The sequence below is a fragment of the Agrobacterium sp. D14 genome (assembly GCF_001526505.1).
Classification (GTDB): domain Bacteria; phylum Pseudomonadota; class Alphaproteobacteria; order Rhizobiales; family Rhizobiaceae; genus Agrobacterium; species Agrobacterium leguminum.
This window is the reverse complement of the sequence record NZ_ASXX01000009.1, coordinates 1-57,113: the sequence shown is the minus strand read 5'-3', so window position 1 is coordinate 57,113 and position 57,113 is coordinate 1. Positions and strand designations below refer to the sequence as shown.

Below are 57,113 nucleotides of genomic sequence, written 5' to 3'. Positions count from 1 at the left end.
GTCTGCGAAACCGGGCTGTGGCGTTATTCCCGCCATCCCAACTATTTTTTCGAATGGCTTTTCTGGTGCGGTTTTCCGCTGCTGGCCATTCAGGTGCAGGCCTTGTCATGGGTATCGCTCGCCGCACCGGCGATGATGTACTGGCTGCTTGTCCATGTCTCCGGCATTCCGCCGCTTGAAGACCATATGCTCCAATCGCGCGGGGAAAAATTCCGCGCCCTTCAACAACGCGTCAACGCCTTTTTTCCGGGGCCGCGCAAGAACGAGGACAGGCCATGAACATGCTCGCACTCGCCATCAACGCCGCCGAGCGCGCGCCGCTCAGCGACAGCGTGACGCTCGCCGGAATAGATATGCTCTGCGCACGGACGAAGCGGCGGCTTGCCGCCATTACAGCGGATGCGGAAGAGGCTTTCGCGGCGGATATGGTGAAGTTTCCCGTCGCCAGCCATATCGACGATGCAAACAAACAGCATTATGAAGTGCCAGCGGCATTTTTTGCGCTCGTTCTGGGAGAGCAGCGCAAATATTCCTGCTGTTATTATGACGATGCCACGACGACGCTGGATGAAGCTGAAAATGTTGCTTTGGCCAAGACCTCGGCCCATGCCGGCCTTGAGGACGGCATGGATATTCTGGAACTCGGCTGCGGATGGGGTTCGTTATCCCTCTATATGGCCGGCCGTTTCCCAAATGCGCGCATTATGTCAGTCTCGAACTCCGTGTCGCAGCGCGAATATATAATCGGTCGTGCCCGAGAACGGGGGTTTTCAAACCTTTCTGTAGTGACGGCCGATATGAATGATTTCACGACGGGCGATCGTTTCGACCGTGTCGTATCGGTGGAAATGTTCGAGCATATGTCGAATTGGCGCGTGTTGTTCGAGCGTGTTCACTCGTGGCTGAAGCCGGACGGCAGGTTTTTCATGCATGTGTTTAACCACCGCGACCGATCCTATCGTTTCGACCACAACAATCCTGCCGACTGGATCGCCCGGCACTTCTTCACCGGCGGCATCATGCCGGCCTTCGACCTTCCCCATCGCTTTAGTCAGCTTTTCGCCGTCGAGCGGGAGTGGCGCTGGTCAGGGTCGCACTATCGTCGGACAGCGCTCGATTGGCTCGAAAATTTCGACAAAAAAATTGACCGTATCCGACCCATTCTGCAGCAAACCTATGGTGCCGACGCCCGGCTGTGGGAAAGGCGATGGCGATTGTTCTTCCTGGCGACCGCGGGGCTTTTCGGGCACGAGGGCGGTGACGTTTGGGGTGTAGGGCACTACTTTTTTAGGAGGGTTTAGTGTTAGCGCCACACAATCGGCGTCGGCACGTTCTAAAACCGCGCTCGAAACGTTTGCCAAAACGAACGTTTACATCCCCGCAATAATGAATAGGCTGGCCGCATCTTTTGAACATGTCGAACGTTCTTGCAGAGAGAGCGGCTGGAGAAAGTCACGAGTTCAGTTACGCCGAAACTGGATAGTTGCGGCGCTGAGCCCATCCATATACCCGGTTCCATTCAGGAACATGGGGCTCTTCTTGTCCTGTCTGCCAGAGAGCTTTCCGTGGCGCAGTTTCTTTCAATTCGGTTCCTTCCCGGAAAGCTAGTATTATTCGGACGCCGACCTGGACGTGCCAAACGCGCCGCGCCGCCGGGCGGGCGAGTGCGCAGATCAGTCTGCGAGGGCTGACGCTGGATCCCGCTTCGATGCAGGTTCTTCGGGATGGGTCGACCGTAATCCTGTCGCGCCGCGAGTTCTCGATCCTTCATGCGCTCATGGAAAGTCCTCAGGCAATTCACTCCAAACAGGCACTGGAAGAGCGTCTCTACGGCTGGCAGGAGGATGTGGAGAGCAACACGATCGAGGTGCATGTGCATAAGCTGCGCGCCAAACTTGGAAGCGCCGCCATCGAAACGGTGCGCGGAGTTGGCTACAGATTGGGGATGCCCTGATGCGTTCGATCCGGTTGCGGCTTTTTGCGATCCTGCTGGCGACGACGGGAGCCCTCTGGCTGCTTGCCGTCATGTGGACCTATTTCAGCGTGCAGCATCAGGTCGAGCGGGTGCTGGACGCGCGACTGATGGAAGCCGCCCGCATGGTCAGCTCGCTACTCACCGATCACCATATCAATGTGGCTGCCGCCGTGGATGACACGAAAGCCACCGACGCCGCTTCGCCGTTCGATCTTCAGGGGGACTACCGACGGCAGCTCTCCTGCCAGATCTGGTCGCTTCAGGGGCAACTTGTCAGCCGGTCGGAAAGTGCGCCGCGTGAATCGCTCACAGACAATCGCGACGGGTTTAGCGAAACCATCGTCGATGGTGTCCGCTGGCGTGTCTTTGCGGTTGTGAATCCGAACCTCAATGCCCGTGTTCTTGTGGGCGACAGTCTGGAGATACGCGACAGGCTGGTTGCCGATGTGGTCAAGGGGCAACTCGTTCCGGCCGTTGCCATTTTGCCGATCCTTGCGGTGCTGATCTGGCTGAGTGTTGGACAGGGGCTGGGACCGCTCAACAGGATCGCCATGTCACTGGGGTTGAGGTCTGCGGATGAACTGCACGCCATAGAAAACAGGGACACGCCCAGCGAAATCAAGCCATTGCTCAGATCGCTGAACTCCCTCTTCCTGCGGGTGGAGGCAGCCCGTGAGCGTGAGAAGACGTTTATCGCCTATGCCGCCCACGAGTTGAAGACCCCGCTTGCCGGATTGAAGACCCAGGCTCAGGTGGCGCTGCGGAGTAAGGAGGATGATGTTCGAGACAAGGCGCTGGCGCATATTTCGACGAGTGTTGACCGGACCGGGCGTCTTGTCCGCCAGCTTATCGACCTGGCGCTCGTCGATTCGGCGGATCGCGGCGACGGGATCGAGACGGTGCGGCTCGCAGGGATAATGGAGGACATTCGTTCCGATCTTGAAGCCCAGAGCAGCAGGCGTGGCATCTCCGTGAAGCTTCGCATGCAACCGGATGAAATGGTGACCTTGAGAAACGTGAATCTCCTGCGTCTGGCCCTGCGCAACGTGATCGAGAATGCGATTCAGTATTCGCCGGAAGGCTCAAGCGTTGAGATTTGTGCACTGAAGAACGGTCCCAGGGTCGAAATCGAAGTGACGGATCAAGGGCAGGGCATAAATCCGGAAGATCAGGCGACTGTCAGGGAGCGGTTCAAGCGAGGACATTCGGCCCATGGCGAGGGCAGCGGCCTTGGCCTGGCGATTGTCGACATGGCGATGCGAAAGCTCGGCGGGGAACTTGATTTTCGTCAGGCTGATTCCGGTTTCGTCGTGACGCTCATTCTGCCGCAGGAGTGACCGGACTACCGTTTAAGGCAGCCTTAAGGTTGGAGCTTCAGCCACGTTTTATAGGCTCCAACCAATTCCAGCAGGCTCCCATGATTCGACCAATTGTTTCTCCTCGCAGGCCGATGGCCGTCGCGTTGACAATCTTCCTCACCGCTTGCGCAAGCAATGCCGACCGTATTCCCGGCGCTGCGCCGCGCCCTTCCAATGAGCGTGTCGAAGATCGGGAGGCAGCCCCAATCGGAACCGACCCGATGTTTATGTATGGCGAAAAGACGGATGCCGGTTTTCATATTGCCGGCGTTAATACCGGAAAAATGAATCCTGAATTCGTGCGACAGGTCGTAAGCTATGCCACGGACGAAAAGCCCGGTACGATCATCGTCGATCAACGAGCACGTTTCCTTTATCTGATTCAACCCGGCAATAAGGCGATCCGATATGCCGTTGGTGTCGGCCCTGTCGCACGCGCTTTCGATGGTGGCGATGCGATTATTGCGAGAAAAGCTGCCTGGCCTCGCTGGATCCCAACACCTGAGATGGTCGCAAGGAACCCCGCGCATTACGGCCCGAACAAGGATGGAGTCGATGGCGGCCCGTCGAACCCGATGGGTGCCCGAGCGCTGTATATGCATAAGGATGGCAGGGACACATATTATCGCGTTCACGGCACGAATGATCCAGGCTCAATCGGCAAGGCTGTATCGGCCGGCTGCATTCGCCTTTTGAATCAGGATATCATCGACCTTTACAACCGGGTAAAGCCCGGTGCCCGGATCATTGTACAAGGATAGGGTGGAGCCGCTTGATAGCCTAGCGAAGTTCCAGACGATTCCGAAGCCCGGATTAACCTGACGCTAGAGGCTGAGACCGGGAAGAACGGTGCGGATGTGATTGCCCAGCGCCCTGGCTGCCGACGATGTCTGCGTATCGGCAAACTCGATGGCAATGCCGATCGTCGGCAGGGGTGGTAGCCCGCTTTTGACGATATGAAGGTCGGCTGGAACGGCTGTCCTTGTCAGCACGCTGATGGCGTGGCCGGAGCGCGCGATTGCGATGAGGCCGGAAAGGCTGTTGCTGGCGAAGGCGACGCGGTAGCGGCGATTGGCGGCTTCCATGGCGTCGCATGCCGCGCGGTGATCCAGCGTCACGGGCGCGGAGAGTGCGAGCGGCAGCACATCCTTAGCGAGAAGATCCGGCTCCGGCCTGTCCGCCACCCAGACGAAGCTTTCCCTGCGGAGCACATCGCGGTGATCCGGATCGGATTGCGAAACCAGCGCCATGTCGATCTGGCGGCGCTGCAGGAGCGGACGCAATTCCGTCGTGGGCGCACAGACCATGCGCAGATCGACTTTCGGGTAAGTGCCGAAGAAGCCTCTCAGCAGTTCCGGCAGGAAGGCGATGGAATAATCTTCAGGGCAGCCAAGGCTCACGGTTCCCTGCAGCGTCGCCTCGCCCATATCGGCAAGGATTTCATCATGCCGGGCAAGCAGGGCGCTGGCATGGGCAAGCAGTCTCTCCCCCGCCGCGGTCATACGCACTCCAGAACCCGTTCGCTGCAGCAGAGTATGGCCGACCAGCTCTTCCAGCCGCTGCATCTGGGTGCTGAGCGCGGATTGGGTGCGTCCGATCTGCGCGGCGGCGACGCTGATGGAGCCGGCGCGCGCGACAATGATAAAGTTCTTCAGCAGCGTAAGGTCAAGCATGGCAATATCAAAATTATCAATATCGGAGTAAAATACTATCAATTGGACTGAGGTGGCAATGGGTTGTTATGTTTGGGCAAGATAAACTCTTGGGGAATGTGCCATGGACAAGCTTGCGAAGAACTTCGCCTCGCTCAATGACGAACCGGCTTTCTGGGAGGCCGCCAATAAACATCTGACCCGCTACGGACCGGCCTTCGAGGAGATCATCGTCGAACGGGCTGAGGGAAGTTTCGTCTATGATGCGGATGGGCGCGCCATTCTCGATTTCACGTCCGGCCAGATGAGCGCTTTGCTCGGGCATACCCATCCGGATATCGTCACCACCGTCAACCGGCAGATGGCATCGGTCGCGCATCTCTTTTCCGGCATGTTGTCCCGCCCGGTCGTCGACTTGGCGGCGCGGCTGGCGGCGCTTGCGCCGGGTCTCGATCGCGTGCAATTGCTGACCACCGGGGCTGAATCCAACGAGGCGGCGATCCGCATGGCGAAGCTCGTCACCGGCGGGCATGAGATCGTCGCTTTTGCGCAGAGCTGGCACGGCATGACCGGCGCTGCTGCCTCCGCTACCTATAGCGCCGGCCGCAGGGGTTATGGCCCGGCCACGGCCGGCTCACTCGTTGTTCCCGCGCCGAATGGCTATCGTCCGCGCTTCAAGAATCCCGATGGATCGAATGACTGGCAGGCGGAGCTCGACGATGCCTTCGAACTGATCGATCGCCAGTCGACCGGCAATCTTGCCGCTTTCATTGCCGAACCGATCCTGTCGAGCGGCGGTATCCTCGAGCTGCCGGTCGGTTATCTCGCTGCGCTAAAGAAAAAGTGCGAGGAGCGCGGCATGCTGCTCATCCTCGATGAAGCCCAGACCGGCGTCGGCCGGACCGGGCATATGTTCGCCTTCCAGCGCGATGGGGTGACGCCCGATATCATGACGTTGTCGAAGACGCTCGGCGCCGGCCTGCCGCTTGCGGCGGTGATGACGAGCGCAGAGGTCGAACAGAAGGCGTTCGAGAGGGGTTTCCTGTTCTATACGACCCATGTTTCCGATCCCCTGCCGGCCGCTGTCGGCGTGACGGTTCTCGATGTGGTGGCGCGTGATGGGCTGGTGGAACAGGCGATTGCCCGCGGGAACCGTTTGAAGGAGGGGCTGCTCTCGCTGCAGCAGCGGTTCGAATGCGTTGGAGACGTGCGCGGGCGCGGGCTTTTGCTCGGACTTGAAGTCGTCGCCGACCGGCATACGAAAGCCCCGGGTTTCGAACTCGGTGCGCGCATCATGCAGGAGGCGATGTTGCGTGGCCTCAGCATGAACATCGTCAAGCTGCCCGGCATGGGCGGCGTCTTCCGCATTGCGCCGGCGCTGACGGTATCGGATTCGGAAATCGATCTTGGGCTGGAGATACTGGCGGATTCGATCGAATCCGCACAGCTTGCCCGCTAGGTGTAGCCGGCATTTGCCGGGAACGTCAGTTCAACCCTTGCGCCTTCGCCGGGTCTGGAACTGATATGCGCTTCGCCGCCGCTCTGGCGCACGAACCCGTAGACCATGGCGAGGCCGAGACCCGCACCGCCATGGTCGCCCCGCGTGGTGAAATAGGGCTCGAAGGCCTTGTCCACGGCCTCCGGCGTCATGCCGATGCCCTCGTCGGTGACGGCGATCACCAGCGTATCTTTGCCGGAGGCGGCCTCGATTGAAATCAGGCCGCCATCGGGCATGGCGGCTGCGGCATTGAGGCATAGATTGAGGATGGATTGCTCGAAAAGGGCTGGGTCCAGCGGTATCGAGGGAAGATCGTCATCGATATGGAGCGCGATCCGGCATTTGGGGCCGACGGCGATTTCGAGAATATCGGCCATGCCGCGCAGCAGGCTGGCGACATTGATGACGCTTGGATGAATCGGCTGCTGGCTGCCGATGGTGAGCATGCTGCTGGCCAGAGACCGGCCGCGATCCGCCGCCTTGCGGATGCGGGCGATGTGTCGCTTCTGGCGATCGTTGAAACCGGCTTCCCGCTCCAGAAGTCCTAGACTGCCGGTGATGATGCCGATCATGTTGCCGACCTCATGGCTGACCTGATGGGTCATGCGCATGATGCCATCAAGCCTCTGGGCTTTGACGGCTTCCGCTTCCTGACGGTCGAGAGCGGTCACATCGCGGGCGAGCAGTACGATGCCGCCATCCGGCTGGCGTGACATCGATACTTCGATCACCCGCTGATCGTCGGTGCGATGGCGCAGGACTGCGCGGTCGAGCAGTTCTCCCGGCTCTGCATCGAAGGGCAGCAGAGCCGGGTCGATTTCCGGGATCGGTTCGACAAACCTCCGAAGCGGCAGTTTTCGCGACGAACCGGAGCGTCCGACGAGTTCGATGATGCGGCGGTTCATGGTGATGGGCCGGCCGGCCGGATCGAAGAGCGCAATTCCCTCATTCATGGTGCGGAAGGTCGAGCGGATGGTGCGGGCTGCCGCCTCCGCCGTACGCCTGAGGCGCGAGACGCGGTCGACGCTGTCGTGGAAGGCGCGAAACGCATCGAGCAGCCGGATCAACTCCGTTTCGGGACCGGTATAGGAGGGCGGGCCGACATCCTTATCTCCCTTGGCGAGGGCATTCATGCCATTGGAGAGCGTCACGATCCCGCGCGAGACACGCATCACTGAGCGGATCGAGAAGATTGCCACGATGAGAACCAGAAGGGAGGCGACGGCGACAATGATCAGCAGCCGGTTGAGAGCATCGGAGGTCGAGATCAGGTCTTCGTTCAGGCTTCGCGCAACCGCGTCGCCCTGGGTTTCGGTCACATGGGAAAGATCGCGCGAGACGGTGTGAAGCCGGGAGACAGAGGCGCGGATCGCGAACATTTCCAGAAGGTAACGGCTCTGGGCCTCGAATACCCTCTCATAGGGCCGCAGTTCGGCGACAGGCAGGCGCTCGCCCGGATAACCCTGCTGGCGCGCCGTTGTTTCCGCCACGTAGCGGCGGCGCAGTTCGCCAAGCTGGAAAAGGCTGTCGGATGCGGATGCGGCCTGCACGATGCCGTTCATTCTTCGACGCAGTTCCGGATCGAGGATGCCCTGACCGGTGGCGATTTCGCCGAGCGCTGCTGCCGCTTCCGCCTTGTGCCCCTGCGCCGCGTCGGCGTCCTTTGCGAGGTCCAGTGTCTGCGCCCTGATAAGCTGGAGCAGTTCAACGATACGCTCGCTCGCAAAACCGCGTGCGGCCCGTTCGCCGCTGTCTGGACCCGTCATCTGCAACAGCAGGTCGACCTGCTGGACCACGGAGCGGCTTTCGCTGGAAACGCGATAGGGCGAGGCGGCATTCATCAGAAACGGGGCGCTGGAGACGAGATCGGAGACCTGCCGCGAGACCAGTGAGGCCTTGGCGAGACTGGAAAAGGCCTGCAAGCCGTAGGCTGCCATTTCATCGCGGGCGCGCTGCAGGCCGTAAATGGCGATGGCGGAAAGGCTGAAGACGAGGATGCAGGTAAAGACGATCGCAAAGGGCAGGCGAAAGGCGATGGAGGAAAGGAAGGAGCGGCTGATCACGGGGAAAGCTCGCCCTCATCGGTATGCAGGACATAACCCTTGCCGCGTCGCGTCTTGATGTGACGTGGAAGATCCGGGTTACGCTCGATCTTGCGCCTGAGCCGCAGCACCAGCACGTCGACATTTCTGTCGATATAACGGTCGCTTTCCGAACCCAGCCTGTCGAGAATCTGGGAGCGGCTGACGGGCTGGTTGGGTGTTTCTGCGAGAATTTCCAGAAGTGCGAATTCGGCACTGGTGAGCGTGCGGCTGCGGTCGGCGAGGCAGACGGCGCGGCGCGCATCGAGATCGATCGCCCAGTCGCCGAGGCGCAGCGCTGTGCGGCCGTGGTCACGCTCGCTGTCCTTGTCCTGTTTCAGCGACGGGATTGTTCGCCGCAGGACGGCCTTGATCCGCGCCGTGAGTTCAATCGGTTCGAAGGGTTTGACCACATAATCATCGGCGGCCGTTTCCAGACCGAGTACCCGGTCGGCAGCACTGCCGGCGGCGGTGACCATGACGATACCGATGTCGATCTGGCTGCGCAGCCGCTGGGCAAAGGTGCGCCCGGATGTGCCGGGCAGATTGTGGTCGACGAGGACGAGCTCCATCCTGTCCTTTGCCAATATCTCATCCGCCTCCTCGGCGGAGCGCGCGCAGGTGGGCAGCCAGCCCTCCGCCTCGATGAGGTCCGAGATGAGCTCGGCCATATCCGGATCGTCCTCGACGATCAGAATGCGAACCTTCTGATTAAGCACTGCATATTCCTCCCGCCATCATCATAGGCATGGCGGCGGCGATCTTCAAAGGTTCGCTGGTTATCTCCCCTGTCATAATTGTAATAACTGTAATCTTGTTCGGCGGTGCGGTGAAAGATTGGTAACCATTCTTCGATTGCGGTGCGGGCTGGATGTGACATGCTGTTGGTGGAGACTGGAACGGGGAGGTTCCAGGCAGGGAGGCTTAATTGAAAGCATTGACCGCACTTGCGGCGAGCATGGTCCTATGGCTGTGCGGCGCAGGGCATGGCATGGCCGAGCCGAAGTTGAACGTCCTGTGCGGCGTCGACGAGGCCTGGTGTTTGACCATGAAGCGGGCTTTCGAAGCCAAGATCGGTCTCGAGATATCAATGGTGCGGAAGAGCACCGGCGAAATCCTCGATCAGATCCGTGCCGAACGATCCCATCCCACGGTTGATGTCTGGTGGGGTGGTACCGGCGACACCCATTTGCAGGCGGGTTCGGAAGGGTTGCTGGATGAATACCGACCCGTCCATCAGCAAGATTTGTTGCCCTGGGCGCAGAATTTCTCCGTGATGTCTGGGTCTCGGTCTGCCGGAATCTATGCCGGCGCGCTGGGTTTTGCCTATAATTCGGAACTGCTTGCGAAGAACAATCTGCCGGCGCCGACCTGCTGGAAGGACTTGGCGAAGGATGTTTATCGCGGCCACATACTGACCGGCAATCCGAACTATTCAGGCACAGCCTTCACCATGCTGGCCACTCTCGTCCAGCTGTTTGGCGAGGAGGAGGCTTTCGGGTTCATGGCGAAGCTCAACCAGAACGTCGTGAGCTATACCAAGGTTGGTGCTGCACCGGTCAAGGCGGCGGCGCGGGGCGAGATCATGATCGGGATTTCCTTCATGCACGATGCCGTGACCCAGAAGATCGAAGGTTTTCCGCTGGTCATCGTCGCGCCGTGCGAGGGCACCGGTTATGAAATCGGGGCCGTCAGCATCGTCAAGGGCAATCGCAATCCTGCCCTTGCGCAAAGCTTCGTGGAATTTGCGCTGAGCCCGCAAGGGCAGGCGACCGGGGCCGCGGCCGGCCAGAACCAGGTGCCTTCCAATGCCCGGGCGACATTGCCGCTGACCGCACCTGACATATCGATGATCAAGATGGTGGATTACGACTTCGCCACCTTCGGCCAGCCTGAAGAGCGAAGTCGGTTATTGAGCCGCTTCGACAGCGAAATCCACCCGACCCAGTAGGGCAGAAAACCAACATCCCAAAAGACAGCGCGCGCGCCGCAAGGTGCCGCGACCGGCAGCGCCATGTCTGCGTACTGCCAAGAATTCAGACGCAAGCTACAGGAGGATAACCATGCGACTGACAATACTTTCCACCCTGCTTTTTGCCGGCACGGCGCTCAGTGCCGTATCGGCGCAGGCGGCAGGCGAACTTAACCTGATCTGCTCGGCCGATGTCGTCATCTGCGAACAGATGAAGGGCGATTTTGAAAAGTCACACGACATCAAGGTCAACATGGTGCGCCTGTCTTCGGGCGAAACCTATGCCAAGGTGCGCGCGGAAGCCCGCAACCCGAAGACCGATATCTGGTGGGCCGGCACCGGCGATCCGCACATGCAGGCGGCATCCGAGAACCTGACACTCGAATACAAGTCGCCGATGCTGGACCAATTGCAGGACTGGGCCGTGAAGCAGGCGGAAAGCACCGGTTACAGGACTGTCGGCGTTTATGCCGGCGCGCTGGGCTGGGGCTACAACACGGAAATCTTCAAGTCCAAGGGCTATAAAGAGCCGAAGTGCTGGGCCGATCTGTTGGCGCCGGAACTGAAGGGTGAAATCCAGATCGCCAATCCGAATTCGTCCGGCACCGCCTATACGGCGCTCGCGTCACTGGTGCAGATCATGGGCGAGGATCAGGCGATTGATTATCTGAAGAAGCTCAACGCCAATATTTCGCAATATACCAAGTCCGGCTCGGCACCGGTCAAGGCGGCGGCGCGCGGCGAAACGGCGCTCGGCATCGTCTTCATGCATGATGCGGTGGCGCAGACGGCGGAAGGCTTCCCGGTCAAGTCCATCGCGCCCTGCGAAGGCACAGGTTATGAAATCGGCTCCATGTCGATCATCAAGGGTGCGCGCAATCTCGACAATGCGAAGACCTGGTATGACTGGGCGCTGAAGCCGGAAGTGCAGTCGCGCATGAAGGATGCCAAGTCCTTCCAGCTGCCCTCCAACAAGACGGCGGAAGTACCGAAGGAAGCGCCGAAGTTCGAGGACATCAAGCTCATCGACTACGACTTCAAGACCTATGGCGACCCGGCCAAGCGCAAGGCGCTGCTGGAACGCTGGGACCGCGAGGTCGGTGCGGTCGCGAACTGATCTGAACCGCTGATCTTAACTCCGGCGACAGGCATCCCGGCTTTTTAAGCCGGGGTGTCCGCCACTCTTTCATCGGCATGAAACAAGCGAGGTCGGCCATGACACGTGGCAATCGCAGGCTGGACATCGTCCTGGCGCTCGGGGCTTTTGCCCTCATTCTTCTTCCCTGGTATCGCATCGAAGGCGGCTTTTTCAGCTTCCGCTGGCTTTCCGGATTTTTCTCGTCGGCCAGCAATGCGCCCGGTGTGCTGCAGATTCTGTCCTACGGAAAACCATGGCTGGTCGGCGTCGTTGTCTTCTTCCTCGCCGCATGCCTTGTCCGGTCCATCCGTGATCCGATGCGGCGCGGCGGGCTGCTTGCCGTCATCGGCGCTGCCGGGCTCGTTTTCCTCGCCTTGCAGGGGCTGGCCATCGGCTTTACCGGCTGGAGCTGGACGGTGAGCGAAAACCTCTTCGGCATGCTTGCCGATGGCCAACCTTCCATGGGTGCCGGTGCCGTCGTCATGTCGTTCGTCTTCGTGCTGCTTTTCGCCTTTGGGCTTGCCGAACGCGGCGTCATGAAAGGCGACGCCTTCGTCGTCGGCGCCATTTCCGTTCTGGTTTTCCTCGTCACGGTTTTTGTCTTTTATCCGATCGGCAGCATGCTGGTCGCCTCCGTTCAGGATTTCGACGGCTCCTTCAATGCCGATGGCTTCATCCGCAATATTCAGGATCCCGGCATCTGGAGCCTTGGCTGCGTGGCGGGCGAAGAGCGTTGCGGCGTTGCCTGGCGGACGCTGTTTCTGGCCTTGATGACGGCCTTCGGTTCGACCGTGCTCGGTCTCGGCTTCGCTTTGATCGCCACCCGCACCCGCTTTCCCTTCAAGAAGGGCCTGCGGCTTCTGACGGTTCTGCCGATCATCACACCGCCTTTCGTCATCGGCCTTGCCCTGACGCTGCTTTTCGGCCGTGCCGGTGTCGTCACCGAATGGCTTTCCTATCTCTTCGGCATCGAACCGGGCCGCTGGCTTTATGGCATGACCGGCATCTGGATCGCGCAGGTCCTTTCCTTCACGCCCATCTCGTTCCTGGTGCTGATCGGCGTGGTCGAAGGTGTCAGCCCGTCGATGGAAGAAGCCTCGCAGACGCTGCGTGCCGACCGCTGGCGCACCTTCTGGCGGGTATCGCTGCCACTGATGAAACCCGGTCTCGCCAATGCCTTCCTCATCGGCTTTATCGAGAGCATGGCGGATTTCGGCAATCCGCTGGTGCTTGGCGGCACGCATGGCGTGCTGTCGACGGAAATCTTCTTCGCCGTCGTCGGTTCGCAGAACGATCCGTCCCGCGCTGCGGTTCTGGCGATCATCCTGCTGTGCTTCACGCTTTCGGCCTTCCTTGCCCAGCGTTTCTGGCTGGCAGGCAAGAATTTTGCGACGGTGACGGGCAAGGGCGACAGCGGCGCGCATATCGCGCTGCCGCGCGGCCTGTCCATCGGCGTTCACGCCGTCGTGGTGCCGTGGATGGTCTTCACCATCGTCGTTTATGGCATGATCCTTGTGGGCGGTTTCGTGAAGACATGGGGTCTCGACAATTCCCTGACCCTAGACCACTACGTCCGCGCCTTTTCCATCAGCTTCTCCAATGGCTCGATTGCCTGGACCGGCGTGGCCTGGAACTCGTTCTGGACGACCATGAAGATCGCGCTGGTTTCCGCGCCGCTGACCGCTGCCGTCGGTCTTTTGACCGCCTACATCATCGTGCGGCAGAAATTTGCCGGGCGGAACCTGTTCGAATTCGCGCTGATGATGAGCTTTGCCATTCCCGGCACGGTCATCGGCGTCAGCTATATCATGGCCTTCAACCTGCCGCCGGTGGAAATGACGGGCTCGGCGCTGATCCTGATCGCCTGCTTCGTGTTCCGCAACATGCCGGTCGGCGTGCGCGGCGGCATTGCGGCGATGAGCCAGCTGGACAAGAGCCTCGACGAGGCCTCGCTGACGCTGCGGGCCAATAGTTTCCGCACCATCCGCAAGGTCATCCTGCCGCTGCTCAGGCCCGCGATCACGGCCGCACTGGTCTATTCCTTCGTGCGCGCCATCACCTCCATCAGCGCCGTCATCTTCCTCGTCAGCGCCGAATACAACATGGCGACCTCCTATATCGTCGGCCTTGTCGAGAACGGTGAATATGGGGTGGCGATTGCCTATTCCTCCATGCTGATCGTGGTGATGATCACCGTCATCACAGGCTTCCAGCTCATTGTCGGCGAGCGTCGCCTGCGGCGCGAAAACCGCGTCGCCGGCCTGCCCTCCGCTTCCTCCGTTCCTCTCGCTCAGGAGAAAACCGCATGATTTCCGTAAAACCCGGCTCCGTCACCTTTCAGAATGTCCGCAAGACCTTCGGTGCCTTCACCGCCATTCCCGACCTGTCGCTCACCATCGAGCCCGGTACGCTGGTCACCCTGCTCGGTCCCTCCGGCTGCGGCAAGACGACGACGCTGCGCATGCTGGCGGGCCTCGAGCATCCGACCTCGGGCCGCATCCTCATCGGCGACAAGGATGTGACCATGCTGCCGGCCAATGAGCGCGACGTCTCGATGGTCTTCCAGTCCTATGCGCTTTTCCCGCATATGACGGCGCTCGACAATGTCGCCTATGGCCTGCAGTCCTCCGGGCTGCGCAAGGCGGAAGCGCGGGAAAAGGCGGAAGAGGGCCTGAAGCTCGTCGGTCTTGCCGGCATGGGGCATCGCCTGCCTGCCGAACTTTCCGGCGGTCAGCAGCAGCGCGTCGCGGTCGCCCGCGCGTTGGTGCTTGAGCCGCAGGTGCTGCTGCTGGACGAGCCGCTTTCCAACCTCGATGCCCGCCTTCGCCGCCGGGTTCGCACCGAAATCCGCGAATTGCAGCAGCGGCTGGGTTTCACGGCGGTTTACGTGACGCATGATCAGGATGAGGCGCTGGCCGTTTCCGACCGGATCATCGTGATGAAGGACGGCGAAATCGCCCAGTCGGGTGCGCCACGCGATCTCTACGAGGCCCCGGCCTCCGCCTTCATCGCCGATTTCATGGGCGAGGCGAATGTCGTCGGTTGCGAGGTCATCGGCGTTGAGGGTGCCGATGCGCTGATCCGCGTCGGGGGGATCGATCATCGGGTCGCGGCCCGCAACGCCCGGCCGGGTCCCGCAGAGCTTGCGGTCCGCCCCGGCTCGATTTCCATCGGACAACCGGGCGGGCAGGGGCTTGCCGGCCGGGTGCTGCACAGCGCCTATCTCGGCGGTCACGTCGAATATGAGGTGGAAACCGATATCGGTACGCTTTTCATTGTCGACCATGCCGTGGAGACCAGCCTGCCGGCGGCGAGCGATGTGACGCTGGGGTTCAAGAACCGGGGCATTGCCTTGATTCAGACTTGAAGCCACTCCTGCACTCAGGATTACATCGAGACAGAGGCAGATTTGTTCTGCCTCTGTCTGTCGGGAACGCGGGTCTCAAATATCCTTTGCCAGACGAAGCGCATCGTAGATCGCCGCATGGGTATTGCGTGCGGCGACCGCATCGCCGATCCGGAAGAGCCGGTAGGCGCCTTCCGGGTTGCGCTCGACTGCTTGGGCGGCTCCCGCAAGCAGGGCGTCGTAGGAGATTTCTCCGAGGTTTTTCGAACCGGCTTTGAGTTCGAAATAAAGGTCGTCCAGCGGGATCGTGCCGTGGTTGACGACGATCTGGTCGACAGTTCTCGATTTCGTCACGCCGCCATAATCGCTGCCGACATGGGCGACAAGCTGGTTGCCGTTTCTTTCCGCCGCTTCCAGCCGGTAGGTAACGGTGAAGGTGACATCGCGTTTTTGCAGCGAGCGCATATAGGGAACGAGGTTCATCGCCATGACTTCCGGGGCGAAGGCGCGGTCAGGCGTCATGATCTCCACTTTCGCCCCGGCTTTTGCGAGACATTCGGCGGCCTGCAGGCCGGCATGATCGCCGGCATCGTCGAAAACCAGCACATTCGTTCCCGGTTTGACGTCTCCTGAAATGATATCCCATACCGAGACGACGAGATCGTTGCCCTTCGAAAGCACATCGGTGTGCGGCAATCCGCCGGTGGCGATGATGACGACGTCGGGGTTCTCCGAAAGAACCGTGTCCGCTTCGGCCCAGTTGTTGAAGTGGAAGGTGACGCCCAGCCTCTCGCACTGGCTCATGCGCCAGTCGATGATGCTGATCATCTCCCGGCGGCGTTCGCTTTGCGCGGTTAGCCGGATCTGACCGCCGGGATTGTTGGCAGCCTCGAACACGACGACCTCATGGCCGCGTTCGGCACAGACGCGCGCGGCCTCGAGCCCGGCCGGTCCGGCGCCGACGATCACCACCTTCCGGCGTTCCGCCGCTTTGGGTATCTCGTGCGGCATGGTTTCCTCACGGCCCGTTGCCGCATTGTGAATGCAGAAGGCGAGACCGCCCTGATAGATGCGGTCTAGACAATAATTGGCGCCCACGCAGGGGCGAATATCGTCCTCGCGTTTTTCCATGATCTTGCGCACGATATGCGGATCGGTCATGTGGGCGCGGGTCATGCCCACCATGTCCACCTTGCCGGCGGCGATGGCGTGGCGCGCGGTGGCGACATCGGGGATCTTGGCTGCATGGAATGTCGGGAAACTGGTCGCAGCACGGATTTCACCGGCGAAATCGAGATGCGGCGCATTGGCCATGCCCTGAATGGGGATGACGTCGGTCAGGCCCGGGTCGGTATCGATATGACCCCTGATGACATTGAGATAATCGATCAGGCCGCTGTCCTTCAGGCGTCTGGCGATTTCGATGCCCTCTGCCTGTCCGGTGCCGCCCTCGAGACATTCGTCGGCGGTATAGCGGACACCGAGAATGAAATCGTCGCCCACGCGTTCGCGCATCGCCCTGAAGACGTCGAGACAGAAGCGCATGCGGTTTTCGAGCGGGCCGCCATAGGGGCCGTCCAGTTCGTTGGTCAGCGGCGAGACGAACTGGTCGATCAGATGGCCATAGGCTTCCAGCTCCACCCCGTCCATTCCGCCTGCCTTCATGCGTTCGGCGGCGTCGGCGAAGTCCTTGATGATACGCTCGATATCCCAGTCCTCGATCTTCTTCGGAAAAGCCCGATGCGCCGCTTCGCGGTGATGGGATGGCGCAAGGATCGGCAGCCAGTCGCCCTTGTCCCAGCGGGTGCGGCGGCCGAGATGCGTGAGCTGGATCATGATCGCCGCTCCATGTTCATGCACGGCGTCGGTCATTTCCCGGATCCATGGGACGATCTCATCCTTGTAAGCGAGCAGGTTGTTGAAGACGGGCGGGCTGTCCCTGGAGACAGCGGCGGAGCCGGCCGTCATTGTGAGCGCAACGCCGCCCTTTGCCCGCTCCACCGTGTAGGCGCGATAACGTCCCTTCGGCATGCCATCCTCGGGATAGGCGGGTTCGTGCGAGGTGACGATGATGCGGTTGCGCAGGGTGAGGTGTTTTAGCTGGTAGGGCTGAAGAAGGGGATCGCTCAACATAGCCTGCTCCAAAAGGGTTTCTGTCCCAAGGCTAAGCGGAAATGTACACTTGTGTCAATTTACAAAACACAATTGTCTTTCCTTTTGACATGAGTGTACATCCCGCTTGTCGCGAAGAGACCGATTTGCTACGAACGCGTCATGGAAGCGACATTGAACGACACCGGCTGGCGTGGATCGCAGGAAGGGTGGCTTGAGGCCGCCTATCAGGCATTGCTGGAATCGGGCGTGGATTCCGTCAAAATCCTGCCTCTGGCGAAAAAGCTAAACCTGTCGCGCACGAGCTTCTACTGGTTCTTCAAGGACCGGGAGGAATTGCTGGCCGCGCTCGTCGCCCGCTGGCGGGAAAAAAATACCGGAAGCATCGTCCGGCAGTCGGAGGCCTATGCCGAGACGTTGGCCGAAGCCATGCTCAATGTTTTCGACTGCTGGCTGGATCCCGCGCTTTTCGACAGCAGATTTGAATTCGCCGTTCGAAGCTGGGCCCTTCAGTCCGATGAGATTCTTGCGGAGGTTCGCAAGGCCGACGAGATGAGAATGGCGGCGCTTGCACGCATGTTCGTGCGGTTCGGCCACAATGAAAACACGGCGGATGTGCGTGCCCGGACCACCTATCTGGTGCAGATCGGCTACATTTCCATGCAGTCCGAGGAAGATGTGGCGGTGCGGATGCAGAGGATTCCGGACTATATCGCCATCTATACCGGTGAGATGCCGCAGCAGCGTGAGCTTGACCGATTTTATGCGAGGCATGAGTACAGGCCTGCAACGGCGCAACCGTGACATTTCCGGAGTGAGGTCAGCGTAAAAAGCACGCAATGCCGTCGGATTATGTGCTGTAAGGTGGTAGAAGTCGAATTGTCTGCCCGCCCTCCTGCAATGTAGCTGCAACATTTCTCGACCAGTGGTGGGGATGGCAAGAATCCATCTCCGGGGGAAGTCATTGCGAATCTTGCTTCTTGAGGATGAACCCGAAATGGCGCGCGCGCTTCTTGAAGCCCTGCGCCGGCGCGATGTTCTTGCCGATCATGTCAGCACCATCAGCGATGCTGACGCCCTTGCGCGGGACGGGTCTTACGATGTTCTGGTTCTGGATCGCCGTCTTCCCGATGGCGAGGGGCTGAACCTGGTGGCTTCGCTTCGCCGGAGCAGGCATTCCGTGCCGATCCTTGTTCTGACAGCGCTTGGAAGTGTCGATCACCGTGTCGACGGGCTCGATGCCGGAGCGGATGATTATCTTGCCAAGCCCTTTGCAATCGAGGAGCTGCTCGCCCGCCTCAGGGCTCTCCATAGACGCGGCCCTTCTCTTTCCGACAAATATGCGCATTTCGGAAATCTGAGCATCGATCCGCGCAGCAATGAAGTCAGCATTGCCGGCTCCATCATCGAGTTGCGGCGTCGGGAATATCTGGTGCTGGAGGCGCTGATGCGGCGTCCGAACCGCATCGTCACGCGGTCGAACCTGATCGAGGCGGTCTATACGCTCGATGACGAGATCGAGTCCAACGCTCTCGATGCGCATATTTCCCGGATCAGGAAGAAGCTGGCGCAGGCTGACGCCACCGTGGAGATAAGGGCCGTGCGGAATATCGGTTATCTCATCCGGCTGAAGACATGAGACAGGAGCGCAATCGATCCCTGCGATGGGGGCTGATGAAGCGCCTTTTCGCATTGCAGGCGTTCCTGCTCGTCCTTTTTGTCATCCTTCTCATCGGCTGGATATGGATTATCGATCCGCGGCTCGAAGGTGCGAATGAAGAGGCTGCCCGTATCGTCGCGGAGAGCGTGACGAAGGACGGACAGGGCAGGCCGCAACTGTCGGCGACGCCGGAGCTGGCGGAGCTGAAACGGCGCTATCCTAATCTCTGGTTTGTGGTGCGCGACGCCAATGACATTGTATTGCAATATGGCGCTGTCCCGCCGCCTGCCCTGTCGGCCGTATTTCCCCGAAGTTTTGACCGCGCGCGTCTGGAGGCGGCCGGAACGCTCCGCGCCACCGTTGAAAACCGCGATACAGCCGCCGGGCGGCTTCAGTTCATTGCCGGGACGGAGGAAGGAATTCCCAATGACGGTCTGAGTATCTGGATCAATGTTCAGCTGGATCTGGAAAAGGATGCCGAGGGCGCCATCCGCTGGCTGACCGTGCTGCCGGCGCTGGGCTTCATCATCCTCATCGCCGTCGTGCCCATGTTGATCCTGACGGGCATCGCGACACTGCTCGTGACCCCGCGGGCGGTCGGCCGCTCTTTGAGCGGGCTGATGGAAACCGTCAAACAGGCACAGTCCATCGATTTCGAGAACCGTTCCGAGCGTATCGACCGTTCGAAAGTTCCCCTTGAAATCATCCCGCTGGTGGATGCCTTCAACGTCGCGCTGTTGAGGCTCGATGACGGGTATAATCGCCGCAACCGCTTTCTTGCCGATGCGGCGCATGAGCTGCGGACGCCGATCGCAATCGTACGGACCAGAGCTGATCTCTTGCCCGATGACGCGCTGAGCCGGCAGATCAGGGCCGATATCGACCGCTTGACCCGCGTTGCGCATCAGCTGCTGGAGATGCAGGCGGTGGGTGCGGTGAAACTGCCGGCGGAGCCGCGCGATCTCAATAAGCTTGTCGAGCGCATCGCGACCGATCTCGCCCCGATTGCGATGGATGCCGGTTACGAGTTCGATTTCGAGCCCGGCGAGGGCGAAGTCGTCTTCACGGTGCAGACGTCGATTATCGAGATGGCGGTCGTCAATCTCGTGCGCAACGCGATAGACCATGCTGGCGGCAAGGGCGCAATTACGATCCGGGTCGATCCGGCGGGAGCCATCGAGGTCTGCGATGAAGGGCCGGGCATACCTGTCCCGGAGCGCGCGCAGGTATTCGAGCCGTTTCACCGCATCAACACGAACTCGCCCGGAGCCGGCCTTGGGTTAAATCTGGTCCAGAAGGCGGCGGAGCTTCATTGCGGCCGTGTTCTGTTTGTCGATCTCAATCCCGGCTTTTGTGTCCGGCTCGAAATTCGACCGATAGTTTCGAAAGGCGCTGCGACCGCGCTGCGATAATGAAATTTCTTACGATTCGGTTAAGGAAATAGATCTAGCTTATTTAAATAAATAAATAATTTCTAATAAAATTCGTTCCATGCAATGCAGGCGCAATTCTCGCGGGGAAAATCCCCTCATCTGCTGAACGCATCCGCACATCATGTCGGCTGGCGCAGCAGACTAACGGGAGCCGGTTTCCGGTTCTTCAACGCGAACTGAAACTTGGCTGCGCCAGAAGATGGCGCATCGGTTTCGTCTGGAGTCATTCATGTCGATCGTCAAGAAATCGCTTGTCGCCGTGACCATCGTCGTCGCGGTTGCAGGCAATGCCCATTCTGCTGATCTCACCAACTACAATACGCAGCAATCCTTCGATTACGGCAGTCCGCCGGCCTTCTCCTGGGGCGGGGCCTATGTGGGTGTGCATGGGGGCGTCGCCTCCCCGAAATTCAACCCATTGGCCAGCGGTCGCGGCCTGACGGGGGGTGTTCAGGCCGGGTATAACTTCCAGTTCGGTTCGGGCGTGGTCGGTGCGGAACTCGAAGGGTCCTATCTCGGGAACGAGGCGCGTGTGCCGAACGGTCGTTTGCGGGAGCGTTTCCGGGGCGCGGCCAAGATGAAAGCCGGCGTGGCGCTCGACCAGACGCTGGTTTACGGTACCGCCGGCCTGACCACGACAAAGTTCAGGGACGGAAACGGCGTGACGGGTCCCGATGGCTGGAAACAGGGCTATCTGGTCGGCGCAGGCGTTGAACAGAGTTTCGGCGGCGGCCTGTCGGCGAAGTTCGAATATAATTATGTGAGCACCGGAAATGTGGCCACGACGACCGCCAGCGGCAAATCGAAAACCGATGTCAGCGATCATGTCATCAAGGCCGGCCTGAATTATCGCTTCTGATCGGCCTTCCCATGACAGATTCCAGGGAGAATTCTCAAAAGAACGCCGCCGCTTTCGGTCTGGAAGCGGCGGTGAAAAAGGGCGGGCGCGGCACATGGGGAACCGGGCTGAAATTTGAAACCCGTAACGGTCATTCGCATTCGAGCGAAGGTTGCCGGAAGCTCGTAACATACCATTCGCTCCCGGAATTGCGGGTGTAGAAGGTATAGAAGCAGTCGATGCGCTCGATATAGGCCGGCGTTTCGGACACTTCGTAACGTTCGCCACGCCGTGTTGTCCGCATCTCGCCACTCGACGATCCGGCGACAGCCTGCGTCTTGTTTTTCCGCCATTGATAGGCCTGCTGGCCGGGACCCAGACTGTAGATATTGTCCGGCGGCCCATAGTCCAGCATCACGCTGGTGATGGGCGCGCCGATATAGCTTTTCATGACAGTCGAGGCGCAGGCCGTGAGCAGTATCGATGCGCCGGCGATAAGGAAGATTGCTGCCGGGACTGCAAGGGACGATCTGTTGGACATGGAAGTTCCTTTCTGCGGTGACCTTCGCAGGGATAGGAACCGGTTATTGCAAGTACATTGCACGGGAAAAGCGGGGCGAAGCGGGTGGCATCCGCTGAAAGCGGCGATGCCCGAATTGCCGGTATCTGAGGCCGGCGATGTTGCGGCCGATATGTGCCGACAGGCCATTCCGCTATCCTGGGACAGCGCAGGTTTCGTCGTCCAGGAAGCCATCTTTCATCTTTTGCAGTTAAGAATCATTTGCAATAAGGATTGACGCTGGGTTTATTTCCCATATTCTGCTGTTGCGAATGAGTTGCAATTTCGGTTTCCGGGCGAGTTCAGATGATCGATGTCGAATGTGTCGCTGCCAATGGATTTATCTGCACGGCGGAGGCGGATGATCCGGCCGGGATCGCAGTTTCTTCCCGCAATTTATCCCTTTCGATCGGATGTCCAGATGCTCTTTGTTCCTGATGAAACCCGCAAACGCTTCCGCACCGAGGAAGCGATGCTGCGAACGCGGGCAGCGCTGAAACGGGTCGGCCTGCGTCCAACCCGTCAGCGAATCGTGCTTGGCGGGCTTATTTTCCGGGAAGAGCACAGACATTTCACGGCCGATGATCTGCATCGTGAGACCATTGCGACAGGAACGCGGCTGTCGCTGGCGACGGTCTATAATACGCTCAACCAGTTTGCCGAGGCGGGTTTCGTTCGCAGGGTCTGCATTGAGGGCGGGCGGACCTATTTCGACACCGATACCGCCAATCACCAGCATTTCTATGTCGAGGCGGAGGATCGGATCATCGATATTCCCGCCGGCCGGATCAGCCTCGGAATGCTGCCCGAACCGCCGGAAGGATATGCCATCGACAAGGTGGATATTCTGCTTCGTCTTGTGCGTCTGGAGCCGGAGAAACAGGCTCATCGAGGGTGCGGTTCCGCATGTCGCGATGAGCCTGAACGCCGGGGATTGAGGGATGGAACCTGAAATGACGACCTTCCGGAGAGCCGCCCGCGCCTGTGCACTGCGCGTACATTCAAACCCGTTCATCGTCCTATAGCGGCGCAGTCGGCGTCCGCTTTGTGAAAGCCGTCAAAGATTTTGGAAATTGCGGCCCGCCTTTCCGGATGGAGGCGGAATGAGCCGCCTTGTCTCGTCCGGCAAACGGCAATGAAAGGAAATTCAAATGCTTACCATTGGTGCAAGACTGCCCGCATTCGACCTCCAGGCGGTTGTCTCCATTGATCCGGCCAATGCTTTTATGCGCATCAGCGACACGAGCAGCGCCGGCAAGTGGAAGGTCATCTTCTTCTGGCCAAAGGACTTCACATTCGTCTGCCCGACCGAAATCGCGGCTTTCGGCAAGCTCAACCCGGAATTCGCAGATCGCGACGCGGTCGTCTACGGTGTCTCGACCGACAGTGAATTTGTCCACCTCGCCTGGCGGCAGAACCACGCGGATCTCAAAGAATTGCCAATACCCATGCTATCGGACATCAAGCGCGAGTTGAGCGCGGCTTTCGGCGTTCTGCATCCCGTGGAAGGCGTTGCGCTGCGCGCCACCTTCATCATCGATCCTGAAGGCATCATTCGCTTCGTCACGGTCAACGATCTCGGCGTCGGGCGCAATCCGCAGGAAGTGCTGCGGGTGCTCGATGCGCTTCAGACCGACCAATTGTGCCCATGCAACTGGCAGAAGGGCGACGACGTCCTGAAGGCCGCATAAGCGAGGGTCGAGCATGAAACAGGTTTCAATCCCAGGCGGAACGCAGGCCTTTGCCGCATCGCGTTCCCGAGACTTCGTCGTCATCGATGGCGGCGACCGATATTGGAAGAGGCTGACCGAACGGGCCAATATGGCCTATTCGCAAGGGGAAATTTCGCTTGCGCGCGGCATCTATGGCGATGCGCTGGCGGAAGGGGAGCGGCTGTTTACCGCCGCCCTCGAAAAGCCCTGCCACTATCCAGCGCCGGTCATCTACAACGTCTCGTGCCATAATCTTGCGGAACTGGAGAATGGTGAGGGCAATTACCTGGAGGCGGAGGGGCTTTACCGGAGAGCTTACGAGCGGCTTCTTGAGGCCGCCCGATCATCTTCCTCGCCGATGGCGATGCGGGTCGCCTGCGTGCAGCATCTCAAACAGGCTCTCGCAGCCCTTACACATCATCTCCGGTCGCGGGGGCGTGACGACGGGGTGATCGACCGTTCGGTTCAGGAGGCATATGGCACTGCCTTTGCAGTCTTCCGTGCGGCCCGCCATGCGGAGCAGGCGGGCGACGATTGCCCGCATTGCCCGATCATTCCGTCATGACGATGAAAGCCCACTCTCAAACACATCAGGATAATGCAACGTGAATACGCTAGACGATACGATGAAATTTTTTCTCGCCAAACAGCTGCCGATCCAGTCGACGGTCAGCAAGGACGGCTTGCCGGATATCGGGCCGAAGCGCTCGCTCAGAGTCTATGACGACAGGACGCTAATCTACAATGAGAATACCGGCGGTCAAACGCTGCAAAACATCCGTGACGGCTCGAAGATCGCCGTCGCGGTCATAGACCGGGAAGCGCTCGACGGCTATCGCTTCGTCGGCCGGCCGGAGATTTTCACCGAAGGGGCTCCGTTTCAGAATGCCCTGGGTTTCGCCGGCAAGGCGGGAATGAAAGAGCCGAAATGCGCCGTGCTCATCCATCTGGAGGCGATTTATACGCTGCGGTCCGGCCCTGATGCAGGCAAGAAACTCTCAAATCCCGAATAGGCGGAAACTTTGCTGATCATAACGGCCCGCATTTTTCGAATGTGGGCCGTTTAGAGGCCGGCAATGTTGCGGCCGATATGGCGCAGGATGCTTTTGAAGAGTTTTACTTCGGCCGGGTCGAGGCCTTCGATCGCGGTTTTTTCGAACATGGCGGCGATGGGCATGAGTTCATCGGCCAGTTCCTCGCCCTTCGGGGTGAGGGTGATGCGCACGATGCGCGCATTGTCGAGCGGCCGTTCGCGGCTGACGAGGTTACGCCGGACCATCAGCCCCACAAGCCGGGACAGCGTGGAAATCTCCACCGATACCATGTCCGAAAGCTCGGTCAGCGTCTTGCTCTCCTGCTGCCGCAGCGTCGCCAGCACGCGATACATCGGCAGGGTGATGTCATAGGAGGCCAGTCTTACGGAAAAGCGCTCGCCAAGCCGAACGCCCACCCAGTTGAGCAGGTAGGGTACCGAATCGGTGAATTGATAGGACACGAGCAAATCCCCGTTTGAGAACCATCTGCGCAGATGCTGATGTGCGCCTATCGGCTGTACCGGCACAATCCATCCGTTTCAATAGCTTCGCCCCATAAGACAGGGGAATGCGGCGTTCTCCCTTTCACAAAAAATGACGAAAAACATTTGCATTGACAAACGTTGCAAATGCAAATAAATAAGAATTCAGGATTTGGGAGGATCTCATGACATCAGCATTGTTTGGCCTGAGCAGCCTTGCGCCTGAAGGCGTCGGTCAGAATTTCCGTTCAACGATGCGCCGTTTTCCGGCGACTGTGACGGTTATCACGGCCTGTGCTTCCGGTGATCAGCGCAATCACGGCATGACGGTCACGGCCGTCACTTCGGTCTCGATGGAGCCGCCGTCCCTGCTGGTTTGCCTGAACAATCGCACCCTGCTGCATGAACTGCTGCTGTGCCGGCCCGATTTCATCGTCAATGTGCTGACGCAGGATCAGATTGCCCTGTCGGATGCCTTCAGCGGCAAAGTGTCGCCGGAAGAGCGTTTCCGCGACGGTCAATGGCAGCGCCACGACAATGGCGTTCTCTATCTGCCCACGGCCCATGCCGCCATCGCCTGCCGTCGGGTTGCGGCGATGCCCTACGGAACCCATACCGTCTTCATCGGGCAGGTTGTTTCGGCCGATGTCAGCGAGACGACACGGCCGCTGCTTTACGAAAACGCCCAATATTGCGCCGCAAGCCCCGCGAGCCTGCCCGCCTGATCATTGCCGCCCAGATAATCCCGGCGGGATAACGCCCGGCCAGCAACATCCGGCCAGTAAAGTCCGGCCAGTAAAGTCCGCAAGGAGACAATCATGAACGATATGAGCCATGCGCCGCTGCCGGCGCAAACGAACCCGCGTGCCCGCCTCGCAAGCCGCGTTACCGGCATAGCCGATCTTTTCCGGGCAAGCGCCAGACAGACGGAGGAGGCCCGGCGCGTTCCGGCCAGCCACATCGAGGCGCTACGCGGCATCGGTTATTTCGATATCGTCAAACCCCGCGCCTTCGGCGGTAAGGGCGGAGATTTCGCCGAGCTGGTCGAGGCCAATATCGAGCTTTCGGCCGCCTGTGCGTCGACCGGCTGGGTCGCCGGCCTGCTGTCGGCCCATCAATGGCTGCTGGCGATGTTTCCGGAAGAGGCGCAGGCAGATGTCTGGGGTGAAAACCCCGACGCACTGCTGTGCGGTTCCTATGCGCCCGTAAAGATGGCGGAGCTCGCCGATGGCGGTTATCGCCTGAGCGGCAAATGGGCTTTCGCCTCGGGCTGCGAAAACGCGCAATGGTCCCTTTGCGCCGCCATCCTGCCGCCGCAGGGTGAGGGCAAGCCGGTTCCGGCCTTCCTGCTCGTTCCCGCCGGGCAATATGTGATTGAAGACACCTGGCACGTGGTGGGCCTGGCCGGCACGGGTTCCAAGACGCTCGTTCTCGACGATGTCGTCGTTCCCAAACACCGGGTTCTGACCTTTCCGGACGCCACCAGCGGAAAGACGCCCGGTGGAAAATATTATGCGGAGGAAGGCCTGTTCAACATGCCGCTGCTGACCGGCATTCCCTCCTGTCTCGCGGCGGCAGGCGTCGGTGCGGCCAAGGGCGCGCTTGCTGCCTATGTCGATCACGTCGGCGGCCGGGTGACGCGCGGTGCGGTGGCTGGCGGCAATAATCGCATGGCCGAATTTCCGACCATCCAGCTGCGCGTCGCGGAAGCAGCGGCGAGCGTCGATGCGGCTTGCGAAATATTGCTGCGCGATGTTGCCCGGGCACAGGCGCTCTCGCAAGCAAGGATCGAAGGCCGGGCGGAATTTACGGTGGATGACCGCCTTCTCAGCCGTCGCGGCCAGTCCTTTGCGGTGTCTCTCGCCCTGCGCGCCGTGCAGGCGCTCAACGATTCCACCGGCGGCGTCGGGCTCGATCTTTCCAACCCGGTGCAACGGGCGTGGCGGGATGCGAATGCGGTCGGCCGCCATATCAGCATGAACTGGGATGCCGTGGGCACCATGATCGGCCAGAGCATGCTCGGGCTGGAACCCAAGGGTCAATATTGATCGCCTCTCGGGCGGCAAATCAAAGAGTGAATTCGGAGGAAACCACATGCAAGGCAAGGTCGCTCTCGAGGAGCATTTCGCAATCCCGGAAACGCTTCAGGATTCGGCCGGGTTCGTACCCGGTGATTACTGGAAGGAATTGCAGCACCGCCTGCTCGACATTCAGGATACGCGCCTGAAGCTGATGGATGCGCATGGCATCGAAACCATGATCCTGTCGCTGAACGCGCCGGCGGTGCAGGCCATTCCCGACAGGAAGAAGGCGATCGAGATCGCGCGGCGGGCGAACGACGTCCTCGCCGAAGAATGCGCCAGGCGGCCGGATCGTTTCCTCGCCTTCGCAGCCCTGCCATTGCAGGACCCTGACGCGGCGACGCAGGAGCTTCAGCGCTGCGTCAACGATCTCGGTTTCGTCGGCGCTCTCGTCAACGGTTTCAGCCAGGAGGGCGATGGCCAGACGCCGCTTTATTACGACCTGCCGCAATATCGCCCATTCTGGGGCGAGGTGGAAAAGCTCGACGTGCCCTTCTACCTGCATCCGCGCAACCCGTTGCCGCAGGATTCTCGGATTTATGACGGCCATCCCTGGCTGCTCGGCCCCACCTGGGCTTTCGCGCAGGAAACGGCTGTCCATGCGTTGCGTCTGATGGCGTCCGGCCTGTTCGACGAGCATCCGCGCCTCAACATCATCCTCGGCCATATGGGCGAGGGCCTGCCCTACATGATGTGGCGCATCGACCACCGCAATGCCTGGGTGAAGCTGCCGCCGCGTTATCCGGCCAAGCGCCGTTTCGTGGATTATTTCAACGAGAATTTCCACATCACCACCTCGGGCAATTTCCGCACCCAGACGCTGATCGACGCCATTCTGGAAATCGGTGCGGATCGCATCCTGTTTTCCACGGACTGGCCCTTCGAGAATATCGATCACGCCTCCGACTGGTTCAACGCGACGACCATCGCCGAGGCAGACCGGGTGAAGATCGGCCGCACCAATGCGCGCCGCCTGTTCAAGCTCGACGGGCGTTGAACCATGCAGCCTTTCGTTTATATGGCCGCGCCCGCCCGCATCGTCTTCGGCGCGGGCAGCTCGGCGGGCGTGGCGGAGGAAATCCGCCGCCTCGGCCTGTCGCGGGCGCTGGTGCTTTCCACGCCGCAGCAGAAGGGCGACGCGGAGGCGCTTGCCGCCCGGCTCGGCCGGCTTGCCGTGGGTGTCTTCTCCGATGCGGCCATGCATACGCCGGTCGAGGTGACGAAAAACGCGGTCGAAGCCTATCGCGCCACCGGAGCGGATTGCGTTGTGGCGCTCGGCGGCGGTTCCACCACCGGTCTCGGCAAGGCCATTGCGCTGCGCACCGATGCGGCGCAGATCGTCATCCCGACCACCTATGCCGGCTCCGAGGTGACGCCCATTCTCGGCCAGACGGAAAACGGGGTGAAGACCACCATGCGCGGGCCGGAAATCCTGCCGGAAGTGGTGATTTACGATGCGGAACTGACGCTTGGATTGCCGGTCGCCATCAGCATGACGAGTGGGCTGAACGCCATGGCGCATGCGGCGGAGGCGCTTTATGCGCAGGACCGCAATCCCATCGCGAGCCTGATGGCGGTTGAGGGATTGCGGGCGATGATCGAGGCGCTTCCCGGCGTGAAAGTTGCGCCGCAGGATGTCAAGGCACGCGAGACCGCGCTTTACGGTGCGTGGCTGTGCGGCACGGTGCTTGGCGCCGTCGGCATGTCGCTGCATCACAAGCTTTGCCATACGCTGGGCGGCAGTCTCGATCTGCCGCACGCGGAAACCCATGCGGTGCTTCTACCGCATACCATCGCCTATGTGGAACAGGCGGTGCCGGATCTGCTTGCGCCGCTTGCCGCTCTTGTCGGAGGCAGCGCAGGGGGAGGGCTCTACGATTTTGCCGCCCGGCTTGGCGCGCCGTCGAGCCTTGTCGCTCTCGGGGTCCGGGCGGACGATCTCGACCGCATGGCGGAGCTTGCAACGGCCAATCCTTACTGGTGCCCGCGGCCAATCGAAAAAACTGCGATCCGCGACCTTTTGCAACGCGCCTTCGAGGGCGCGCGGCCGGAGTGATGGGAGGAGACGATGGATATGAAGATGAGCAATGATGACGGCTACTTCGTCGAGGAACGCTCGGCTGAAACCGTGATCGCGCGGATGCGCGACTGTGACGATCCGCGTCTGAAGGAAATCATGGCGGTGGTGACGCGCAAGCTGCACGAGGCGGTGAAGGAAATCGAACCGACCGAGGAGGAGTGGATGAAGGCCATTCATTTTCTCACCGGGGTCGGCCAGATCTGCAATGAATGGCGGCAGGAATGGATCCTGTTTTCCGATATTCTCGGCGTCTCCATGCTGGTCGATGCCATCAACCATCGCAAGCCGAGCGGCGCGTCGGAATCGACCGTTCTCGGCCCCTTCCATGTCGCGGATGCGCCGGAAATGCCAATGGGTGCGAATATCTGCCTCGATGGCAAGGGCGAGGACATGGTGGTCACCGGCCGCATCCTCGACACCGAGGGAGCGCCGGTCGCCGGCGCGCGTATCGATGTCTGGCAGGCCAATGACGAAGGCTTTTATGACGTGCAGCAGAAGGGCATCCAGCCCGATTTCAACCTGCGCGGCGTCTTCATCACCGGCGAGGACGGGCGCTACTGGTTCCGGGCCGCCAAGCCGAAATATTATCCGATCCCGGATGACGGTCCGGTCGGGCAGTTGCTGCGCGCCATGGGGCGGCATCCTTACCGGCCGGCGCATTTGCACTATATCGTTTCGGCCGAAGGCTTCACCACGCTCGTCACCCATATCTTCGATCCCGACGATCCCTATATCCGTTCGGATGCGGTCTTCGGCGTAAAAGAAAGTCTGCTCGCCGATTTCCAGCGGGTGGAGGATGCGCAGAAGGCGCGGGATCTGGGTTTCATCGGCGACTGGTTCTGGTCGGTGAACCACGATTTCGTGCTCGCCCGATGAGCGGCGGGAGCGACCGAACCCGGCTTTACGTGCGTTTCGCCGAAAGCGATCCCGCTGCGGCCGCGCAACGGGCGGCGCAGATGGAGGCTCACAAGGCCCATCTGCGCAATGGCGAGGCGATGGCGGAAGGGTTCAAGATTCTTGTGTCCGGTCCGATGAGTGCGGTTGCCGACGGCCCATCCGCCGCTCTCATTATCGCGCAGGCGCGCTCGATCGAAGACGTCATCGCCTTCAGCGATGCCGATCCATTCGTCATTCACGGTGTTTATAACCGCATTCATATTTTGAGCTGGACGCCGACGCTGTCGACGATTTCCGGGCTGGGGCCCGGCTGAATTTCGTCGGCGCGATGCGCCTGGCATTTGTTAATATTTCATTTGCAATTTTTGCAAATGCAACATTTAATCGAAGGCGGGTGATGCTGGCGATATGTGCTTGACAGGAGCAGGGCACATATCAGTGTGGAGCGCGCCGGGCACTCACGGAGGATATCGCAGGAACGGGAGACGCTTATCCATACCGGATGGCGCGTTCATGCGTGAAAGGGAGGAACATGTCCACGAATTATCTGAGCGCCGCGTCAGCGCGGACGAAGAACCCGGCCGGCGTTATCGCGACATGCGGCCTGATGATCATGTTTGACGGTTACGATCTGGTCGTTTACGGCGCCGTCGCACCGGCACTCTTGAAAGAAAGCGCATGGGCGCTCAATCCCGCCATGGTCGGGCGCGCCGCCGCGCTGACGCTGGTGGGCATGCTGCTCGGCGCGCTATTTGCCGGCACCATGGCCGACCGCATCGGCCGCCGCAAAGTGGTTCTTCTCAGCCTCGCCGGCTTTTCGGCGATGATGATCGCCTCGGCCATGACGCCGAATTTTCTCGCCTTCGAAATCACGCGCTTCTTCGCCGGTCTCGGGCTTGGCGCGCTGTTGCCGACTGTCACCGCGCTGGTGCTGGAATTTTCGCCGCCGCATCGCAGGGCGCAGGCCAATTCCCTGTCGTTCCTCGGTTATCTTATCGGCGGCATCATTTCCGGCGTCATGGGCATCCTTCTTCTGGAGACCTATGGCTGGCGGCCCTTGATGCTGATCGGCGGCCTGCCGCTTATTCTTCTGCCGATCTTCATGCGGTTTCTGCCGGAATCGCCCGAATGGCTGGCAAGCAAGGGGCGGCAGGCGGAGGCTGACGGCATTTGCGACAGCTACGGTCTGCAACGCATCGTGCCGCATGCGAAAATTCAAAAGGGCGGCGTCGGCGCGCTGTTCTCGGAAGGCCGGCTGCTCTCGACGCTGAATGCCTGGGGCATCCACTTCTGCTCGCTGCTTCTCACCTTCGGCATGGTCAACTGGCTGCCCACCATCATGAACAAGATGGGTTATGATATCAGCTCGGCGCTCAGCTTTTCCGTCATGCTCAATGTCGGGGCTGCGATCGGCATTCTCATCGGCGGGCGGTTTGCGGATAGGGGCAACGTCAAGGTGGTCGTGGCGATCCTGTTTGCCATCGGCGCCGCCTCGATCTTCGCCCTGACGGTGAACAAGGGTCCGCTTCTTTATGCCTTCGTCGCCCTTGCGGGTGCGGGCACCATCGGCACCCAGATTCTCGCCAATGTTCTGGTGGGACGGCTCTACCCCGTTCATATTCGCGGCACGGGTCTCGGTTTTTCGCTGGCGGTCGGGCGGCTCGGCGGCATTGCCGGCCCGATGATTGGCGGCCTCGTGCTACAGCGGGGTCTGGCGCCCGAGTGGAATTTCTACATTTTCGGCTCGGTTGCACTTGTGGGGCTGATGCTGACGGTATTGACCCTGCTTTACCGCACCTCCGGTGACGCGCGGGTTTGATGAATGAAACGGCTGGCCGCGGAGAACTGAAATCCGCGGCCGGAGCATTTCCGCCAAAGCTGCCGAACGGTTTTACGCCCGGAAAATGACGTTAACGCATCATGCCTTGCGGGATACCGGCGCGATTGTCGCCATCTGCTGTAGCGTCCGTTCGTTGATGCGTTTGGCCCGTGCCAGCGCATCGTCGCGATCTTCCGGCAGCGTATAGGTCATATAGGATAGCGACGTTTCGAGGTCGTTGTTGTTATGTCCGAGAATGGCGGCGAAGTAGCTGTTCTTGGTCACATGCGGCGGCGCGAAATTGTGAAAGGCCACCTCGGCATAGAGGTGCCGGAGGCCATAGGGCTTGGGCAGCTCTTCCTTCGGCCAGAGATCCTCGAACAGGTTAAAAACCGTGTCCCGGAGCAGCAGGCGGGTTTCCGACGAAAAATCGTCGATCGACATGCCATGCCACAATTTTCCCTGTCCGCTTTCGCGCAGGCGCCTATAGGCGGCCAGAATGGTTTCTGAGCGGGCAAGCACCGGGATTTCATAGGTAATCCCGAATTTCGTTCCTTCGCCCTGTTTCGTCTTTGCCTGGCCGTTGAACAGGAGGCTCCATTTGGAGACGCCCTTGCCATAGGGAGCAGGCGAAAATTCGGCCTGGGTAAAGACCTCGTAGGGGCGGCGCCCCGTCATGCCGATCAGGCCGATGCCGATCATCAGGGGATCGGCGGACAAAAGACAGTCCGCGCAAATCTTCAGAACCTGCCGGTAATTCTCGAAAGTGATCAGCGCGCCGTGCTTTCTGGCGATCTTCTCCATCTTCACCCGGCGTGCATCGTCATACATTGCGGCATCGCCGGTGGCGATCTTCAGCATCGGGTGGTCGTCGCCGAAGGCCTCGCGGATGGCGTTACGATATTTGGTGATGTAGGAGATGATCGTGGTCTGGGCTCTGCCCTTCATGGTGCTGATTTCAGCATTCCACAGGGTCTGCATCTCTTCTTTCGTTCCCATGCCGTTCATCGCCGCAATGAAATCCGCGATGCGCAGCAGAACGGTTGGCTTGCGGCCGGCGGTATTGAACTCCGCCCGTTCGATTTTTTCGACGATGGAGGTCGCCACGCCGGTTTTCGTATAGTCGGCGCGCGCAATATAGGTGTTCAGCCGCTCGCGCAGCTTCTTCATGTTGCAGATGGCAAGCGGTGTGCTCTTGACGCCGAACTCGGCCTTCAGCGCATTGCGATATTTCATGATGTAGAGTTCGAGCGTCTTTTCGGTGCGGCCATTGTCGAAATGGTAGCGGACCTCGGCATCCCACAGATCGCGGATTTTTCTGTTGCGCAGCGTGTCATCGCTCTTCATCGCCTCTTTGACCTGACCGACGAAATGATCGATGCGTTCCACGAGGACTGGTGTTTTCGTCTTTCGCTTTGAAGCGGGCATGCGGCGGCTCCCTGAACCCGTCCGGAAATATAAAATCCATGGTTGGCGATCAACAGCAGCACGGTTGCGGAAATGTGATGAACATCCACTGCAGGCCGGTTTCTTTTGAATAATAGTTTAAGCGATTCCGCAAGCACGGCCGCGACGCGAAGAAGCATCGGCGATGCATTCGCCGCTGAAGATCATCCTAGAGGCGGGATTTCGGCCGATGGGGATGCAGGCTATTTCGGCAGCCGGGTCTTCAGCGAGGTCACGATACGCTTGGCCAGTCCCTCATAGTCCTCGTCAAAATGGTGGCCGCCCTCGATGCCGACCGCTTCCACGCCCTTGGCTTTCAGGCCGGGGCAGGGGTCTTCATCTTCTTCTTCCGTGCCATAGATGCACTGCACCAGCTTCGGATCGATCTTGGCGATGTCATCCACCGTCTTGCCGCCCTTGCCTTCACCGGCAACGCCAAGCCAGCCTTCGACGGAAATCTCGAAATCCACTTCGGTCGAAAGTCCCATCAGGGTCAGTTGCACGACATGCGACTTGTCGCGGTCCGGCAGCAGATTATAGGTGGCGGGAAGAATATCGGCACCGAAGGAATAGCCGATCAAGACCACATTGCGGACTTTCCATTCCTTGCGATAGGTGTCGATGATGCGGCCGAGATCGGTGGCGACCTCCTGCGGTTTCTTTTCCTTCCAGAAATAGCGGAGCGAATCGACGCCGATGACGGGTATGCCTTCCTTCTGGAAGGCGCCACCCACTTCCTCATCTAGATCGCGCCAGCCGCCGTCGCCGGAATAGATTACCGCCATGGTGTCCATCACCGGGCTGGTTTCCAGAACCTTGATCGGCAGGCCGAGTGGGCTGTCGGTGTCGCCTGCGGCGTCGATCTGGTCGGACAGGGTCTGGGTCAGAACCTCGTCCGCCTTGTCATCCACATCCGTCACGTCGATATCGGGATGCAGCTTGACGAGCGCATTGACGTGGTCGCGGCCCTTCTGATCCGCGGCAGGCGTGAACAGCACGCTGACGGGGGCGGGCAGCGGGCCGTCGGTCAGGCCATAGACCGTTTCGCCATCCGCCTTGTCCTTCGTGGCGGGGGTGCAGAGGATTTTCTCGAGCGGCAGGCCGGCCTTGGGGTCGACGGCGATGGCTTCCCGGACGGTGGAGACGGGGCTCTGCGCAATCATCGCCAGCGCCAGCGTTCCGCCCTTGCCGATGCCGGTGAGGATGGGCTGGCGATAGCTGCTCGTGCCGGCGGTGCGCTGAATCTGCTGCGAGAGCGACTCGATGTCCGAGATCATATAGATGCACTCGTCGTCATCGGCCTCGAGCGCCTTCAGATATTCCTTGAAGTCGATGCCGACCACGGCTGCGCCCTTTTCCACCAGCGCCTTGGCGCGGGTCTCATCGGCGGCTGTCCACCCGTCCGCATCGGAAATCAGGAAGACGCTGGCGAGAATATCGCCATCCGGCACCATGATGTGCCCGGCGGGGATCATGCCGGTCTCGTAAGCGGGCTTGTCCTGCGCGAAAACGGCGCCAGAAACGAATAAGGGGGAGGCGAACAGGGCGGAGGCGGCAAGAACCGCTTTCAGCATGCTGGATTTTCTCATTTTCCGATCACTCCTCTGACGCCGCCGCTGATGAGAACCGTCGCATCCATCAGCGCCAGAGCGGCGTCTGCGCCGTTCTGCACGGCAAGGTAACGCGGTTCCCATTTCGGGTGGAACTTCGCCTTGAAGGCGCGAAGTCCCTTGAAATTGTAGAAACGTTCGCCGTGTTCGAACAGCGTGCTGCCGATGCGGTCCCAGACGGGGGCGGCGTCGCGTTTCGACATGCCGGACATGGGGGCCATGCCGAGATTGAAGCTCTCATAGCCCGCCTCGCGCAGATATTGCATGATGCTGACGAAGAGAAAATCCATCGAGCCGCGCGGCGCATCCGGCGAAAAACGCATGAGGTCGACGGTGGCTTCCTTTTTCGTGTCCGTCACCATCAGATTGGCGAAGGCGGTGATCTTTCCATCCTTGCGCAGCACGGCAACGGGTTGCGACAGAATGTAATCCGGCTCGAAAGCGCCAAGCGAGAAGCGCTTTTCCCGGGTATTGTGGTGAGCGAGCCAGCCATCGGAGACCTGTTTCAGCTCATCCAGAATATCCGCCACCTGCGCCTGCTCGACCACCTCGAAGGTCAGTCCGTCGCGCGCGCCGCGGCTCAGCGACTGGCGAAGATTGGCGAGCTTGCCGCCCTTCAGTTCGAATGCGGTGAGATCGACCAATGCCAGTTCGCCGAGCTTGAAGGCGCGCAGGCCCGCATCGGCGCAATGGGAGAGGAGGAAAGGCGAAATCTGATAGAAGGCGGCGCGCGCGCCGGCGGCGCGGGCGGCTTCCACGAATTGCCAGACCAGATCCGGAAAATCATCCTCGTCGCCGACTGGATCGGCGAAGGCGATCCATGAACGGCCCTGAATCCCATACATGATGAAGGCGTTGCCGCTTTCGGAGAACATCACGTGTTTGTCGCCCATGCGCACCAGATTGGCGTCGGCCGCATCCTGTGTCATGACGATGCCGGTCGCACTCGTGACGTCATCGGCCTTAATGGCGTCCGGCCTGAAGGCCACCGGCCGCATCAGGCTGAAGATGGCGATGGTGGAGGAGGCAAGCACGAGGCCGAGAAGGGCGCGCAATCCGCGCGGCGCTTCCTCGGAGAATTCGAACTGCCACCATAATGTCTGGCTGTAATCCGTATCGCGATAGACGAAGAGCAGGATTGTCGCCGCGCCAGCAATGATGACGGCCATGGCGGCGAGCCAGCTTGGCCCAAGCGCCTGCTTCACCAGCGAGGCATGGCGGTTGAAGCTGCGCATATTGACGGAAAGGGCCGCGATGAAGACGCCGAGAATGGCGGCTTCGAACACGGCGATGGCCTTGAGGAGCGAGAGGACCAGCGCCAGCGAGGCGGCGACCAGCGCAATCCACCAGGCGCCGTCCAGCCGCTGCCCGAGGCCGCGCGAGGCGACGACAAGCACGAGGCCGAGAATGCTCGTCAGAAAATGCGCCGCCTCGACGATGGGAAGCGGCACGAAATTGGAGAGGAAATCCAGATTGCTGTCCGGCGTCGGTGTCACACTCGAGAAGATCAGCATGGTGCCGAGGATCATCGCGAAGGTCGATAGCAGCGGCGGCGCAAGCCGCACGGCAAGCTGGCTGATATCGGAGACAACAGGCTTTGCCGCGAACTGCTTCATCTCCGAGACGAGCATGACAAGAATGGCCACCACCAGTGGCAGCACATGATAGATCACGCGGTAGAGAACGAGGCTTCCGAGCAGCTGATCGACGCTGATGGCGTTGCCAAGCCCCGCAACCATGACGGTTTCGAAGACGCCGAGACCGGCGGGCACATGGCTGAGGACGCCGAGGCCGACGGCGGTGGCGTAGATGGCGAAAAATGTCGGCCAGCCGAGATGTGTGTCGGGCAGGAGGACATAAAGCACGGAGGCGGAGGCGGCGATATCGAAAGCGGAGACGAGGAACTGGCGCGACGATGTTCGGCTGTCCGGGAGACGAAGCCGCCATGCGCCGAGCCGGATGGCGCGCCCGTTGCGCCCGACATAGGCCGCCACCACGAGAACCGCGATTATGGCAAGCGCTGCACCCCTGAGAATAGCGGCATCGACGCCGATGATGGCGGCGATGCGCGGTGCGACGATGAAGGTGGAGATGGCGCTGACCGAAAGCAGCCCAAGCCCGAAGGACAGCGTGACGAAGGCGATGACGCGGGCGATTTCGCCGGGTGACAGACCCAGCCGGGAATAGGCGCGAAAACGGATGGCGCCACCGCTCAAGGGGCCGAAACCGGCAGTATTGCCAATGGCATAGGCCGCAAACGCAGTTGCCGCCATGGGCGGAAAGGGCAGCTTGCGGCCGATATATTCGATGGCATTGGCGTCGTAGAATATCAGCGCCAGAAAGCTGAGCGCGGTGAAGACGATGGCGAGCAGCACCGCCGAGGCCGAGGTCTGCGTCAGCGCATCGATGACGTCGTCATAGCGGACTTCGGAGGTCAGGTGATAGATGGCGAAAGTCATCATCACGAAGACCAGCGTAATGGCGATCGCGGTCAGATAGGGGCGGTTTCTGGCAAAAAAGCTTTCAACCGCGGATTCCGTAACATCGGTTTGTGTAATTTCGCTCTTGTCTGCCATTTTTACTTTGCCCAGCGCCAGTTCCTGTTGGCGAACCACAGGATTGTGTCGCTAATTCGTTTCGGTTGAGGAAATGTGATTAGCAGAAAAGCATGAAGTGTCGATGTGAAGTTTGTGTCCGATCATGCGTGAATTTCACCGGGTTTGGGGCGGAAAATGCAACTATGGAATGCATGATTGACGGGATTGTTCCGAATGACGCCAAATTGACCGTTACAGTTGCTTGGTGGTGCCGTTTGATGCGACTACACGCTCCTTTCGATTGAAGGAGATGCCAATGAACACGCCCACAAGAATAGTCGTTTCGCTCGTCGTCGCCCTCGTGGCGGGCGGCGGATACATGGCGGTGGATAAGATGCGCGGTGCCGAATGGGTCGTTTCGCCGCAACAGATCGCGGAGGCCAAGGCAAAAGGGCAGATGGGTTATGAATCCCGTCCGGGCACCGTGACCGTATTGCCGATCCGCAGCGAGACGGCGGATGTGCTGCCGATGAAATGGGCGATGATCGGTGTCGTCGCCGGGCTTCTGGCTTTCCGGGCGACCGGTAAGAAAAAAGCGGCAAAGGCTTAAGGGCCTGCCGCTCACATCTCCGGCGCTTTGCGCCGGAGATAAATTGCAATATGCCTCACGCGCCCCAGGTTTTTTCCAGCACACGGATCCAGTTGCCGTGGCAGATTTTGGCAAGCGCCTCGTCGTCATAACCACCCTTGCGCAGGGCTTCGACCAGCAATTGCAGATCGGCTGCGTCCTTCATGGCGGCGGGAATGGTGGTGCCGTCGAAATCCGAACCGAGCGCGACGTGATCGATGCCGATGCGGTTGACGATATAGTCCACGTGGCGGACGAGTTCGTTGAGATCGGTATCCGGATTTTTCACGCCGTCCTGCCGAAGGAACAGAACGCCGAAATTGATGCCGGCAAGGCCGCCCGTGTCGCGGATGGCGTCAAGCTGCCTATCCGTCAGGTTGCGGCTGTGATTGCACAGCGCATAGGCGTTGGAGTGCGAAGCCACCAGCGGCGCGTCGGAAATCTTGGCGATATCCCAGAAACCCTGCTCGTTCATGTGCGACAGGTCGACCATGATCTTCAGCTCGTTGCAGGTCTTTATCAGCCGCTTGCCGGCATCCGTGAGACCGGGGCCGATATCCGGCGTCGAGGGGAAACGGAAGGGAACGCCGTAAGCGAAGATGTTCGGGCGGCTCCAGACCGGCCCGAGCGTGCGCAGGCCCGCTTCGTAGAGAACGTGGAGCGCATCCAGATCGGCGCCGATCGCCTCCGCACCTTCGATATGGAAGACGGAAGCGAAAGCCCCTTTCGCCATGGCGTCGCGGATATCGGCGGCGGTGCGGCAGACCTTGAGCGCGCCTGCGGATTGTTTCTCTGCCCGGAACAAAAGGCCGGCCATGGCAAGCGTCGCCTTCAGCGCATCCGCTTCGGCAGGTGTCGGGTAGTCGCCGTTGGCGTCCTTGTCCATGCTGGGCGAAGGCACATAGGCGGCGCAGAGGCCACCGGCCAGCCCGCCTTTCTTGGCGCGCGGCAGGTCGATGTGGCCGACGGTATCCCCTTCGATGAGAAGCGTTTCGGGGGAAGCATTGCCCGATCGCCATAACCGCAGAAGCACGTCGTTGTGGCCGTCGAAGACGGGTACGGTTTTTTGATCGGTCATGGTCATTCACCTTCGGAAATGGGATTGCGCGAACGCGCGTGCGGACGAGTTTTCTGAATTGGTAGAGGAAAGGTCAAGGCGGGAGCAAATGCAATCCGTGCATAGGCTCTGCCAAATTTGGAATTGGTCGGGCCTCGTTTGCTCGTGGTAATCGCGGGAAAACATAAAAAAAATGACTGGATTGGGGCAAACCCATACCGTTTTCCGAAAAATAAGGTCCGAAAGGGGATTTTCGATGATTTCAAGACGCAACCTGCTGATTGCCGGCGCTGCCGTTCCGTTCCTGTCCTATGCGCGCATTCCGGCCTTTGCCGCGACGCCGAAGGATATTCTGGTTGTCGCCCAGCAACTGGACAATATGACGAGCCTTGACCCGCATGAAGGTTTCGAAGCCGTCGGCGGTGAAATCATCTCCAACATGTATCAGAAGCTGGTGCGCGCCAACCGTGAGGATTCCACCAAGGTCGATCCGGTCATCGCCAAGTCCTGGGAAGCCGATGCGGACAGCAAGGTCTTCACCTTCGTCATCGGTGACGAAGCGACCTTCGCGAGCGGTGCCAAGGTCACGGCGGAAGACGTCGCCTTCTCGCTGCAGCGCGCCATCAAGATGAACAAGAGCCCGGCCTTCATCATCAGCCAGTTCGGCTTCACGCCTGACAATGCCGAGACGACCATCGTTGCCACTGATGACAAGACGGTGAAGCTGGCGACGGCAAAGCCGACCGCCATCTCCTTCCTGCTTTATTGCCTTTCGGCCAATATCGGCGCGATCGTCGAAAAGAAGGCGGTTCTCGCCAATGCTTCCGGCGAAGACCTCGGCAATGGCTGGCTGCAGAAGAACAGCGCCGGCTCCGGCGACTTCGTGCTACAGGCCTGGAAGCCGAGCGAAAGCGTTGCGCTGACCGTCAATCCGAACGGTCCTTACAAGGGCAATATCAAGCGCATCATCCTGCGCCACGTCACCGATCCGTCCTCCCAGCTTCTGATGCTGCAGAAGGGCGATATCGACATTGCCCGCGACCTGACCTCCGAGCAGCTGCGCACCGTCAAGGACGATGCGAATATCGAACTGGAGCGCAAGTCCATTGCCTCGCTGGTGCTGATCTCGCTCAACCAGGGCAATGAGAACCTCGCCAAGCCGCAGGTCTGGCAGGCCATCAAGTGGGCGCTGGACTACAAGGGCATGCAGGAAAACATCGTGCCGCTGACGCACGAAATCCACCAGAGCTTCGAGCCGAAGGGCTTCCCCGGCGCCGTCAACGACATCCCGTACCAGCGCGACGTCGAAAAGGCCAAGGCGCTGATGGCGGAAGCCGGTCTTGCCGATGGTTTCGAGATCAGCATGGATCACTATTCCGCCCAGCCTTACCCGGATCTGGCGCAGGCCATTCAGGCAAACCTTGCCGATATCGGCATCAAGGTGCGCCTGCAGTCGGCGGAAAACCGTCAGGTTCTGACCAAGATGCGCGCGCGTGAACACCAGATGGCGCTTTCCGCATGGGGCACGGATTATTTCGATCCGCATTCCAACGCCGATGTCTTCAACATCAACAAGGATAATGGCGACGACGCCAAGTCGAAGCCCTTCCTGTGGCGTTCGCGTTTCAAGAACGACGACTTCGCCGCCAAGGCGGAGGCCGCCCGTGACGAGAAGGACCCGGCAAAGCGCGTGGAGCTTTATGAAGCCCTGCAGCGCGAGCACATGCAGAACAGCCCGTTCGTGTTCATGTTCCAGACCACGAAGACGGCCGCCTTCCGCAAGGGCGTATCCGGTTTCGAACTCGGTGTTCTCTCCGAGGGCAATTCCTACCACGATGCGAAGAAAGCGTGACATTGAACAAGCGCGTCAAAAGCATATCGTCGATACTGGGCAGCGTCATCCTGACGCTGTTCGGTTTGATGGTCATCACCTTCATGATCGGGCGCGTCATGCCCGTCGATCCCGTCATCGCGGCGGTCGGCGACAACGCTCCTGAAGACGTCATCGTGCGCGTGCGGGCCGAAATGGGTCTCGACCAGCCGCTGGTCGTGCAGTTCTTCCATTATGTCTCGCAGGTCCTGCACGGTGATTTCGGCAATTCCATCCTGACCCGCAATCCGGTCTGGGTGGATATTACCCGTGTCTTCCCCGCCACGTTCGAACTTGCCACGGCAGCGCTCATTCTTGCAGCCCTGATCGGCATTCCGCTCGGCGTCTGGGCCGCGGTGAAGCAGGGCAAGCTGACGGATCAGGTGATCCGCGTCGTCTGCCTTGCCGGCCATTCCGTGCCGGTCTTCATGCTGGCGCTGATTTCGCTGCTGGTGTTTTACGCCACCCTCGGCGTTGCACCGGGACCGGGCCGGCAGGACATCATCTATGACGGCATGATCACGCAGGTCACCGGCCTGATGACGGTCGACACGCTGCTTGCCGGTGACTGGGACGCCTTTTACGACGCTATCGCCCATATGGTGCAGCCGGTCTGCATTCTCGCCTATTTCAGCATGGCCTATATCACCCGCATGACGCGCGCCTTCATGATCGACGCGTTGAAGGGCGAATATGTCATAACCGCCCGCGCCAAGGGGCTTTCGGCCATGACCGTGATCTGGGGCCACGCCTTCCCGACGGTCGCCGTGCAGCTCGTCACGGTTCTGGCGCTCACCTATGCCGGTCTTCTCGAAGGCGCCGTGGTGACGGAAACCGTCTTCAGCTGGCCGGGCCTTGGCCAATATCTCACCGTCTCGCTCATGAACGCGGACATGAACCCCGTCGTCGGAGCAACCCTGTTGATCGGCCTGATCTATGTCGGCCTCAACCTGCTCGCAGACGTGCTTTACCGAGTAATGGATCCCCGCGTTCGATGATGTTAGCTAATTTCAGAAACTGGGCTCTTGATGAGACGCCGCATTCCCGCACACAGGCTGCCTGGGGAAACCGGTATCGTATCTGGCTGAACCTCAAGTCCAACCCGCTGGCGGTGATCGGTCTGACCATCATCGTCGTCTTCATCGCGCTGTCGCTGCTGGCGCCGTTCATCGCGCCTTACGATCCGGCCGCGCAGAACCTCGGCAATCGCCTTGCCTTCCCGAGTGCCGAGCACTGGTTCGGCACGGATGAGCTGGGCCGCGACATTCTTTCGCGCATCCTTTACGGCGGCCGCGTCACGCTCGGCATGGTCATTGCCGTCGTCGTTCTCGTGGCACCCATCGGCCTCGCCATCGGCTGCATCGCCGGTTATTTCGGCGGCATCGTTGATACGGTGCTGATGCGGGTGACGGATGTGTTCCTGGCCTTCCCACGCCTCATCTTGGCGCTCGCATTCGTCGCGGCGCTGAAGCCTGGCGTCGAAAGCGCCATTCTCGCCATCGCGCTCACCGCATGGCCGCCCTATGCGCGTCTGGCGCGCGCCGAAACCATGACGGTGCGCGGCAGCGATTTCGTCGCGGCCTACCGGCTGACCGGCGCTTCCGCTTGGCGCATCATCGCCCGGCATATCGCACCGCTTTGCGTGCCGAGCCTTATCGTGCGCATCACGCTCGACATGAGCTCGATCATCATCACCGCTGCCAGCCTCGGCTTCCTTGGCATGGGCGCGCAGCCGCCTTCGCCGGAATGGGGCGCGATGATTGCCACCGCCAAGCGCTTCATCTTCGAACAATGGTGGGTTGCCACCATTCCCGGCATCGCCATCTTCCTCGTTTCGCTCGCCTTCAACTTCCTCGGCGATGGCCTGCGCGACGTTCTCGACCCGAAGGGACATTGAGCCATGCTGGTCGAAATCGAAAATCTGAAGATCGCATTCCAGACCCGCACCAGCCGTTTCGAGGCGGTGCGCGGTGTTTCCATGAAGCTTGGCACTGAAAAGCTCGGGATCGTCGGCGAATCCGGTTCGGGCAAGAGCCTGACGGCGCGCGCGCTGATGAAGCTTCTGCCCTCCAATGCCGATATCCGCGCCGACAAGCTCGCCTTTGACGGAATCGATGTGCTGTCTGCCAGCGAAAGGCAGATGCGCCAAATACGTGGCAAGCGGGCCGGCTTCATCCTGCAGGATCCGAAATATTCGCTGAACCCGGTGAAGACCATCGGCGCGCAGGTGGCCGAAGCCTGGCGCACCCATAAGGGCGGCAGCAAGCGCGCCGCCATGGAAGCGGCAATCGGCCTGCTTGATCAGGTGAAGATCCGCAATCCGCGTCAGGTTGCCTCATCCTATGCGCATGAGGTTTCCGGCGGCATGGGCCAGCGCGTGATGATCGCCATGATGCTGGCGCCCGATCCGGAACTGCTGATCGCCGACGAACCGACCAGCGCGCTTGATGCGACGGTGCAGGCGGAAATCCTGCGGCTGATCGAGGAGCTGGTGTCGGAACGCGGCATGGGCCTCATCCTCATCAGCCACGACCTGCCGCTCGTTTCGCATTTCTGCGACCGCGTCGCCGTCATGTATTCCGGCCGGGTGATGGAGGAACTGAGGGCTTCCGAGCTTTTGAAAGCCCAGCATCCTTACACGCAGGGACTTTTAAACTGCATTCCCTCGCTGACGCATCCGCGCGAGCGTCTTCCCGTTCTCAACCGTGATGCAGCGTGGTCCAGCCAATGATCGATGTCGAAAACCTCCGTATCAAGTTCGGCGACCGCGAAGTGGTGAAGGGCGTGTCCTTTTCGGTGGAAAAGGGCGGCAGCTTCGGCATCGTAGGCGAAAGCGGCTCGGGCAAGTCCACCATCCTGCGCGCCATGGCCGGCCTCAATGAAAGCTGGGAAGGCCGCATCGCCTTTGCCGGCAAGGATGCACCGCTGCGTCGCACGCCGGAATTCTTCCGGCAGGTGCAGATGGTGTTTCAGGATCCCTACGGGTCGCTGCATCCGCGCCAGACCATCGACCGCATTCTCAGCGAATTGCCGCTGGTGCATGGCATGGACAATATCGAAAAGCGCATCCAGCAGGCGCTCTCGGATGTGGCGCTGCCGCAGGCTGTGCGTTTCCGGTTCCCGCACCAGCTTTCCGGCGGCCAGCGCCAGCGGGTGGCGATTGCCCGCGCGCTGATCGCTGACCCGCAGGTGCTGCTGCTCGATGAGCCGACTTCGGCGCTCGATGTGTCGGTGCAGGCGGAAATCCTGAACCTGTTGCAGGACCTGCGTGCGGCACGCAACCTCACCTATATTCTCGTCAGCCACAATCTGGCTGTTATCGCGCATCTGTGCCCGCAGGTTGGTGTGATGCTGAACGGGGAAATGGTGGAGCAGCTGAGTGCGAGCGATCTGCGCGAGGGTCGCACGAAACATCCGCATACGGAAGAGCTGCGCAGCCTGAGCATCCGGCTGGAAGAGCCGGCCTGACGGCCGGTCACCTAGCCTACGTTACACATGGATCGAGCGGGTGCTGCTGGTTTCTTCTCCCCGAGGGGGAGAAGGTCGCGGCAGCGGGATGAGGGGGCAAGGGTAGAGATATCCGGCAACGTCGCCCCCTCATCCGACCCTTCGGGCCACCTTCTCCCCGGCGGGGAGAAGAAACAAGCGGCGATGCCGGTGACAAAACCGTTGTCCTCGCGCGCTGCAATAGAGACACGAGACCGAACCATGCCACAGCAATTCGACTGGAATGCCGCTTCAACGCTTGCCGAGAGCTTCGTCTCGCAATGGGCGGGCAACGAGCCGGGCGGGGCGGTCATCGGTTTCGATCTCGATGGCATTCGCTTTGCCCATGCGGGCGGTGTCGAGAGCCTTTCGACATTCGCACCTTTCACGCCGCAGAGCGTGGTGCGTTATGCTTCCGTCACCAAACACGCTTTCTGTGCCATGGTGCTTGCCCACTCCGATCTGATCGGGCTTGACGATACACTCGGCAAGCATCTGCCGGAGCTGCAATCGCCGCTCCGCGAGGTGACGGTGGGGCAGGCGCTGGATATGAGTGGCGGGCTGCCGGATACGCGGGAATGCCTCTCACTGCTTGGTCTTTCCGTTTACACGGAGACAAAGGCGGGCCCGCTTCTCGAATACCTGTCGCGGCTCACCCGGCTGAATTTTTCGGCCGGCAGCGAGGTTTCCTATTCCAATACGGGCTACCGTCTGGTGGAAGCGGCGCTGGAGCGTCGCGGTTTCCGTTTCGATGATTTCGTGCAGACGCAGATTGCCGGTCCCTTCGGCGTGTTTCTCAAGGCACCGGATGTCTGGAACGATCCTGTCGACGGGCTGGTGCCGGGTTACTGGAAGGCTGAAGACAACTGGCAGCTTTCGGCGGCTGGCCTGCATATTTCCGCTTCCGGCAGCCTTGCGGGCAGTGCCGAAGCACTTACCCGTTGGTTGCAGGGTCTGATGCGCGGCGAGGGCAGCTTCGCGGGTGTTCTTGACGCGCTTTCGGCCGAGCGGCCGCTCCGGGATGGGCGGATGAGCGAATATGGCCTCGGCCTGCGCTGGTCGCATCTCGGTGACAGGCGCTTCGTCGGCCATGGCGGTTCGCATCCGGGTTACAAGACCTATTTCCTGCTCGATCCGGAAAGCGGCACGGGTTTTGTCGTGGTGTCGAACCGTGAGGATACCAATGGCTTCAAGATCGCGCTTGAAAGCATGGCGGCCCTCACCGGCCTGCCTTTGCCCAAGCCGGCCGCCAGCCTGCCGGAAGGCCTTTACGTGACCGAAAGCGGGCCGTGGTGGCTGGAAATCAAGGGCAGCACATCCACCTTTATCGATGGTGACGACACGCTTTATGAAGATGTCGATGGCTGGGTCTCTTCCCGCTCCGCATCTTCTCCGATGCGTCTCAGGTTAGACGGTGATGCCATTGTCGGTGAGGCCGGTCACGCCGCCCGCCGTTTCCTGCCGGTCGGCGATCATGCGGTGCCGGATGATCTTTCGGGGTCGTGGCGCTCGGATGAGGGAGCGGAATTTTCGATCAGCGGTTCGTCGCTGACGATGGGCATCGGCCCCACGCGCCGCCGCATGCCCTTGAAGGCGCTCGGCAATGGTCGTTTCCTCTTCACGCTGATTGACGGGCCGTGGACGAAGCGCGTCTGCCTCAATCGTCTGGGCGATGACCGGATCGAGCTGGTTTCCAGCCGGGCGCGGATGATCGAATATTCAAGGGCTCTTTAAAAGAGTTTCATTCACATCCCATTGCTCCTAATAAAGACGCTTTCCGAATGAACGGATAGGATATTGTTGGTGGGAGTGTGAGCCGTGGAAGTCAAATGGCTCGAGGATTTCCTGGCGCTGGCCGGAACGCTCAATTTCTCGAAGGCGGCGGATGAGCGGCATGTGACGCAATCCGCTTTCAGCCGGCGCATCAAGCAGCTGGAAGCCTGGGTGGGCGCGACGCTGGTTGACCGCGCCTCCTATCCTTCCCGGTTGACCGAAGCGGGCGTGAAATTCGTGCCGGTGGCGCAGGAAACGCTGAAGCAGCTTTATCATGCCCGGCGCACACTTCTTCAGGAAGAAGGAGCGGATGCCAGAACGGTGCGGCTGACGGCGCTGCATACCCTGTCCTTCACCTTCTTTCCCGACTGGCTGAAGCGGGTGAACGAAAAGGCGGGACCGCTGTTTTCAGTGTTGAGGCCCGATTCCGGAAGTATGGAGGAAAACCTCAATTCGCTGGTGGATGGGCAGAGCGATTTCCTTCTGACCTATGCCCATCCCGAAGTGCCGATGCTGCTCGATGCGCAGACCTTCGAGTTCCGCGTGCTGGGGGCGGAAAACATCATTCCCGTTTCCGCGCCGGCGAAAGACGGTTCACCGCTGCATGAACTCGTGGAAAATGCTCGAAAACCCTTCGCCTATCTGGACTATGAAAAGGCCTCGTTCTTCGGGCCGTTGCTGCGCGATCTCCTGAGCGCGCGCCTGCCGCAATTCGAGCGGGTGCATGAGGGCAGCATGTCGGTGGGGCTGAAAGCCATGGCGATGGCCGGCTGGGGTGTCGCCTGGGTGCCGGAAAGCCTGATGCGGCACGAGCTGGATAGCGGCGCGCTGGTGCGTGCCGCCGATGACAGTTTCGATATTGCCGTCGATATCCGGCTCTATCGTTCCAAGGAGAACCGCCGGCCCGTTGTCGAGCGTATATGGGCGGTTCTCGAAGGCTAGAGCATTTCCAGGAAAAGTGGCCCCGGTTTTCCGTCCGGAAATGCGACAAACAAAACGCTTTCGATCAGATCGCGGTGCGGCGGGCGTTTTCCAGATAGAGCGCGCGCAGGCGGCTGACGAGCGGGCCGGGCTTGCCATTGCCAACCGGCTTGCCATCGATCTTCGTCACCGAGACAACGAAGTTGGAGGCGCTCGTCAGGCAGGCTTCATCGGCATTCAGCGCCTCTTCCAGCGTGAAGGGCCGCTCTTCCAGTGTGAAGCCGGCTTCCCTGGCCAGTTGCAGGGCGGCGAGGCGGGTGCAGCCGGGCAGGGTCTTGTTGCTGTTGCCGCGGGTGATGATCTTCTTGTCACCGGTGATGATATAGGCAGTGGAAGATGCGCCTTCGGTGACGAAACCATCCTCGATCATCCAGGCTTCGTCGCAGCCCTCGGCCTTGGCGATGCGCTTTGCCATGACCTGTGGCAAAAGGCAGACAGTCTTGATGTCGCGGCGTTCCCAGCGCTGGTCGGGAACGGATTTGACAGCGATGCCGGCTTCCTCGACCGGTGTGCCGATCAGCTTCTTGGCCTGGGTGAACATGACCAGCGTCGGCTTCAGATCGGCGGAGAACAGGAAGTTGCGGTCTTCGGCACCACGCGTCAGCTGCAGGTATATCATGCCTTCGACGAGGTTGTTGTCGGCGATCAGGCGGCGCTCTGCCTCGACGATTTCCTTGGTCGTGACCGGCAGCGGCACGTCAATTTCACGGGCGCTGCGTTCCAGCCGGGCCATATGCAGGTCGCTGTCGATCAGCTTGCCTTCCAGAACCGAGGTGACTTCATAAATGCCGTCGCCAAACAGGAAACCGCGGTCGAAGATGGAAAGGCGGGCGTCCGCTTCGGGCAGGAATTCGCCGTTGACGTAAACGATGCGACCGGATGGGCTAGTCATGAAAACTCCGTCTGGAAAAGTCAGGCTGAAAGAAGGGTTTTAAGGGCGTCGATGGAAATGGCCTCGACCGTGGAGGCCTTGCCGGTGCCGGCATTGAAGCCCGTGGTCGTATTGGCCGCGCAGAGCGAATTGAGGATCGCCTCCTCCGTCGCCTCTATCGCGGCTTCGAAGAGCGGCGAAATCGCATCGTTGGAAAGTTCCGGGTATTCTGCCACTGCCTTGCGGCGCGCGGGCGTGCGGCGCAGCCGCTCATCGGTGGAAAAGGCCAGCGCATAGTCGCCGGAACCATTGCTGAGTGCGGCGCCCGTGCGGGCCAGCCCGCCGAAGCTTCTGGCGGCCAGACGCTTCAGATTGCGGGACGACAGCGGCGCATCGGTTGCGACCACGATGACGATCGAGCCGTCCTTGTCCTTGTGCTCCGGGCTGACATAGGGCTTGCCGCAGACTAGCAGATGGCCGCCATAATTGGATTGCACCAGCACGCCGAGCGTATAGGCCGCCCCTGCGATGGTGACGATGCGGGATGCGGTGCCGATGCCGCCTTTCATGCCGAAGGCCACGGTGCCGGTTCCGGCACCAAAGCCGCCCTCGGCCACCGGGCCTGTGGCGGCGTTTTTCAGCGCGGCCGAGATTTCCTCAACGGTCGGGCGGCCGGCGCGAATGTCGTTCAGGCGGGAATCGTTGGTTTCGCCGACGACGGCATTGATCGAGACGACTTTCTCATTGCCCGGCTGCGCCAGCGTATGGCGGTTAATCGCCTCTATGGCCCGACCTGTCGCCAGCGTGTTGGTGAGGATGATTGGTGTTTCGAGTTCGCCCAGTTCCTCGATCTGGGTCGATCCGGCAAATTTGCCGAAGCCGTTATAGACGGCGAAGGCGGCGGGCACCTTGTCCTGAAACAGGTTGCCGCCATGCGGCAGGATCGCGGTTGCGCCGGTGCGGATTGTGTCGCCTTCGATGACGGTCGAATGGCCGATGGTCACGCCTTCGACATCGGTGATGGCGTTGAGTGGGCCGGTCTCGAAATGGCCGGGCCGGAAACCGATATCGCGCAGTCTCGGGCGGGTCGTCTGATGCATCGGGCGATCACTTTTGCGGAATGCAGGCTGAAATTGGAGCGGACGCGGCTTGGGAAAAGCTTTGCCTGTCCGAACGTTAGCCTAGTTCTCCGCGAAACGGCATCGCAAAAATGGAATAGTTTTATGCGGGCAATGGATGCGCTCAGGAGGCGCGTTGCGTGGGTTCGCCTTCACGCTCCAGCCATTGCCGCATGGCTTCCTCGGTCTCGTCGCGCGTGGGTGCGCCGATGCGGCCGCCGAAGATCGTGCATTTCAGCGCGGCGGCAACGGAGGAGAGCCGGATGGCCGCACGGCTTTCCATACCCTCAGCCATCGCCAGCGCAAAGGTGCCGTGGAAGATATCGCCCGCCGCCAGCGTATCCACTGCCTTAACCTGCATCGTCGTCTGGAAATGCACGGTCGGATCGCCGGCCTCCGTCCACCAGCAGCCCGCCGGTCCGGCGGTGACGGCGATGAAGGTTTTCGGATAGCGGGCGTGTAGCACCGGTAGCATGTCCTTTACAGTTTCGATGCTCGTCAGCCGGGCGGCGGCGGGTTCGGAAAAGACGATATGGGTTGCGGCAGGGGCCAGCTTCTCAAGGGTTTCGACCGGTGCAACGTCGCCATCGAGAATAGCGGGTTTGCCAAGCGCACGCGCCACATCAAGCACATCGAGCGCCAGTTCCGGCCAGCGCACATCCACCAGAACGGCATCGAACGGGGCAATATCTGCCGGCGTGCAGGAGCGTTTTTTCTCATGCAGGTGATGATCATAGAAAGGCACGATCAGCCGTTCTCCCCGGTCATCGATGATGATCGTCGAGAGTGCCGAGCGCGCGCCTGCGGCAAGGGTCATGCCGGCAACATCGATGCTGCTTTCGGCGAGATCGCGCAGGATGCGGGTACCGGTTTCGTCATCGCCCACCGCACCCCACAGGCTGGCGCGACCGCCCATGCGATGCACGGCATAGGCGGCGCTCGACGCCATGCCTTCGGCGATCTGCAACATCTCGTAGGGCAGAACCTTGCCCTCACCCTTGGGCATCTCATGCACGCGAAACAGGGTATCAAGCACGGCGGCTCCGACGCACAGCACATGCTTGCCGCCCTGTTTGTCTGCCATGCTGCTCACTCCTGTCACCTGTCAGATACGCTTGCCGCTGTTCTTGTCGAACAGATGCACCGTTGCCGGATCGATGGCAATGTGGATCGTATCGCCGAAGCGGACATTGAGGCGCTCGCGGAACAGGCAGGCGATGTCGTCGCCCTTGCAATTGAGCTTGGCGTAGATTTCCGAGCCGGTGCCTTCGACCAGTTCGACCCGGCCTTCGATGCCGGTCTCAGCGGCGCGGATATGTTCCGGCCGCACGCCATAAACGAGATCGCGGCCGCCGAGCGTGCCGATATCGGCATTGGCGGGCAGCGGCAGGCTGAGGCCCTTTGCGGTGCGGAACACACCTTCTTCCACCCGACCGCGAATGAAATTCATGGCGGGCGAGCCGATGAAACCGGCGACGAAGAGATTGGCGGGATTGTCGTAAAGCTCGAGCGGCGCGCCGATCTGTTCGATGACGCCGTCATGCAGCACCACGATCTTGTCGGCCATGGTCATGGCTTCCACTTGGTCGTGAGTGACATAGATGGTGGTGGTGCCGATGCGCTGGTGCATGGCCTTGATCTCGCCGCGCATCTGCACGCGCAGCTTGGCATCGAGGTTGGAAAGCGGCTCGTCGAACAGGAAAACCTGCGGGTCGCGCACCAGCGCGCGGCCCATGGCGACACGCTGGCGCTGGCCGCCGGAAAGCTGGCGCGGATAACGGTCCAGCAGCTTTTCCAGCCCGAGAATGGCGGCCGCCCTGTCCACCTTCGCCTTGGTTTCCTCGGCACTCACCTTCTTCAGCTTCAGCGCGAAGCCCATATTGTCCTTCACCGTCATGTGCGGATAAAGCGCGTAGTTCTGGAACACCATGGCGATATCGCGGTCGCGGGCGGGGAGGTGGCTGACCTCGCGCGCGCCGATGTGGATTTCGCCGTCGCTCAACTCTTCCAGCCCGGCGATCATGCGCAGCAGAGTGGATTTGCCGCAGCCGGAAGGGCCGACGAGCACGACGAATTCGCCATCCTTGATATCGATATCGATGCCGTGGATGATGTTGACCGCGCCGAAGCGCTTCTGGACGTTCAGGATATTGACCGGTGCCATGTGGAGGTTCCCGTATTTAAATTGTTGGTTCAGCCGCCCTTGACGGCGCCGGCGGTCAGACCCGCCACGATCTGTTTCTGTGCGAACATGGTGAGCAATAGCACCGGCAGCGTGACGATGAGCGCAGCTGCGGCCAGCGGTCCCCAGCTGACCTGTTCGAAGGACAGCATGTTGTAGACCGCGACCGGCAGGGTGCGCGTTTCACGGCTGGCCAGCACGATGCCGAAGACGAAGTTGTTCCACGAGAAGATGACCGCGAGGATGAAGGAGACGACGATGCCGGGCTTGGCAATCGGTAGCGCCACCAGCCGGAACACCTGCCAGGAGGATGCGCCATCGATGCTTGCCGCCTCTTCCAGCTCCTTCGGTGTGGTCTCGAAATAACCGATCATGATCCAGACGACGATCGGCACCGTCACCACCAGATGGATGATGATCTGCGGCCAGAGCGTGCCCAAGAGGTTCAGCCATTGGAACAGCAGGAACAGCGGAATGAGGAAGGAGAGGCCGGGCGTCATGCGGGCAATCATGATGACGACGGCGGATTTTTCCGCCTTCAGTCGCGCAATCCCGTAACCGGCGGGCACGCCGATGACGAGCGCGAGAATGGTGGCGGCACCGGTGACGAGGACCGAATTCCAGAAATAGAGGAAGAAATTATTCTCCTCGAACACTTTCACATAATTCGACCAGGCGAAACGTTCGGGAATGAGGATTGGCGGGTAGGCGCCGTTGTCGATTTCATATTTCAGTGACAGCGAGATCATCCACATGAAGAACAGGATGACCGGCGAGATCATCACCAGCGCCACGAAGAACAGGCCGATGCGATCAAGCGTCTTGCGTTTCAGGATTTTTGCAGACATCAGCGATCCTCCATCTCGTTCCATTGCGAGCGCTGGCGCACCATCAGAAGCACGAAGGAGAGCGCCACGATGATGATGAAGAAGACGACGGCCATGGCCGAGCCGTAACCGATGTCGTAATAGGCAAAGGCCGTGTTGTAGAGATAGATGTTGATGGTTTCCGACGCCGTTCCCGGCCCCCCTTGCGTCATCGCATAGATGATGTCGAAGCTTTTGACGGCGTCGATGGAGCGGATGATGACGGCGATCATCAGGAAGGGGGCGATCATCGGCATGGTCAGGTAACGGAACTTCTGCCAGGCATTGGCGCCGTCGATTTCGGCGCTCTCATAGGGCTCGCGCGGCACGGCAGCGAGACCACCAAGCACGATCAGCATGACAAGCGGCGTCCATTGCCAGGTTTCCACCAGCACCAGCGAGGGGATGACGGTGGACTGGTTGTAAATCCATTCCAGCGGGCCGATGCCGACGAAGGAGAGCAGATAGTTCAGGACGCCGAGCTGCGGGTGGAACATCATGGTCCAGACGAGCGCGATGGCGACCGGGGTCGCCATCATCGGCATGACAAAGACGCCGCGCAGGAAACCGCGCAGCGGAAACTGCGCATCGAAAACCAGCGCCGCCAATGTTCCGAGGAACAGCGGAGCGACGACCGACAGCACGGTATAGATGAGCGTATGCCAGAGCGATTCCCAGAACCGGGCGTCGCTGGCGAGCCGGATGTAGTTCTCGAAACCGATAAAGCTCTGCTCCTGTCCGAGCGTCCAGCGATGTGCGCTCATCCAGAGGGTGAACACCCATGGAAAAACGATTACCGCCGAAATGACGACAAGTGCCGGTATGACAAAGGGCCAGTAGTTGGGAGCAAGCCTTGCCGGCCTGCTCCCTTCTTTACGACTGACGCCTGTTTTGGTGTTTTCGATGCTCACGGAGGCCATTATCCCTCGCTACGCGCCAGAACGGGTGCGAACTGTTCCGTCGCCTTCTTGAGTTCGGCTGCCGGATCCGCGCCGCCGATCATGTTGGTGAGGCCGACGCCGTAGATGTCGCGGAATTCCGTCACCGGAATGATGACGGGAAGCGCAAGCTGCGAGACCTTGCCGGAACCGACGACGGCATCCAGCCAGGCGGCCGGCATCTTCACGCCTTCGCGCACCTTCTGGTCTTCGAGGATGGACTGGCGGAACGGAACGCCGGCACCGGCCTGCAGGAGACGCGCACCCATTTCATGCGAGATCGCCCATTGGCAGAAGAGGTAAGCGGCTTCCTTCTTGCTGCTGGCTTCGACAACGCCGAGACCATCGCCGAAGGTGCCGGCGGCCTGGGTTGCCGGGCCCTTCGGCATGACGCCGTAACCGACCTTGCCGACGACACGGGATTTTTCCGGGTTCTCGATTGGCGGCGCGAAACCGACGCCATCGAACCACATTCCGATCTTGCCCTGCAGGAAGGCCGACTGCGCTTCCGCCCAGTTGAAGCCGGAGACACCGGGAGGGGCGGCTTTGGTCATCAGGCGCTGGTAAAGCTTGGCGGCTTCCACCGCTTCCTTGGATTCGGTGTTGACCTTTCCGTCCACGATTGGCCTTGCGCCATAACCCAGCATCAGCGAGGTCCAGACCGGAGTATTGGCGTTCTTCAGGCCACGCGCGACAAAACCATAGGTGTTGGTGGAAGGATCGGTAATCTTTTCCGCCGCCGTCACCAGCTCCTCGAAGGTCTCGGGGTATTTCAGGCCCTTTGCTTCGAAGAGCTCCTTGTTCCAGTAGACGATCCAGTAGTCCACCGAGAAGGGCAGCGAGCGCAGCACGCCGTCGCTATCCTTGGCAAACAGCATACCGGCCTCGGCAAAATCCTTCTCCGCAAGCGACGGATCGGTCAGCGACGGGTCTTTCAGGAAGCCGCTGATATCGGCCAGCCATTTGCCCTTTTCGAACTGACGCTTCTGAACGTGATAGCTCAGATGCACCACATCGAAGCTCGGCTTGCCGGAGGAAAGCTCGATGACAACTTTCTGGCGCTGCTGCTGTTCCGGCGTTGCTTCGGCATTGACCTTGATGCCGGTCAGCTCTTCGAATTCGCCGAGATATTTGATCAGCGTTTCGCTGCGCGGGCTTTTGACGAGATTGACCTCAAGCGTGGTGCCGGCGTGTTTTTTCCAGTTCACCGCTGCCGATGCCGGGCGAATGCCGAGCATCGCGCCGCCGCCAAGCGCCGCCGTGCCTGCCAGAAAGGCGCGACGCGTGGGGTTGAGCAATGAATGCGTCATGTCAGTTCTCCTCCAGATTAGCCGGAAATTCTCCTCACCCCGGCTTGTTGCTTATTTTCCTGCAATCCCGGCGCAGGACCCTCTTCAGTCCCTGCCGGAATTGCCCTAAACCGCCAGCGCCCTGTCCCTTGCGTTGCGGATATGGGCGGTCAGCCGCTCCACGGCGTCTTCGACGGATCGCCTCTCGATGGCTTCGAGAATGGCGAGATGTTCCTTCATCACCGACTTCACATGGCCGGCGATGCGGAAGCGCTCCTGATTGATAAGGCGCATCTTGATGGAATTGACCCGGTAGGCGTTCGAGATGATCGAATTGCCGAGCGCATCGATGAAGGCGTCGTGCATGCCCCAGTCCACCTGCTGCGCATGCTCGTCCAGTTCCGGGGATTCCCCACCGTTTTCAGCCGCTTCGGCGATATCGCGATGCTGTTTCAGGAGCTTCGCGATGGTCTCGTCGGAGGCCGAACGGGTAAAGAGCGCCACGGCCTCCTTTTCGAGAAAGATACGGAACTGGAACGCCTCGCGGATGAGGTTGAGATCGATATGGGCGACCTGCAACCCCCGTTGCGGCACGGTCTTGATGAGACCTTCCGCCTCCAGCCGTGGAATGGCCTCCCGGATCGCCCCCAGCGGCAGACCCGTCAATTCCACGAGGCGGCGTTGCGAGATGAATTGCCCCGGGCGAACGTCGCGCGAGAGAAGGTGATGCGTAAAGCTTTCATACGCCCGTTCCCGCAATGTCTGTTCGCCGGTATCTTCCATGCTCAACCTTTCAAGGTCTGTTCAGGCGGCCTGTTTGCGAAACAGCGCGTCGAATGCGCCTTCGATCCGCCGCCGGTCTTCAGCCGAAATGGCGACGAGCGGTGCGCGCACGTCCGCCCAGATATTTTCTCCTGTCGTGTGTGATACCAGCACCTTGACCGCTGGCGTAACCGGGAATTTCAGAAGTTCCACAACAAGATCTTCAATGCGCTTGTCGTCCTTGCCGTCAACGGCCATGGCGCGGACTTCCTGTGTCAGGAAATTGGCGACGCCGGAGATCGCGCCCTGGCCGCCGAGGCGAACACCCTTCGCCAGATCGCGCTCATCGCCGATCAGGATGGCGAGATCGCCATGTTCTTTCAGCAAGCGCTCGGTATGGCTCCAGTTGCCGGAGGAATCCTTGACGCCGGTGACGATGCCGGGGAATGCCTTTTTCAGCCGTCCAACCAGCTCGACCGACAATGTCACCATGGTCACGGAAGGAATGTTGTAGACGAGAATGTCGCGAGCGTCCTTGCCGATCTTTTCGAACACCGCCGAGAACCAGGCAAACAGGCCGTCATCGCCGACATTCTTGAAATAGGAGGGCGGAGCGAGAAGAATATTGCGGGCGCCGGCCTTCAGGGCCTCGGCCGACTGGTCGGCCGCGTCCTCGATGGAGTCCACCAGAACGCCGGTGACCAGACGGGAAGGCGCAACGCCCGCCTCGATGAAGCGGGAAAGAATGACCTGCCGTTCACGGCTGCCGACGGAGCATCCTTCGCCCGTGGTGCCGAAGAGTGTCACGCTGTCGCAGCCATTTGCGAGGCAGCGTCGGGCATGGGCGATCATGGCGTCGATATCGACCGTTCCGTCCTTTTTGAAAGGAGTGGTCAGGGCTGCCGAAAGGCCAAATTTCTGGGTCAAGTAAGATGCTCCTCGAAGGTGATTGCGAATTGATAACGCGCTGACATGTTAGTTGTAAAGAGGTAATTGCAGTTTGATTGTTCGGAAGATGGGAATCGAGGAATTCGCTTCGTCGTGCGTTGAGGGGCAACGTTGCGATGCATTGGGATGGAAGGGTTGTGCCGGTCCAGGAGATGCCGCTTTACCGTGGCGACAGCGGGCTTATGCTCTTTGCAGGGCGAGCGGATAAATGCGAAAATAAAATTTGACTGTTGGAGTAAAGATTTTTATCAGCAATCTGAATATCAGGGATAAAGGGACCATCATCATGACCATTGCGGAGCCGTCAGCGCCTGTAGCAGACATTGAGCAGAGCCGCGTCAAGCGCCTGAAAGCTGCGACGCGCGGCGCGCATGGCGATCTCGATGCCTTCATCATGGCATCGAAGCCGTTCGAGAGCCGGGAGAACTTCGGCAAATTCGTGGAAACGCAATATCTTTTCCATCGCGACCTCGATGTCTTCTTTTCCAATGCGACGCTCGATGGCCTGCTTCCCGATCTCAAGGGCCGCCGCCGTCTCTCCATGATCGAGCAGGACCTCGTCGATCTTGGCCTTTCCATTCCCGAAACGGCCGAGCCGCGCTTCACCGGTGAAACGCCGTTCGATCTGCCCGAGGCCATGGGTTGGCTTTATGTGGTCGAAGGCTCCAATCTCGGCGCTGCTTTCCTGCTGAAGGATGCGGCCAAGCTTGGTCTGAATGAAGACTTTGGGGCACGCCATCTGGCCGGCGCTCCGGAAGGACGCGGCCTGCACTGGCGCACTTTCACCGCCGCGCTCGATGAAATTTCGCTGACGGTCGAAGAAGAAGAGCGGGTCATCGCCGGTGCGGAAGCCGCTTTCCGGGCCGTGCATGCTTATGCGCAGCAGCGCCTCGTCTGAGATTTCGGCATAGCTTTGCGGCAGCTCCTCTCAGAGCGCTTGGAATGCTGCGTGTTCATGGATGTTTGGCCGGGTTTTAGCACCCTCACGGCGTCACCCCGGCCTTGTGTGGACGTATTGTGGTTT

The 57,113-nt window shown here is 60.4% G+C and carries 53 protein-coding genes and 1 pseudogene (1 of these 54 running past the window's edge); 35 read left to right on the top strand and 19 right to left on the bottom strand.

All coding sequences use genetic code 11. The features are described 5' to 3' along the window. From L901_RS07765 to L901_RS07745, 6 genes and pseudogenes are all read left to right on the top strand, one after another. Window positions 1-279 carry the final stretch of a DUF1295 domain-containing protein gene (locus tag L901_RS07765; protein WP_059755194.1) on the top strand. Its footprint begins 510 nt before the window's first position, so the window shows 279 of its 789 coding nt (coding positions 511-789); its start codon lies off the left edge, out of view; its stop codon occupies window positions 277-279. Beyond that, window positions 276-1,301, top strand: coding sequence for a cyclopropane-fatty-acyl-phospholipid synthase family protein (locus L901_RS07760; RefSeq protein ID WP_059755193.1), 1,026 nt, complete (start codon window positions 276-278; stop codon window positions 1,299-1,301). The genes L901_RS07765 and L901_RS07760 overlap by 4 nt, the downstream gene beginning before the upstream one ends. 126 nt (window positions 1,302-1,427) lie before the next feature. Next, window positions 1,428-1,691 carry a hypothetical protein gene (locus tag L901_RS27920; protein WP_249936956.1) on the top strand — a complete coding sequence of 88 codons (264 nt, stop codon included), beginning with the start codon at window positions 1,428-1,430 and terminating at the stop codon, window positions 1,689-1,691. Then, window positions 1,643-1,954, top strand: a pseudogene (locus L901_RS07755) (winged helix-turn-helix domain-containing protein); the annotation flags it as partial. The gene L901_RS27920 and the pseudogene L901_RS07755, both read left to right, overlap by 49 nt. Then, on the top strand, window positions 1,954-3,312 hold the full coding sequence (locus L901_RS07750; RefSeq protein WP_059755190.1) for an ATP-binding protein: 1,359 nt from the start codon (window positions 1,954-1,956) through the stop codon (window positions 3,310-3,312). The pseudogene L901_RS07755 and the gene L901_RS07750, both read left to right, overlap by 1 nt. An 80-nt stretch (window positions 3,313-3,392) precedes the next feature. After that, window positions 3,393-4,094: a L,D-transpeptidase gene (locus L901_RS07745; RefSeq protein WP_245289612.1), complete on the top strand. Its 702-nt coding sequence runs from the start codon at window positions 3,393-3,395 to the stop codon at window positions 4,092-4,094. A 63-nt stretch (window positions 4,095-4,157) separates the two neighbouring features. Here the strand turns inward: L901_RS07745 and L901_RS07740 are convergent, their stop codons facing one another. Continuing rightward, a complete protein-coding gene (locus L901_RS07740) occupies window positions 4,158-5,006 on the bottom strand; it encodes a LysR family transcriptional regulator (protein WP_059755187.1) in 849 nt (282 codons plus the stop codon). 103 nt (window positions 5,007-5,109) lie between these two features. On the opposite strand from L901_RS07740, the gene L901_RS07735 reads away from it, so the two are divergent. Then, window positions 5,110-6,444, top strand: coding sequence for an aspartate aminotransferase family protein (locus tag L901_RS07735; RefSeq protein WP_059755183.1), 1,335 nt, complete (start codon window positions 5,110-5,112; stop codon window positions 6,442-6,444). Here the strand turns inward: L901_RS07735 and L901_RS07730 are convergent. Together L901_RS07730 and L901_RS07725 are read right to left on the bottom strand one after the other, a co-directional pair. Beyond that, entirely contained in the window at window positions 6,441-8,546 is a 2,106-nt protein-coding gene (locus L901_RS07730) for a PAS domain-containing sensor histidine kinase (protein WP_059755179.1), read from the bottom strand. The two genes, L901_RS07735 and L901_RS07730, sit on opposite strands and share 4 nt — an antisense overlap. Next, window positions 8,543-9,283 carry a response regulator transcription factor gene (locus tag L901_RS07725; RefSeq protein ID WP_003503937.1) on the bottom strand — a complete coding sequence of 247 codons (741 nt, stop codon included), beginning with the start codon at window positions 9,281-9,283 and terminating at the stop codon, window positions 8,543-8,545. The genes L901_RS07730 and L901_RS07725 overlap by 4 nt, the downstream gene beginning before the upstream one ends. A 239-nt stretch (window positions 9,284-9,522) precedes the next feature. Here L901_RS07725 and L901_RS07720 point away from each other — a divergent pair, with 239 nt between their 5' ends. The 4 genes from L901_RS07720 (at window position 9,523) to L901_RS07705 (ending at window position 15,041) form a co-directional block, all read left to right on the top strand. Then, window positions 9,523-10,515, top strand: a complete 993-nt coding sequence (locus tag L901_RS07720) for an ABC transporter substrate-binding protein (RefSeq protein WP_059755176.1) — start codon at window positions 9,523-9,525, stop codon at window positions 10,513-10,515. A gap of 112 nt (window positions 10,516-10,627) precedes the next feature. Next, complete coding sequence (locus L901_RS07715) at window positions 10,628-11,653, top strand: ABC transporter substrate-binding protein (RefSeq protein ID WP_003503939.1); 1,026 nt, start codon at window positions 10,628-10,630, stop codon at window positions 11,651-11,653. A gap of 98 nt (window positions 11,654-11,751) precedes the next feature. After that, window positions 11,752-13,983 (top strand): iron ABC transporter permease, encoded by a 2,232-nt coding sequence (locus L901_RS07710; RefSeq protein WP_059755173.1) that lies wholly within the window; start codon window positions 11,752-11,754, stop codon window positions 13,981-13,983. Then, window positions 13,980-15,041, top strand: a complete 1,062-nt coding sequence (locus tag L901_RS07705; protein ID WP_059755170.1) for an ABC transporter ATP-binding protein — start codon at window positions 13,980-13,982, stop codon at window positions 15,039-15,041. The genes L901_RS07710 and L901_RS07705 overlap by 4 nt, the downstream gene beginning before the upstream one ends. Window positions 15,042-15,116: 75 nt before the next feature. On the opposite strand, the gene L901_RS07700 is transcribed toward L901_RS07705, so the two are convergent. Beyond that, on the bottom strand, window positions 15,117-17,153 hold the full coding sequence (locus tag L901_RS07700) for an NADH:flavin oxidoreductase (RefSeq protein ID WP_059755167.1): 2,037 nt from the start codon (window positions 17,151-17,153) through the stop codon (window positions 15,117-15,119). 141 nt (window positions 17,154-17,294) lie between these two features. Between L901_RS07700 and L901_RS07695 the strand changes: the two genes are divergently transcribed. The 4 genes from L901_RS07695 to L901_RS07680 all read left to right on the top strand — a co-directional run bounded on the left by L901_RS07695 (window position 17,295) and on the right by L901_RS07680 (window position 21,084). After that, complete coding sequence (locus tag L901_RS07695; RefSeq protein ID WP_059755164.1) at window positions 17,295-17,936, top strand: TetR/AcrR family transcriptional regulator; 642 nt, start codon at window positions 17,295-17,297, stop codon at window positions 17,934-17,936. A gap of 160 nt (window positions 17,937-18,096) precedes the next feature. Continuing rightward, complete coding sequence (locus L901_RS07690; protein WP_059755161.1) at window positions 18,097-18,771, top strand: response regulator transcription factor; 675 nt, start codon at window positions 18,097-18,099, stop codon at window positions 18,769-18,771. Between the two features lie 35 nt (window positions 18,772-18,806). Next, the gene (locus tag L901_RS07685; RefSeq protein WP_183044084.1) at window positions 18,807-20,204 is read left to right on the top strand and encodes a HAMP domain-containing sensor histidine kinase; all 1,398 of its coding nucleotides are present in this window, start codon (window positions 18,807-18,809) and stop codon (window positions 20,202-20,204) included. A gap of 250 nt (window positions 20,205-20,454) precedes the next feature. Then, window positions 20,455-21,084: an outer membrane protein gene (locus tag L901_RS07680; protein ID WP_059755440.1), complete on the top strand. Its 630-nt coding sequence runs from the start codon at window positions 20,455-20,457 to the stop codon at window positions 21,082-21,084. 130 nt (window positions 21,085-21,214) lie between these two features. Here the strand turns inward: L901_RS07680 and L901_RS07675 are convergent, their stop codons facing one another. Beyond that, complete coding sequence (locus L901_RS07675; protein WP_059755155.1) at window positions 21,215-21,604, bottom strand: hypothetical protein; 390 nt, start codon at window positions 21,602-21,604, stop codon at window positions 21,215-21,217. Window positions 21,605-22,043: 439 nt separating this feature from the next. Here L901_RS07675 and irrA point away from each other — a divergent pair, with 439 nt between their 5' ends. From irrA to L901_RS07655, 4 genes are all read left to right on the top strand, one after another. Further along, window positions 22,044-22,574, top strand: a complete 531-nt coding sequence (gene irrA, locus L901_RS07670) for an iron response transcriptional regulator IrrA (RefSeq protein ID WP_082710541.1) — start codon at window positions 22,044-22,046, stop codon at window positions 22,572-22,574. A 199-nt stretch (window positions 22,575-22,773) separates the two neighbouring features. Next, window positions 22,774-23,313, top strand: a complete 540-nt coding sequence (locus L901_RS07665; protein WP_059755152.1) for a peroxiredoxin — start codon at window positions 22,774-22,776, stop codon at window positions 23,311-23,313. A 13-nt stretch (window positions 23,314-23,326) separates the two neighbouring features. Then, window positions 23,327-23,899, top strand: a complete 573-nt coding sequence (locus L901_RS07660; RefSeq protein ID WP_059755150.1) for a hypothetical protein — start codon at window positions 23,327-23,329, stop codon at window positions 23,897-23,899. 40 nt (window positions 23,900-23,939) lie between these two features. After that, window positions 23,940-24,347, top strand: a complete 408-nt coding sequence (locus tag L901_RS07655) for a pyridoxamine 5'-phosphate oxidase family protein (protein ID WP_059755147.1) — start codon at window positions 23,940-23,942, stop codon at window positions 24,345-24,347. Window positions 24,348-24,397: 50 nt separating this feature from the next. Here L901_RS07655 and L901_RS07650 read toward each other — a convergent pair whose 3' ends face one another. Continuing rightward, entirely contained in the window at window positions 24,398-24,829 is a 432-nt protein-coding gene (locus L901_RS07650) for a MarR family winged helix-turn-helix transcriptional regulator (RefSeq protein WP_004433168.1), read from the bottom strand. Window positions 24,830-25,035: 206 nt separating this feature from the next. Between L901_RS07650 and graD the strand changes: the two genes are divergently transcribed. The 7 genes from graD to L901_RS07615 all read left to right on the top strand — a co-directional run bounded on the left by graD (window position 25,036) and on the right by L901_RS07615 (window position 31,727). Continuing rightward, on the top strand, window positions 25,036-25,575 hold the full coding sequence (gene graD, locus L901_RS07645; RefSeq protein WP_059755145.1) for an FADH(2)-dependent resorcinol hydroxylase reductase component: 540 nt from the start codon (window positions 25,036-25,038) through the stop codon (window positions 25,573-25,575). Between the two features lie 93 nt (window positions 25,576-25,668). Beyond that, window positions 25,669-26,898: an FADH(2)-dependent resorcinol hydroxylase oxygenase component gene (gene graA, locus L901_RS07640; RefSeq protein WP_059755142.1), complete on the top strand. Its 1,230-nt coding sequence runs from the start codon at window positions 25,669-25,671 to the stop codon at window positions 26,896-26,898. A 46-nt stretch (window positions 26,899-26,944) separates the two neighbouring features. Then, the gene (gene tsdA, locus L901_RS07635) at window positions 26,945-27,928 is read left to right on the top strand and encodes a gamma-resorcylate decarboxylase (RefSeq protein ID WP_059755140.1); all 984 of its coding nucleotides are present in this window, start codon (window positions 26,945-26,947) and stop codon (window positions 27,926-27,928) included. 3 nt (window positions 27,929-27,931) lie between these two features. After that, a complete protein-coding gene (graC, locus tag L901_RS07630; protein WP_059755139.1) occupies window positions 27,932-28,987 on the top strand; it encodes a maleylacetate reductase in 1,056 nt (351 codons plus the stop codon). Between the two features lie 12 nt (window positions 28,988-28,999). Continuing rightward, entirely contained in the window at window positions 29,000-29,887 is an 888-nt protein-coding gene (graB, locus tag L901_RS07625; RefSeq protein ID WP_059755137.1) for a hydroxyquinol 1,2-dioxygenase, read from the top strand. After that, entirely contained in the window at window positions 29,884-30,222 is a 339-nt protein-coding gene (locus L901_RS07620; RefSeq protein ID WP_059755133.1) for a YciI family protein, read from the top strand. The genes graB and L901_RS07620 overlap by 4 nt, the downstream gene beginning before the upstream one ends. Before the next feature lie 218 nt (window positions 30,223-30,440). After that, window positions 30,441-31,727, top strand: coding sequence for an aromatic acid/H+ symport family MFS transporter (locus tag L901_RS07615; protein WP_059755130.1), 1,287 nt, complete (start codon window positions 30,441-30,443; stop codon window positions 31,725-31,727). Window positions 31,728-31,826: 99 nt separating this feature from the next. Here L901_RS07615 and L901_RS07610 read toward each other — a convergent pair whose 3' ends face one another. The 3 genes from L901_RS07610 to mprF form a co-directional block, all read right to left on the bottom strand. Beyond that, on the bottom strand, window positions 31,827-33,155 hold the full coding sequence (locus L901_RS07610; RefSeq protein ID WP_035237027.1) for a telomere resolvase: 1,329 nt from the start codon (window positions 33,153-33,155) through the stop codon (window positions 31,827-31,829). Window positions 33,156-33,376: 221 nt separating this feature from the next. Beyond that, on the bottom strand, window positions 33,377-34,762 hold the full coding sequence (locus L901_RS07605; protein WP_059755126.1) for a virulence factor: 1,386 nt from the start codon (window positions 34,760-34,762) through the stop codon (window positions 33,377-33,379). Next, a complete protein-coding gene (gene mprF / locus L901_RS07600; protein ID WP_059755123.1) occupies window positions 34,759-37,359 on the bottom strand; it encodes a bifunctional lysylphosphatidylglycerol flippase/synthetase MprF in 2,601 nt (866 codons plus the stop codon). The genes L901_RS07605 and mprF overlap by 4 nt, the downstream gene beginning before the upstream one ends. A gap of 277 nt (window positions 37,360-37,636) precedes the next feature. On the opposite strand from mprF, the gene L901_RS07595 reads away from it, so the two are divergent. After that, the gene (locus tag L901_RS07595; RefSeq protein WP_020810151.1) at window positions 37,637-37,930 is read left to right on the top strand and encodes a hypothetical protein; all 294 of its coding nucleotides are present in this window, start codon (window positions 37,637-37,639) and stop codon (window positions 37,928-37,930) included. 55 nt (window positions 37,931-37,985) lie between these two features. Here L901_RS07595 and L901_RS07590 read toward each other — a convergent pair whose 3' ends face one another. Next, entirely contained in the window at window positions 37,986-39,026 is a 1,041-nt protein-coding gene (locus L901_RS07590) for a dipeptidase (RefSeq protein WP_059755437.1), read from the bottom strand. A 235-nt stretch (window positions 39,027-39,261) separates the two neighbouring features. Between L901_RS07590 and L901_RS07585 the strand changes: the two genes are divergently transcribed. From L901_RS07585 to L901_RS07555, 7 genes are all read left to right on the top strand, one after another. Beyond that, window positions 39,262-40,857 (top strand): ABC transporter substrate-binding protein, encoded by a 1,596-nt coding sequence (locus L901_RS07585; protein ID WP_059755120.1) that lies wholly within the window; start codon window positions 39,262-39,264, stop codon window positions 40,855-40,857. A 2-nt stretch (window positions 40,858-40,859) separates the two neighbouring features. Then, window positions 40,860-41,873, top strand: a complete 1,014-nt coding sequence (locus L901_RS07580) for an ABC transporter permease (RefSeq protein WP_059755116.1) — start codon at window positions 40,860-40,862, stop codon at window positions 41,871-41,873. Beyond that, a complete protein-coding gene (nikC, locus tag L901_RS07575; protein WP_059755113.1) occupies window positions 41,870-42,772 on the top strand; it encodes a nickel transporter permease in 903 nt (300 codons plus the stop codon). The genes L901_RS07580 and nikC overlap by 4 nt, the downstream gene beginning before the upstream one ends. Window positions 42,773-42,775: 3 nt before the next feature. Then, the gene (locus L901_RS07570) at window positions 42,776-43,606 is read left to right on the top strand and encodes an ABC transporter ATP-binding protein (RefSeq protein ID WP_059755111.1); all 831 of its coding nucleotides are present in this window, start codon (window positions 42,776-42,778) and stop codon (window positions 43,604-43,606) included. Next, on the top strand, window positions 43,603-44,343 hold the full coding sequence (locus tag L901_RS07565; RefSeq protein WP_059755108.1) for an ABC transporter ATP-binding protein: 741 nt from the start codon (window positions 43,603-43,605) through the stop codon (window positions 44,341-44,343). Before L901_RS07570 ends, L901_RS07565 begins: the two co-directional genes overlap by 4 nt. A 240-nt stretch (window positions 44,344-44,583) precedes the next feature. Then, window positions 44,584-46,095 carry a serine hydrolase gene (locus tag L901_RS07560; protein ID WP_059755105.1) on the top strand — a complete coding sequence of 504 codons (1,512 nt, stop codon included), beginning with the start codon at window positions 44,584-44,586 and terminating at the stop codon, window positions 46,093-46,095. 84 nt (window positions 46,096-46,179) lie between these two features. Next, on the top strand, window positions 46,180-47,076 hold the full coding sequence (locus L901_RS07555) for a LysR substrate-binding domain-containing protein (RefSeq protein ID WP_059755103.1): 897 nt from the start codon (window positions 46,180-46,182) through the stop codon (window positions 47,074-47,076). A gap of 64 nt (window positions 47,077-47,140) precedes the next feature. Here the strand turns inward: L901_RS07555 and L901_RS07550 are convergent, their stop codons facing one another. The 9 genes from L901_RS07550 to L901_RS07510 all read right to left on the bottom strand — a co-directional run bounded on the left by L901_RS07550 (window position 47,141) and on the right by L901_RS07510 (window position 56,068). Then, window positions 47,141-48,007 carry a D-amino-acid transaminase gene (locus L901_RS07550; RefSeq protein ID WP_059755100.1) on the bottom strand — a complete coding sequence of 289 codons (867 nt, stop codon included), beginning with the start codon at window positions 48,005-48,007 and terminating at the stop codon, window positions 47,141-47,143. Window positions 48,008-48,027: 20 nt separating this feature from the next. Further along, window positions 48,028-49,086 carry a P1 family peptidase gene (locus tag L901_RS07545; protein ID WP_059755098.1) on the bottom strand — a complete coding sequence of 353 codons (1,059 nt, stop codon included), beginning with the start codon at window positions 49,084-49,086 and terminating at the stop codon, window positions 48,028-48,030. Between the two features lie 142 nt (window positions 49,087-49,228). Continuing rightward, window positions 49,229-50,188 (bottom strand): sugar kinase, encoded by a 960-nt coding sequence (locus L901_RS07540; RefSeq protein ID WP_059755095.1) that lies wholly within the window; start codon window positions 50,186-50,188, stop codon window positions 49,229-49,231. 21 nt (window positions 50,189-50,209) lie between these two features. Further along, window positions 50,210-51,268: an ABC transporter ATP-binding protein gene (locus L901_RS07535; protein ID WP_059755092.1), complete on the bottom strand. Its 1,059-nt coding sequence runs from the start codon at window positions 51,266-51,268 to the stop codon at window positions 50,210-50,212. Window positions 51,269-51,297: 29 nt separating this feature from the next. Beyond that, entirely contained in the window at window positions 51,298-52,119 is an 822-nt protein-coding gene (locus L901_RS07530) for a carbohydrate ABC transporter permease (RefSeq protein WP_026363927.1), read from the bottom strand. 14 nt (window positions 52,120-52,133) lie between these two features. Then, entirely contained in the window at window positions 52,134-53,072 is a 939-nt protein-coding gene (locus L901_RS07525) for a carbohydrate ABC transporter permease (RefSeq protein WP_059755090.1), read from the bottom strand. Further along, entirely contained in the window at window positions 53,072-54,400 is a 1,329-nt protein-coding gene (locus tag L901_RS07520) for a sugar ABC transporter substrate-binding protein (protein ID WP_059755087.1), read from the bottom strand. The genes L901_RS07525 and L901_RS07520 overlap by 1 nt, the downstream gene beginning before the upstream one ends. 105 nt (window positions 54,401-54,505) lie before the next feature. Beyond that, on the bottom strand, window positions 54,506-55,162 hold the full coding sequence (locus tag L901_RS07515) for a GntR family transcriptional regulator (RefSeq protein ID WP_059755084.1): 657 nt from the start codon (window positions 55,160-55,162) through the stop codon (window positions 54,506-54,508). A gap of 21 nt (window positions 55,163-55,183) precedes the next feature. Then, on the bottom strand, window positions 55,184-56,068 hold the full coding sequence (locus L901_RS07510; protein WP_059755082.1) for a dihydrodipicolinate synthase family protein: 885 nt from the start codon (window positions 56,066-56,068) through the stop codon (window positions 55,184-55,186). Between the two features lie 307 nt (window positions 56,069-56,375). Between L901_RS07510 and L901_RS07505 the strand changes: the two genes are divergently transcribed. Then, window positions 56,376-56,987, top strand: coding sequence for a biliverdin-producing heme oxygenase (locus L901_RS07505; RefSeq protein WP_059755434.1), 612 nt, complete (start codon window positions 56,376-56,378; stop codon window positions 56,985-56,987). Window positions 56,988-57,113: the final 126 nt, after the last annotated feature.

Coding starts and splice junctions, on each gene's coding strand:
- L901_RS07760 (WP_059755193.1), top strand. CDS start 276: ATGAACATGCTCGCACTCGCCATCAACGCCGCCGAGCGCGCGCCGCTC.
- L901_RS07750 (WP_059755190.1), top strand. CDS start 1,954: ATGCGTTCGATCCGGTTGCGGCTTTTTGCGATCCTGCTGGCGACGACG.
- L901_RS07745 (WP_245289612.1), top strand. CDS start 3,393: ATGATTCGACCAATTGTTTCTCCTCGCAGGCCGATGGCCGTCGCGTTG.
- L901_RS07740 (WP_059755187.1), bottom strand. CDS start 5,006: ATGCTTGACCTTACGCTGCTGAAGAACTTTATCATTGTCGCGCGCGCC.
- L901_RS07735 (WP_059755183.1), top strand. CDS start 5,110: ATGGACAAGCTTGCGAAGAACTTCGCCTCGCTCAATGACGAACCGGCT.
- L901_RS07720 (WP_059755176.1), top strand. CDS start 9,523: ATGGTCCTATGGCTGTGCGGCGCAGGGCATGGCATGGCCGAGCCGAAG.
- L901_RS07715 (WP_003503939.1), top strand. CDS start 10,628: ATGCGACTGACAATACTTTCCACCCTGCTTTTTGCCGGCACGGCGCTC.
- L901_RS07710 (WP_059755173.1), top strand. CDS start 11,752: ATGACACGTGGCAATCGCAGGCTGGACATCGTCCTGGCGCTCGGGGCT.
- L901_RS07705 (WP_059755170.1), top strand. CDS start 13,980: ATGATTTCCGTAAAACCCGGCTCCGTCACCTTTCAGAATGTCCGCAAG.
- L901_RS07700 (WP_059755167.1), bottom strand. CDS start 17,153: ATGTTGAGCGATCCCCTTCTTCAGCCCTACCAGCTAAAACACCTCACC.
- L901_RS07695 (WP_059755164.1), top strand. CDS start 17,295: ATGGAAGCGACATTGAACGACACCGGCTGGCGTGGATCGCAGGAAGGG.
- L901_RS07685 (WP_183044084.1), top strand. CDS start 18,807: ATGAAGCGCCTTTTCGCATTGCAGGCGTTCCTGCTCGTCCTTTTTGTC.
- L901_RS07680 (WP_059755440.1), top strand. CDS start 20,455: ATGTCGATCGTCAAGAAATCGCTTGTCGCCGTGACCATCGTCGTCGCG.
- L901_RS07675 (WP_059755155.1), bottom strand. CDS start 21,604: ATGTCCAACAGATCGTCCCTTGCAGTCCCGGCAGCAATCTTCCTTATC.
- irrA (WP_082710541.1), top strand. CDS start 22,044: ATGCTCTTTGTTCCTGATGAAACCCGCAAACGCTTCCGCACCGAGGAA.
- L901_RS07665 (WP_059755152.1), top strand. CDS start 22,774: ATGCTTACCATTGGTGCAAGACTGCCCGCATTCGACCTCCAGGCGGTT.
- L901_RS07660 (WP_059755150.1), top strand. CDS start 23,327: ATGAAACAGGTTTCAATCCCAGGCGGAACGCAGGCCTTTGCCGCATCG.
- graD (WP_059755145.1), top strand. CDS start 25,036: ATGACATCAGCATTGTTTGGCCTGAGCAGCCTTGCGCCTGAAGGCGTC.
- graA (WP_059755142.1), top strand. CDS start 25,669: ATGAACGATATGAGCCATGCGCCGCTGCCGGCGCAAACGAACCCGCGT.
- tsdA (WP_059755140.1), top strand. CDS start 26,945: ATGCAAGGCAAGGTCGCTCTCGAGGAGCATTTCGCAATCCCGGAAACG.
- graC (WP_059755139.1), top strand. CDS start 27,932: ATGCAGCCTTTCGTTTATATGGCCGCGCCCGCCCGCATCGTCTTCGGC.
- graB (WP_059755137.1), top strand. CDS start 29,000: ATGGATATGAAGATGAGCAATGATGACGGCTACTTCGTCGAGGAACGC.
- L901_RS07620 (WP_059755133.1), top strand. CDS start 29,884: ATGAGCGGCGGGAGCGACCGAACCCGGCTTTACGTGCGTTTCGCCGAA.
- L901_RS07615 (WP_059755130.1), top strand. CDS start 30,441: ATGTCCACGAATTATCTGAGCGCCGCGTCAGCGCGGACGAAGAACCCG.
- L901_RS07610 (WP_035237027.1), bottom strand. CDS start 33,155: ATGCCCGCTTCAAAGCGAAAGACGAAAACACCAGTCCTCGTGGAACGC.
- L901_RS07605 (WP_059755126.1), bottom strand. CDS start 34,762: ATGAGAAAATCCAGCATGCTGAAAGCGGTTCTTGCCGCCTCCGCCCTG.
- mprF (WP_059755123.1), bottom strand. CDS start 37,359: ATGGCAGACAAGAGCGAAATTACACAAACCGATGTTACGGAATCCGCG.
- L901_RS07595 (WP_020810151.1), top strand. CDS start 37,637: ATGAACACGCCCACAAGAATAGTCGTTTCGCTCGTCGTCGCCCTCGTG.
- L901_RS07590 (WP_059755437.1), bottom strand. CDS start 39,026: ATGACCGATCAAAAAACCGTACCCGTCTTCGACGGCCACAACGACGTG.
- L901_RS07585 (WP_059755120.1), top strand. CDS start 39,262: ATGATTTCAAGACGCAACCTGCTGATTGCCGGCGCTGCCGTTCCGTTC.
- nikC (WP_059755113.1), top strand. CDS start 41,870: ATGATGTTAGCTAATTTCAGAAACTGGGCTCTTGATGAGACGCCGCAT.
- L901_RS07570 (WP_059755111.1), top strand. CDS start 42,776: ATGCTGGTCGAAATCGAAAATCTGAAGATCGCATTCCAGACCCGCACC.
- L901_RS07565 (WP_059755108.1), top strand. CDS start 43,603: ATGATCGATGTCGAAAACCTCCGTATCAAGTTCGGCGACCGCGAAGTG.
- L901_RS07560 (WP_059755105.1), top strand. CDS start 44,584: ATGCCACAGCAATTCGACTGGAATGCCGCTTCAACGCTTGCCGAGAGC.
- L901_RS07550 (WP_059755100.1), bottom strand. CDS start 48,007: ATGACTAGCCCATCCGGTCGCATCGTTTACGTCAACGGCGAATTCCTG.
- L901_RS07545 (WP_059755098.1), bottom strand. CDS start 49,086: ATGCATCAGACGACCCGCCCGAGACTGCGCGATATCGGTTTCCGGCCC.
- L901_RS07540 (WP_059755095.1), bottom strand. CDS start 50,188: ATGGCAGACAAACAGGGCGGCAAGCATGTGCTGTGCGTCGGAGCCGCC.
- L901_RS07535 (WP_059755092.1), bottom strand. CDS start 51,268: ATGGCACCGGTCAATATCCTGAACGTCCAGAAGCGCTTCGGCGCGGTC.
- L901_RS07525 (WP_059755090.1), bottom strand. CDS start 53,072: ATGGCCTCCGTGAGCATCGAAAACACCAAAACAGGCGTCAGTCGTAAA.
- L901_RS07520 (WP_059755087.1), bottom strand. CDS start 54,400: ATGACGCATTCATTGCTCAACCCCACGCGTCGCGCCTTTCTGGCAGGC.
- L901_RS07515 (WP_059755084.1), bottom strand. CDS start 55,162: ATGGAAGATACCGGCGAACAGACATTGCGGGAACGGGCGTATGAAAGC.
- L901_RS07505 (WP_059755434.1), top strand. CDS start 56,376: ATGACCATTGCGGAGCCGTCAGCGCCTGTAGCAGACATTGAGCAGAGC.